Here is a 57,671-nt window from a genome sequence, read left to right as displayed (position 1 = left end):
GGAGATGCTTGAGAATCGTCGTCATAAAATAACACCCTGCTTGATTAACTAATGATGAGCCTGTATTTCTGCTCTAACTGAATTTTTATGCAAAATAAATGAGTTTTCATTTAATCATCTTTTATCTGAGACAGGAAGAGTTTAGTGTGTTTTTTGTAAAATAATGCGCTTAAGAGAGGTAAGGAGAGGATGAAAGTATTCAACAAATGAAAGTGAACAGGATATCCATTCACATGATTAGCAATAAATGTTGACAAAATGTGGCGTGGATCACTATAATGGCCGCAGATTTTACGTCCCGTCTCGGTACACCAAATCCCAGCAGTATTTGCATTTTTTACTCAAAACAAGTAGAATTTGCCACGTTTCAGGCGCGGGGTGGAGCAGCCTGGTAGCTCGTCGGGCTCATAACCCGAAGGTCGTCGGTTCAAATCCGGCCCCCGCAACCACTTTCCCTTAGAGTTCTTTTTCAAATATACTGTGAAGACTTCGGCCTTCGTAGTGGGATTTGAAAAAATCCTTCTGGAAAGTGCTCCAGACCGCATTTGCGGTTATAGGGTTCAGTTATATAAAGCCCCGATTTATCGGGGTTTTTTGTTATCTGACTACAGAATAACTGGGCTTTAGGCCCTTTTTTTATGTCTTGGGGGTGGGCTTGTCCACATTAGAGCAAAAATTAACAGAGATGATTACTGCGCCAGTTGAGGCCCTGGGTTTTGAACTGGTTGGCATCGAGTTTATTCGCGGTCGCACATCCACACTGCGCATCTATATTGATAGTGAAGATGGCATCAATGTTGATGATTGTGCTGATGTGAGCCACCAGGTAAGTGCTGTGTTGGATGTTGAAGATCCCATCACCGTTGCTTATAACCTGGAAGTCTCCTCACCGGGTCTCGATCGCCCACTGTTCACGGCTGAACACTACGCCCGTTTTGTCGGAGAAGAGGTCACTCTGGTACTCCGTATGGCGGTACAAAACCGTCGTAAATGGCAGGGCGTTATCAAAGCGGTAGACGGTGAAATGATCACAGTTACCGTCGAAGGTAAAGATGAAGTGTTCGCGCTGAGTAATATCCAGAAGGCGAACCTGGTTCCCCACTTTTAATAGTCTGGATGAGGTGAAAACCCCGCGATGAACAAAGAAATTTTGGCTGTAGTTGAAGCCGTCTCCAATGAAAAGGCGCTGCCTCGCGAGAAAATTTTCGAAGCGTTGGAAAGCGCGCTGGCTACAGCAACCAAGAAAAAATATGAACAAGAGATCGACGTCCGCGTACAGATCGATCGCAAAAGCGGTGATTTTGACACCTTCCGTCGTTGGCTGATTGTTGATGAAGTCACTCAGCCAACTAAAGAAATCACCCTTGAAGCCGCGCGTTATGAAGATGAAAGCCTGAACCTGGGCGATTACGTTGAAGATCAGATTGAGTCTGTCACCTTTGACCGTATTACGACCCAGACGGCAAAGCAGGTTATCGTGCAGAAAGTTCGTGAAGCCGAACGTGCGATGGTTGTTGATCAGTTCCGTGAACACGAAGGTGAAATCATCACCGGCGTGGTGAAAAAAGTAAACCGCGATAATATCTCTCTGGATCTGGGCAACAATGCTGAAGCTGTGATCCTGCGTGAAGATATGCTGCCGCGTGAGAACTTCCGCCCAGGTGACCGCGTTCGTGGCGTGCTCTATTCTGTTCGCCCGGAAGCGCGTGGTGCGCAACTTTTCGTTACCCGTTCCAAGCCAGAAATGCTGATCGAACTGTTCCGCATTGAAGTGCCGGAAATTGGCGAAGAAGTTATTGAAATTAAAGCAGCGGCTCGCGATCCGGGATCTCGTGCGAAAATCGCGGTGAAAACCAACGATAAACGTATCGATCCGGTAGGTGCTTGCGTGGGTATGCGTGGTGCACGTGTTCAGGCTGTTTCCACTGAACTTGGCGGCGAGCGTATCGATATCGTCCTGTGGGATGATAATCCGGCGCAATTCGTTATTAACGCGATGGCACCGGCAGACGTTGCTTCTATCGTGGTGGATGAAGATAAACACACCATGGATATCGCTGTTGAAGCCGGTAACCTGGCGCAGGCGATTGGGCGTAATGGTCAGAACGTGCGTCTGGCTTCGCAGTTGAGTGGTTGGGAACTTAACGTAATGACCGTTGACGACCTGCAAGCTAAACATCAGGCGGAAGCGCACGCAGCGATCGACACCTTCACCCGTTATCTCGACATTGACGAAGACTTCGCCACTGTCCTGGTAGAAGAAGGCTTCTCGACTCTGGAAGAACTGGCCTACGTGCCGATGAAAGAGCTGCTGGAAATTGAAGGCCTTGATGAGCCGACTGTTGAAGCACTGCGCGAGCGTGCTAAAAATGCACTGGCCACCATTGCACAGGCCCAGGAAGAAAGCCTCGGTGATAACAAACCGGCTGACGATCTGCTGAATCTTGAAGGGATGGATCGTGATTTAGCATTCAAACTGGCCGCCCGTGGCGTTTGTACGCTGGAAGATCTCGCCGAACAGGGCATTGATGATCTGGCTGATATCGAAGGGTTGACCGACGAAAAAGCCGGAGCACTGATTATGGCTGCCCGTAATATTTGCTGGTTCGGTGACGAAGCGTAATAAACTGTAGCAGGAAGGAACAGCATGACAGATGTGACGATTAAAACGCTGGCCGCAGAGCGACAGACCTCCGTGGAACGCCTGGTACAGCAATTTGCTGATGCAGGTATCCGGAAGTCTGCTGACGACTCTGTGACCGCACAAGAGAAACAGGCTTTAATTGACCACCTGAATCAGAAAAATTCAGGGCCGGACAAATTAACGCTGCAACGTAAAACACGTAGCACCCTTAACATTCCTGGTACCGGTGGAAAAAGTAAATCGGTACAAATCGAAGTCCGCAAGAAACGCACCTTTGTGAAACGCGATCCGCAAGAGGCTGAACGCCTTGCAGCGGAAGAGCAAGCGCAGCGTGAAGCGGAAGAGCAAGCCCGTCGTGAGGCAGAAGAATCGGCCAAACGCGAGGCGCAACAAAAAGCTGAACGTGAGGCCGCAGAACAAGCGAAACGTGAAACCGCTGAACAAGCAAAACGTGAAGCTGCGGAAAAAGACAAAGTGAGCAATCAACAAGACGATATGACTAAAACCGCCCAGGCTGAAAAAGCCCGCCGTGAGCAGGAAGCTGCAGAGCTTAAGCGCAAAGCTGAAGAAGAAGCTCGTCGTAAACTCGAAGAAGAAGCACGTCGCGTTGCTGAAGAAGCACGTCGTATGGCGGAAGAAAACAAATGGACTGATAACGCGGAACCGACTGAAGATTCCAGTGATTATCACGTTACCACCTCTCAACATGCTCGCCAGGCAGAAGACGAAAGCGATCGTGAAGTCGAAGGCGGTCGTGGCCGTGGCCGTAACGCGAAAGCAGCACGTCCGAAGAAAGGCAATAAACATTCTGAATCTAAAGCTGATCGCGAAGAAGCGCGCGCAGCAGTACGTGGTGGTAAAGGCGGAAAACGTAAAGGTTCTTCGCTGCAGCAGAGCTTCCAGAAACCAGCTCAGGCTGTTAACCGTGACGTCGTGATTGGTGAAACCATCACTGTTGGCGAACTGGCTAACAAGATGGCGGTTAAAGGCTCTCAGGTCATCAAAGCGATGATGAAGCTGGGTGCAATGGCAACCATCAACCAGGTCATTGACCAGGAAACCGCACAGTTAGTTGCCGAAGAGATGGGCCACAAAGTTATCCTGCGTCGTGAAAACGAACTGGAAGAAGCGGTAATGAGTGACCGTGATACAGGTGCTGCGGCTGAACCGCGTGCACCGGTTGTGACCATCATGGGACACGTTGACCACGGTAAAACTTCTCTGCTGGACTATATTCGTTCAACGAAAGTGGCTTCTGGTGAAGCGGGTGGCATTACCCAGCACATCGGTGCATACCACGTTGAAACTGAAAACGGCATGATCACCTTCCTGGACACCCCGGGGCACGCCGCGTTTACTTCAATGCGTGCACGTGGTGCGCAGGCAACTGACATCGTAGTTCTGGTTGTTGCTGCAGATGACGGCGTAATGCCGCAGACCATCGAAGCAATCCAGCACGCGAAAGCGGCAGGTGTGCCTGTGGTGGTTGCAGTGAACAAAATCGATAAGCCAGAAGCCGATCCGGATCGCGTTAAAAACGAACTGTCTCAGTACGGCATCCTGCCGGAAGAGTGGGGCGGTGAAAGCCAGTTCGTACACGTATCTGCAAAAGCGGGTACGGGTATCGACGAACTGCTGGATGCGATCCTGCTGCAGGCCGAAGTCCTGGAACTGAAAGCCGTACGTAACGGGATGGCGAGCGGTGCGGTCATCGAATCTTTCCTCGATAAAGGTCGTGGTCCGGTTGCAACTGTACTGGTACGTGAAGGTACTCTGCACAAGGGTGACATCGTTCTGTGTGGTTTCGAATACGGTCGTGTTCGTGCAATGCGTAACGAACTGGGTCAGGAAGTACTGGAAGCAGGTCCGTCCATTCCGGTGGAAATCCTCGGCTTGTCCGGTGTTCCGGCAGCGGGTGATGAAGTTACCGTTGTACGTGACGAGAAGAAAGCACGTGAAGTTGCACTGTATCGTCAGGGCAAATTCCGTGAAGTTAAACTGGCGCGTCAGCAGAAATCTAAACTGGAGAACATGTTCGCCAACATGACTGAAGGCGAAGTTCATGAAGTGAACATCGTTCTGAAGGCTGACGTACAGGGTTCTGTAGAAGCGATTTCCGACTCCTTGCTGAAACTGTCTACTGACGAAGTAAAAGTGAAGATCATCGGTTCTGGTGTAGGTGGTATCACCGAAACCGACGCGACCCTGGCGGCTGCATCCAACGCGATTCTGGTTGGCTTCAACGTCCGTGCTGATGCCTCTGCGCGTAAAGTGATTGAGGCTGAAAGCCTGGATCTGCGTTACTACTCCGTCATCTATAACCTGATCGATGAAGTGAAAGCGGCGATGAGCGGTATGCTCTCTCCGGAACTGAAACAACAGATCATCGGTCTGGCGGAAGTTCGCGATGTGTTCAAATCACCGAAATTTGGTGCCATCGCAGGTTGTATGGTTACCGAAGGTGTGGTTAAACGTCACAACCCGATCCGCGTTCTGCGCGACAACGTGGTTATCTACGAAGGCGAGCTGGAGTCCCTGCGCCGCTTCAAAGATGACGTTAACGAAGTCCGTAACGGTATGGAGTGTGGTATCGGCGTTAAGAACTACAACGACGTGCGCACTGGCGATGTGATCGAAGTGTTCGAAATCATCGAGATTCAGCGTACGATTGCCTAAGGTTGATTGGGTGTAGGCCGGATAAGGCGTTTGCGCCGCATCCGGCAGCCGTTGCCTGACGCGACGCTCGTGCGTCTTATCAGGCCTACGTGAACAGCCCTTCCACCTGAAATTAATTTTAAAAAGGGGCTTATGGCCCCTTTTTTGTCAGGAGAATTTATTATGGCGAAAGAATTTGGTCGCCCGCAGCGCGTAGCGCAGGAAATGCAAAAAGAGATCGCTCTCATCCTGCAACGCGAAATTAAAGATCCTCGTCTGGGCATGATGACCACCGTTTCCGGTGTCGAGATGTCTCGTGACCTGGCCTATGCCAAAGTGTATGTAACTTTCCTCAACGACAAAGATGAAGATGCGGTAAAAGCGGGCATCAAAGCGTTGCAGGAAGCCTCCGGCTTTATCCGCAGCCTACTTGGTAAAGCGATGCGCCTGCGTATCGTGCCGGAACTGACCTTCTTCTACGACAACTCACTGGTTGAAGGGATGCGTATGTCAAACCTGGTGACCAGTGTGGTTAAGCATGACGAAGAACGTCGTGTTAATCCGGACGACAGCAAGGAGGACTAATGAGTCGTCCTCGTCGTCGCGGCCGCGACATTAACGGCGTTTTGTTGCTGGATAAACCGCAGGGTATGTCCAGCAACGATGCGTTGCAAAAAGTGAAACGCATTTATAACGCCAATCGTGCTGGACATACCGGCGCGCTGGACCCGCTGGCGACCGGCATGTTGCCGATTTGTCTCGGGGAAGCGACGAAGTTTTCCCAGTACCTGCTGGACTCTGATAAACGTTATCGGGTGATTGCGCGTCTTGGACAGCGTACTGATACTTCTGACGCAGACGGACAAATCGTTGAGGAGCGCCCGGTAACCTTTAGTGCAGAGCAACTGGCGGCGGCACTCGATTCATTCCGTGGCGATATTGAACAAATCCCTTCGATGTATTCTGCGCTGAAATATCAGGGTAAAAAACTGTACGAGTACGCGCGTCAGGGCATTGAAGTGCCTCGTGAAGCACGACCGATTACCGTTTATGAGTTGCTGTTTATTCGTCACGAAGGCAATGAACTGGAGCTGGAAATTCATTGCTCAAAAGGCACCTATATCCGCACCATCATTGATGACCTGGGTGAAAAACTTGGCTGTGGCGCACATGTGATTTATCTGCGCCGTCTGGCTGTAAGCAAATATCCGGTTGAACGAATGGTGACTCTGGAACATCTGCGTGAACTTGTCGAGCAAGCCGAACAGCAGGGTATTTCGGCGGCACAATTACTTGATCCATTACTGATGCCAATGGACAGTCCAGCTTCGGACTACCCGGTGGTGAATCTTCCGCTAACGTCTTCTGTTTACTTCAAAAATGGTAACCCGGTTCGTACATCCGGTGCGCCACTGGAAGGACTGGTTCGTGTTACAGAAGGTGAAAACGGTAAGTTTATCGGTATGGGCGAAATTGACGATGAAGGCCGCGTTGCGCCTCGTCGCCTGGTGGTTGAATACCCGGCGTAATGCTATCCATCTTGCGATAACAGGTCGCTACGAGTAGAATACTGCCGCTTAACGTCGCGTAAATTGTTTAACACTTTACGTAACGTACACTGGGATCGCTGAATTAGAGATCGGCGTCCTTTCATTCTATATACTTTGGAGTTTTAAAATGTCTCTAAGTACTGAAGCAACAGCTAAAATCGTTTCTGAGTTTGGTCGTGGTGCAAACGACACCGGTTCTACCGAAGTTCAGGTAGCACTGCTGACTGCACAGATTAACCACCTGCAGGGCCACTTTGCAGAGCACAAAAAAGATCACCACAGCCGTCGTGGTCTGCTGCGCATGGTTTCTCAGCGTCGTAAACTGCTCGACTACCTGAAACGTAAAGACGTAGCACGTTACACCCAGCTCATCGAGCGCCTGGGTCTGCGTCGCTAATTCTTGCGAGTTTCAGAAAAGGGGGCCTGAGTGGCCCCTTTTTTCAAGCTGATGGCAGCAATTCACTGGAAACTAATGTATTGTTGCTATGAATGATCTTCCGTTGCAGAGGTTCGCGCGGCTAATGAGAGGCTTTACCCACATCAGGCTGGGTTAGGGTTGTCATTAGTCGCGAGGATGCGCAGAAGATCGGGTATTAACACCAGTGCCGTTAAGGTGCTGTCTAAGAAAGAGAAAGGATATTACATTGCTTAATCCGATCGTTCGTAAATTCCAGTACGGCCAACATACCGTTACACTGGAAACTGGCATGATGGCGCGTCAAGCCACTGCCGCAGTTATGGTTAGCATGGATGACACCGCGGTATTCGTTACCGTTGTTGGCCAGAAAAAAGCCAAACCAGGTCAGGACTTCTTCCCTCTGACCGTTAACTATCAGGAGCGTACCTACGCTGCTGGTCGTATCCCGGGTAGCTTCTTCCGTCGTGAAGGTCGTCCAAGCGAAGGCGAAACCCTGATCGCGCGTCTGATTGACCGCCCGATTCGCCCGCTGTTCCCGGAAGGCTTCGTCAACGAAGTTCAGGTTATCGCCACCGTGGTTTCTGTTAACCCGCAGGTTAACCCGGATATCGTTGCGATGATTGGTGCTTCCGCAGCACTGTCTCTGTCTGGTATCCCGTTCAATGGTCCGATTGGTGCTGCTCGCGTGGGTTACATCAATGACCAGTATGTACTGAACCCAACTCAGGATGAGCTGAAAGAGAGCAAACTGGATCTGGTTGTTGCCGGTACTGAAGCCGCTGTGCTGATGGTTGAATCTGAAGCAGAACTGCTGAGCGAAGACGTCATGTTGGGCGCAGTGGTGTTCGGTCATGAACAGCAGCAGGTTGTTATTCAGAACATCAATGAACTGGTGAAAGAAGCCGGTAAACCGCGTTGGGACTGGCAGCCGGAGCCGGTAAACGAAGCGCTGAACGCGCGCGTTGCTGCACTGGCTGAAGCTCGTCTGAGCGATGCTTACCGCATCACCGACAAACAAGAGCGTTATGCACAGGTTGATGTCATCAAATCTGAAACCATCGCTACGCTGCTTGCTGAAGACGAAACCCTGGACGAAAACGAACTGGGTGAAATTCTGCACGCTATCGAGAAAAACGTTGTTCGTAGCCGCGTACTGGCAGGCGAACCGCGTATCGACGGTCGTGAAAAAGATATGATCCGTGGTCTGGATGTGCGCACAGGCGTGCTGCCGCGTACTCACGGTTCTGCGCTGTTTACCCGTGGTGAAACTCAGGCGCTGGTTACCGCAACACTGGGTACTGCACGTGACGCACAGGTTCTTGATGAACTGATGGGCGAACGTACTGACACCTTCCTGTTCCACTACAACTTCCCTCCGTACTCCGTAGGCGAAACCGGCATGGTCGGTTCTCCGAAGCGTCGTGAAATTGGTCACGGTCGTTTGGCGAAGCGCGGCGTGCTGGCAGTAATGCCGGATATGGACAAATTCCCGTACACCGTACGTGTTGTGTCTGAAATCACCGAATCCAACGGTTCTTCTTCTATGGCTTCTGTGTGCGGTGCGTCTCTGGCGCTGATGGACGCAGGTGTGCCAATCAAAGCCGCTGTTGCGGGTATCGCAATGGGTCTGGTGAAAGAAGGCGACAACTACGTTGTATTGTCTGACATTCTGGGTGACGAAGACCACCTGGGCGATATGGACTTCAAAGTTGCGGGTTCCCGTGACGGTATCTCTGCACTGCAGATGGATATCAAAATTGAAGGTATTACCAAAGAGATCATGCAGGTTGCGCTGAACCAGGCTAAAGGTGCGCGTCTGCACATTCTGGGCGTAATGGAACAGGCGATCAACGTGCCGCGTGGCGATATCTCTGAGTTCGCTCCGCGTATCCATACTATTAAGATTAACCCGGACAAGATTAAAGACGTTATCGGTAAAGGCGGTTCTGTAATCCGTGCTCTGACTGAAGAAACCGGCACCACTATCGAAATCGAAGATGACGGTACTGTGAAGATCGCCGCGACCGACGGCGAGAAAGCAAAACACGCTATTCGTCGTATCGAAGAGATCACTGCAGAAATCGAAGTGGGTCGCGTCTACAATGGTAAAGTGACCCGTATCGTTGACTTTGGCGCATTTGTTGCCATCGGCGGCGGTAAAGAAGGTCTGGTACACATCTCTCAAATCGCTGACAAGCGTGTTGAGAAAGTGACTGATTACCTGCAGATGGGTCAGGAAGTACCGGTAAAAGTTCTGGAAGTTGATCGCCAGGGCCGTATCCGTCTGAGCATTAAAGAAGCGACTGAGCAGTCTCAACCTGCTGTAGCACCGGAAGCTCCGGCTGCTGAACAGGGCGAGTAAGGTTGCCATTTGCCCTCCGCGTTGACGGGGGGCTTTTAACCGGGCAGGACGCCTTGTTAGCAACCGGGAACAGGACGTTCATTCAACCGTGGTCTTCGGGAGTGGGAAATGAAGCCTTTTTTGCGCTGGTGTTTCGTTGCGACAGCACTTACGCTTGCAGGATGCAGTAATACTTCCTGGCGTAAAAGTGAAGTCCTCGCAGTACCATTGCAACCGACTTTACAGCAGGAAGTGATTCTGGCACGTATGGAACAGATCCTTGCCAGTCGGGCTTTAACCGATGACGAACGCGCGCAGCTTTTATATGAGCGCGGAGTGTTGTATGATAGTCTCGGTCTGAGGGCATTAGCGCGTAACGATTTTTCGCAAGCGCTGGCAATCCGACCGGATATGCCTGAAGTATTCAATTACTTAGGCATATATTTAACGCAGGCAGGCAATTTTGATGCTGCCTATGAAGCGTTTGATTCTGTACTTGAGCTTGATCCAACTTACAACTACGCGCACTTGAATCGCGGGATCGCATTATATTACGGCGGTCGTGACAAGTTAGCGCAAGATGATCTGCTGGCGTTTTATCAAGACGATCCCAATGATCCTTTCCGTAGTCTGTGGCTTTATCTCGCTGAGCAGAAGCTCGATGAGAAGCAGGCTAAAGAAGTGTTGAAACAGCACTTCGAAAAATCGGACAAGGAACAGTGGGGATGGAACATTGTCGAGTTCTACCTGGGCAACATTAGCGAACAAACGTTAATGGAAAGGCTCAAGGCGGACGCAACGGATAACACCTCGCTCGCTGAGCATCTCAGTGAAACCAACTTCTATTTAGGTAAGTACTACCTAAGTCTGGGGGATTTGGACAGCGCCACGGCACTGTTCAAACTGGCGGTTGCCAACAACGTTCATAACTTTGTTGAGCACCGATACGCATTGTTGGAATTATCGCTCCTGGGCCAGGACCAAGATGACCTGGCAGAATCGGACCAGCAATAGCTGACGTACACATCAGCCCGTAATCTTATTTGATTGCCATCACCTTAACGGGTGAGGGCGTTGTTGTTCGTTAATACACCTACTTTGAGCCGGTTCACACTTTTCAATGAAAATTGCTGATCAATTTCATGATGAGTTATGTAGACTGGCCGCCATTAATTTTGAGGCACACGTACTACATGGCTGAATTCGAAACCACTTTTGCAGATCTGGGCCTGAAGGCTCCTATCCTTGAAGCCCTTAACGATCTGGGTTACGAAAAACCATCTCCAATTCAGGCAGAGTGTATCCCACATCTGCTGAATGGCCGCGACGTTCTGGGTATGGCCCAGACGGGGAGCGGAAAAACTGCAGCATTCTCTTTACCTCTGCTGCAAAATCTTGATCCTGAGCTGAAAGCACCACAGATTCTGGTGTTGGCACCGACCCGCGAACTGGCGGTACAGGTTGCTGAAGCAATGACGGATTTCTCTAAACACATGCGCGGCGTAAACGTGGTTGCCCTTTACGGCGGCCAGCGTTATGACGTGCAATTACGTGCCCTGCGTCAGGGGCCGCAGATCGTTGTCGGTACTCCGGGCCGTCTGCTGGACCACCTGAAACGTGGCACTCTGGATCTCTCTAAACTGAGCGGTCTGGTTCTGGATGAAGCTGACGAAATGCTGCGCATGGGCTTCATCGAAGACGTTGAAACCATTATGGCGCAGATCCCGGAAGGTCATCAGACCGCTCTGTTCTCTGCAACCATGCCGGAAGCGATTCGTCGCATTACCCGCCGCTTTATGAAAGAGCCGCAGGAAGTGCGCATTCAGTCCAGCGTGACTACCCGCCCTGACATCAGCCAGAGCTACTGGACTGTCTGGGGTATGCGCAAAAACGAAGCGCTGGTACGTTTCCTGGAAGCGGAAGATTTTGATGCGGCGATTATCTTCGTTCGTACCAAAAACGCGACTCTGGAAGTGGCTGAAGCCCTTGAGCGCAGCGGTTACAATAGTGCTGCCCTGAACGGTGACATGAACCAGGCACTGCGTGAGCAGACTCTGGAACGTCTGAAAGATGGTCGTCTGGATATCCTGATCGCGACCGACGTTGCGGCCCGTGGCCTGGACGTTGAGCGTATCAGCCTGGTGGTTAACTACGATATCCCGATGGATTCCGAGTCTTACGTTCACCGTATCGGTCGTACCGGTCGTGCGGGTCGTGCGGGTCGTGCGCTGCTGTTCGTTGAGAACCGCGAGCGTCGTCTGCTGCGCAACATTGAACGTACTATGAAACTGACCATTCCAGAAGTAGAACTGCCGAACGCAGAACTGCTGGGCAAACGCCGTCTGGAAAAATTTGCTGCTAAAGTACAGCAGCAACTGGAAAGCAGCGATCTGGATCAATACCGTGCACTGCTGAGCAAAATTCAGCCGACTGCAGAAGGTGAAGAGCTGGATCTCGAAACTCTGGCTGCCGCACTGCTGAAAATGGCACAGGGCGAACGTACTCTGATCGTGCCGCCAGATGCGCCGATGCGTCCGAAACGTGAGTTCCGTGACCGTGATGATCGTGGTCCGCGCGATCGTAACGACCGTGGCCCGCGTGGTGACCGTGAAGATCGTCCGCGTCGTGAACGTCGCGATGTTGGCGATATGCAGTTGTACCGCATTGAGGTGGGTCGTGATGATGGCGTTGAAGTTCGTCATATCGTTGGCGCAATTGCTAACGAAGGTGACATCAGCAGCCGTTACATCGGTAACATCAAGCTGTTTGCTTCTCACTCCACCATCGAATTGCCGAAAGGTATGCCGGGTGAAGTGCTGCAACACTTTACGCGTACCCGCATCCTCAACAAGCCGATGAACATGCAACTGCTGGGCGATGCACAGCCGCAAACTGAACGTCGTGGTGGTGGTCGTGGTGTCGGTGGCGAGCGTCGTGAAGGCGGTCGCAACTTCAGCGGTGAACGCCGTGAAGGTGGTCGTGGTGATGGTCGTCGCTTCAGTGGCGAACGTCGCGAAGGCCGTGCACCGCGTCGTGAAGAGTCTACCGGTCGTCGTCGTTTCGGTGGCGATGCGTAATTCGCGCTGATCAGCGAATACATTCTGTAAAATAATATATACAGCCCTAATCATATCGATTGGGGCTTTTTTTTATTTCTTTTGTACTCGCGTACTGGTACAGTGCAACACATAACAACGCAGTCGCACTATTTTTCACTGGAGAGAAGCCCTTATGGCAACACTAACCACCACCCAAACGTCACCGTCGCTGCTTGGCGGCGTGGTGATTATCGGCGGCACCATTATTGGCGCAGGGATGTTCTCCTTGCCCGTGGTCATGTCCGGGGCGTGGTTTTTCTGGTCAATGGCGGCGCTAATCTTCACCTGGTTTTGTATGCTGCATTCCGGATTGATGATTTTGGAAGCTAACCTGAATTATCGAATCGGTTCGAGCTTTGATACCATCACCAAAGATTTGCTGGGCAAAGGCTGGAATGTCGTCAACGGTATCTCTATTGCCTTTGTGCTCTACATTCTGACCTACGCCTATATTTCTGCCAGCGGTTCTATTTTGCATCACACCTTCGCGGAGATGTCGCTGAATGTTCCGGCCAGAGCGGCAGGTTTTGGTTTTGCACTGTTGGTGGCGTTTGTGGTGTGGTTGAGCACCAAAGCAGTCAGCCGTATGACAGCGATTGTGTTGGGAGCGAAAGTTATTACATTCTTCCTCACCTTCGGTAGCTTGCTGGGGCATGTGCAGCCTGCGACATTGTTCAACGTTGCGGAAAGCAATGCGTCTTATGCACCGTATCTGCTGATGACACTACCGTTCTGTCTGGCGTCGTTTGGTTATCACGGCAACGTACCAAGCCTGATGAAGTATTACGGCAAAGACCCGAAAACCATTGTGAAATGTCTGGTGTACGGTACGTTGATGGCGCTGGCGCTGTATACCATCTGGTTGCTGGCGACGATGGGCAACATTCCGCGTCCGGAGTTTATTGGCATTGCAGAGAAGGGCGGAAATATTGATGTGCTGGTGCAGGCATTAAGCGGTGTGCTGAACAGTCGTAGTCTGGATCTGCTGCTGGTAGTGTTCTCAAACTTTGCGGTAGCGAGTTCGTTCCTCGGCGTAACGCTGGGCCTGTTCGACTATCTGGCGGATCTGTTTGGCTTTGATGATTCGGCATTGGGGCGCTTTAAAACGGCACTGTTGACCTTTGCGCCACCTGTCGTTGGTGGCCTGCTGTTCCCTAACGGATTTCTCTACGCCATTGGTTATGCTGGTTTAGCTGCTACCATCTGGGCGGCAATTGTTCCGGCTCTGCTGGCCCGCGCATCGCGTAAACGCTTTGGCAGCCCGAAATTCCGCGTCTGGGGCGGCAAACCGATGATCGTTCTGATTCTGCTATTTGGTATTGGCAATGCATTGATCCATATTTTATCGAGCTTTAATTTGCTGCCGGTGTATCAGTAATCATCTGTGCCTTATCCGACATTTCTGCTGCCTGCACAATGCCTGATGCGCTTCGGTTATCAGGTCTACGTAGGGCGGCGTTGCCAGGTCGGATAAGGCTTCCCGCCGTATCCGACAAAATAAAACACACTATCCCAGTAAATCTTCCTTCACATCCATCGCCAGTTCAAACGAATGCAGCCGCGCCTGGTGGTCGAAAATCTGCCCGTTAACCATAATCTCATCAGCGTCGGTTTCGCGCAGGATCGACTGTAAACCGTGACGCACTTTCGCTTTATCGCCCACCAGCGACATACTCAGCGCCTGCTGCACGCCATACTGCTCGGACGGCGACCAGAACTGATCCATATTCTGAATCGGTGGTGGCAGTTGCCCGGTTTCACCGCGGCGTAGCTTCACAAAGGCTTGCTGCATCGAGGTAAACAGGAATTCAGCGTCGCGGTTGCTATCAGCGGCGATGATATTGATACACACCATTGCGTACGGTTTCTCCAGTCGTGCGGAGGGTTTGAAGTTGCTGCGATAAAGTTGTAGTGCCTGGAACAGCATATCCGGCGCGAAGTGTGAGGCAAAGGCAAACGGCAGGCCGAGCTGCGCCGCCAGTTGTGCGCTGTAAAGGCTGGAGCCTAATAACCACACCGGGATTTTCTCGCCATAGCCTGGCACCGGGCGTACATGTGGATTGGGATCACGAGCGTCAAACCAGTCCACCAGCTCAGCAACATCGCGGGGGAAATTATCAATATCACCACTCATATGGCGACGCAGCGCCATCATTGTCCGCTGATCGCTACCTGGAGCACGACCCAGCCCCAAATCGATTCGACCCGGATAGAGCGTATTGAGTGTGCCGAACTGTTCTGCAATTACCAACGGTGAATGGTTAGGTAACATCACGCCGCCGGAACCCAGATGCAGCGTGGTGGTATTCGCTGCCAGATAGCCAATCAACACCGATGTCGCCGCACTGGCAATGCCGGTCATATTGTGATGTTCCGCCAGCCAGTAGCGATGATAGCCGCGCTTTTCAGCCAGACGAGCCAGGTCCAGAGAGTGGGAGAACGCTTCTCGCGCCGTTGAACCTTCGGGGATGGGGGCCAGATCGAGTAGCGAAAACGGAATGGTTTTATCAGTCATAACAGCTCACTTTGTTACCGATTAATCTTTAATACTGCATTAAAGAGTAGTTAAAGTTGTTAACAAAGTGAGCTATTTACTTACGCTTGCAGTTCCAGCCCTGCCAGCCGTTTCCAGTAACCGTTGCAGTCGCTATTAGCCGTTAACGGCAGCGGCGCAGCGCCATTTTCATTGGCGCGGAAGGCGTCGAGCATAGCAAAAGTGTCTGTGCCCTGCGGTGACAGGCGAACCACATCGACCAGCCCCTGCATTGACGCCAGCTCGTTACCGAGGTTGTAAACATAGCCGCTCATGGTCTGAATGCCGTTGAGCACAAACACCTGCTGATCTTCCTGTGACAGCACGTTGCGCCCGTTCGGATATTTAATGCAGCAGGTTTCGCACTCATCTTTCGGGCGATCCTCCGAGCGTGCGGTGAAGCAGCGGGCTGAGTACGCCAGCGGCAGATGGCCGTAGCTCAAGACTTCCACTTCAAACTGGTTGCGAATACCCAGTTCATCACACTGATTGAGCAGATTCACCAGCCAGTCGCGGGAAAGTTCTACCGGCATACACCAGCGCATCATGCCCTGTTTGAGCAATATTTTCAGCGTCACTGCGTTGTAGCAGTTCAGCGCATGCCCGGCGACGAACGGGAGTTTGCGTTCGGCGCACATATTCACCACGCCGAGATCGCTGGCTTCAATCAGAAACTCGCCGTTCTCAACATAGCGTTTCAGTTCGCCCAGCTCGGAAGAGGCCTGTACCAGCGCCAGCGTGGAGAGCACAATCTGCTTGCCACTTCCGGCGAGCGATTTTGCCATCTCCAGCCAGTCGCCAACTTTCGTTGCCCGACGCTTGCTGCATACCGCTTCACCAAGATAAATCACGTCGGCGCTGCTGGTGGCGGCCTGCTGATAAAATTCTTCCAGCGTCTCTTTTGGCCAGTACCACAGCACTGGCCCTAAGGAATATTTCATTGCTTTTCTCACTGCCATTTACGGTGATATGCGCCAAGGGTGGTTTGCGTGCCTTCGGACATCGACCCGAGCGTCTCCATCCACGCGTTTTGCGGCACGAAGTTTTGCGGATCGGCCTTACAACGGTCGATAGCCTGACGCCAGACTTTCGCCACCTGGCTGACATACGCCGGGCTACGCTGGCGGCCTTCGATTTTCACCGAAGCAATATTCGCCGCCATTAGCTCAGGCAGCAGTTCCAGGGTATTGAGACTGGTTGGTTCTTCCAGTGCGTGATAGCGCTCGCCGTCCACCAGATAACGCCCTTTACACAGCGTCGGGTAACCTGCGTTTTCGCCGTCCTGATAACGGTCGATCAGCACCTCGTTAAGGCGGGATTCCAGCCCCTGCGGCGTTTGTTGCCAGCGCACGAAGCGGGCAGGAGAACACGCACCCACGGTGTTGGGCGACTCACCGGTCAGATACGACGACAGATAGCAACGTCCTTCCGACATAATGCACAGGCTGCCGAAAGCAAAGACCTCCAGCGGAACTGGCGTGACCCGTGCCAGTTGTTTCACCTGGTGAATCGACAGTACGCGTGGTAGCACCACGCGGGCGACATCAAAATGGCGATGATAAAAGTTAATTGCCTCTTCATTGGTCGCTGAAGCCTGCACCGACACGTGACGCTCAATATGTGGGTAACGCTCGGCGGCGTACTCCAGCATGGCAAGATCGGCAAGGATCAGCGCGTCGGCACCCAGTTGTGCCGCCATATCCACGGCACGTTGCCAGCGGGCGTAGCCGTCCGGGTGCGCAAAAGTGTTAATCGCGATGTGAAGTTTGCGGCGATGTTGATGGACAAAACTCACCGCTTCCTGCAATTTTTTCTCGGTAAAGTTAAGGCCGGCGAAGTGACGGGCATTGGTATCATCTTTTAGCCCGATATAAACAGCATCTGCGCCGTTTTCGATGGCCGCCTTAAGCGCCGGGAGATTTCCGGCAGGGCAGAGCAGCTCCATAATTTTTCCTGAAGGTTGCGCTATCAAAACGCAAAAATGTTAACGAACTGGGATTTTAGTTAACCTTGCTGCGACAATTTTTGATTTAAGGCAGTTAAAGTTGTATTGGTGGTAGCAGCAATTTCATATGGAATTGTTGATTTATACCGCTATGTTATTTTCCTGATATGGCAAAATAGGATGATTGTTGAAACAGGGAGTAAAACTCGTGTTGGATAAACTGCGTTCCCGTATTGTGCATTTGGGGCCATCTCTGTTGAGTGTACCGGTAAAACTGACGCCATTTGCGCTAAAACGCCAGGTTCTTGAGCAAGTCTTAAGCTGGCAATTCCGCCAGGCGCTGGACGATGGCGAGCTGGAGTTCCTTGAAGGCCGCTGGTTAAGTATTCATGTGCGTGATATTGACCTGCAATGGTTTACCTCGGTGGTGAATGGCAAACTGGTCGTTAGCCAGAACGCGCAAGCAGACGTGAGTTTTAGTGCCGACGCCAGCGATTTGCTGATGATCGCAGCGCGTAAACAGGATCCGGATACACTTTTCTTCCAGCGTCGGCTAGTGATTGAAGGTGATACGGAGCTGGGGCTGTATGTGAAAAACCTGATGGACGCCATTGAACTGGAGCAAATGCCAAAAGCCTTACGCATGATGCTGCTGCAACTGGCGGATTTTGTTGAGGCGGGGATGAAAACCACGCCTGAAACCAAACAGACATCGGTAGGTGAACCATGCTAATTCGAGTAGAAATTCCCATTGATGCGCCGGGTATTGATGCCCTGCTGCGTCGTTCATTCGAAAGCGATGCGGAAGCGAAGCTGGTTCACGATCTGCGTGAAGATGGCTTTCTGACGCTGGGACTGGTGGCGACAGATGACGAAGGCCAGGTCATTGGCTATGTGGCATTCAGTCCGGTAGATGTGCAGGGCGAAGACCTGCAATGGGTTGGCATGGCTCCGCTGGCGGTAGATGAAAAATATCGCGGGCAAGGGCTGGCACGCCAACTGGTCTATGAAGGACTGGATTCGCTTAATGAGTTCGGCTATGCCGCAGTGGTAACGCTGGGCGATCCGGCGCTGTACAGCCGTTTTGGCTTTGAACTGGCGGCGCATCACGATCTGCGTTGCCGCTGGCCGGGCACAGAAAGTGCCTTCTTGGTACATCGTTTAGCGGATGACGCGCTGAATGGTGTAACCGGGCTGGTTGAGTACCACGATCACTTCAATCGCTTTTAACCTCCGGGGTTTGCAGGCTACTTAATAACTCTGCAAACCCAGCGCCTTCCGCAACCAGGCATTCTTTCTGTCGTTTGGTCAGTTGCTTGACGCGATATTCCGCCCGTAATGCCAGCGAACGGTCGCCAACCGGTGCGGAAAATGCCAATGTCAGTTTGCCTTTCCCGCGCAGTGCTTTCGCCCCTTTACCGCTTTGATGCTGCTGATAGCGGCGTTCGACGTCCGTGGTGATCCCGGTATAAAGCTTATTGTCGGCGGTACGAATCAAGTAAAGGAACCAGGGTGTCATCGTCTGTGTCACATGTTAAGGTCTGGCCAACAGTATAAAAGAGAACAGAAATGGAAACACTCACCGCAATTAGCCGTTGGCTGGCAAAACAACATGTTGTCACCTGGTGCGTGCAGCAGGACGGGGAACTGTGGTGCGCCAATGCCTTTTATCTTTTTGATGCGCAGAAAGTTGCATTTTACATTTTGACGGAAGAAAAAACGCGCCATGCGCAGATGAGCGGGCCGCAGGCTCCGGTTGCCGGAACGGTAAATGGTCAGCCGAAAACGGTGGCATTAATTCGTGGCGTGCAGTTTAAAGGTGAGATCCGCAGACTGGAAGGTGAGGAAAGTGACCTCGCACGTCAGGCCTATAATCGCCGCTTCCCGGTTGCCCGGACGCTGTCGGCACCGGTGTGGGAAATCCGCCTCGATGAGATAAAATTCACCGACAACACGCTGGGCTTTGGGAAAAAACTGGTCTGGCAACGGTAACCTATAGTTAAACATGAGTGCATATACAGGGCCGGAGGCAATATGAGTCAGGTTTTAATTACAGGCGCAACGGGGCTGGTGGGTGGGCATCTACTGCGGATGTTGATTAATGAACCGAAAGTACAGGCTATTGCCGCGCCGACGCGACGCCCATTAGCAGATATGCCGGGAGTCTATAACCCACACGATCCACAATTGACCGACGCGCTGGCGCAGGTCACCGATCCGATAGACATTGTTTTTTGTTGCCTTGGCACCACGCGGCGGGAGGCGGGCAGTAAAGAGGCATTTATTCACGCTGATTACACGCTGGTGGTGGATACGGCATTAACCGGACGGCGGCTGGGCGCGCAGCATATGCTGGTGGTCAGTGCGATGGGGGCAAACGCGCATTCACCATTTTTTTATAACCGCGTCAAAGGGGAGATGGAAGAGGCGTTAATTGCTCAGAACTGGCCGAAACTGACCATCGCTCGCCCGTCGATGTTGCTGGGCGATCGTAACAAACAGCGGATGAACGAAACCCTTTTTGCGCCACTGTTCCGTTTGCTACCAGGGAACTGGAAATCCATTGATGCGCGAGACGTGGCGCGGGTAATGCTGGCAGAAGCGATGCGGCCAGAGCATGAAGGCGTGACCATTTTAAGCTCTTCAGAATTACGCAAAAGAGCTGAATAATTATTCCCAATAATTGATGGTGAGCGTAATATTCTCGCGCTCAATTATCATAACTTTTTCCTGGGGAATGCTATGGCTGGTCAGTCTTCATCTCAGGCGGCAACGCCCATTCAGTGGTGGAAACCCGCGCTTTTCTTTCTCGTTGTCATTGCCGGACTCTGGTATGTGAAGTGGCAACCCTACTACGGTAAGGCCTTTACCGCCGCCGAAACCCACAGCATCGGTAAATCAATCCTCGCACAGGCGGATGCCAATCCGTGGCAGGCAGCGTTGGATTACGCGATGATCTACTTTCTTGCAGTATGGAAAGCGGCGGTGCTGGGTGTGCTCCTCGGATCGTTGATTCAGGTATTGATCCCTCGTGACTGGTTGTTGCGCACGCTTGGACAATTGCGCTTTCGCGGGACGTTACTGGGAACGCTGTTTTCACTGCCTGGAATGATGTGTACCTGCTGTGCGGCACCGGTCGCGGCGGGGATGCGCCGCCAACAAGTGTCGATGGGAGGGGCGCTGGCATTCTGGATGGGGAATCCGTTGTTAAACCCAGCAACGCTGGTGTTTATGGGCTTTGTTCTCGGCTGGGGTTTTGCGGCGATTCGCCTGGTGGCGGGTCTGGTGATGGTGTTGCTGATTGCAACACTGGTACAAAAATGGGTGCGTGAGACACCGCAAACGCAGGCACCGGTCGAAATCGACATGCCAGAAGTGCAGGGCAGATTTTTTAGCCGCTGGGGCAGGGCGCTGTGGACGCTTTTCTGGAGTACGATCCCGGTTTATATCCTGGCAGTGCTGGCGTTGGGGGCTGCTCGCGTCTGGCTGTTCCCCCATGCCGATGGCGCTGTCGATAATAGCCTGATGTGGGTGATAGCGATGGCGGTAGCGGGATGCTTGTTTGTCATTCCCACGGCGGCAGAAATTCCGATTGTGCAGACGATGATGCTGGCAGGGATGGGAACCGCTCCGGCGCTGGCATTATTGATGACCCTTCCGGCGGTGAGTTTGCCGTCGTTAGTTATGCTGCGCAAAGCGTTTCCGGCGAAGGCATTATGGCTGACGGGAGCGATGGTGGCGGTATCGGGTGTTATTGTCGGCAGTCTGGCGCTGTTGTTCTGATTCGAGGGAAAACATGTCGGATGCGGCGCAAGCGCCTTATCCGACCTGTGGTTTGTGCCATTGTAGGCCTGATAAGGAGCCTGTACATAGATTTGTGTAATTGCCTGATTTTGATATGTTCAATTCAACATCAAATGAAGGTTAAATTATGGACGACAAACAATTGCAGGCTCTGGCTAACGAACTGGCCAAAAATCTCAAAACCCCTGAAGATCTCAGTCAGTTCGATCGCCTGCTCAAGAAAATCAGTGTTGAGGCTGCTCTCAACGCTGAACTGACTCACCATCTGGGACATGAAAAAAATCAGCCCAAATCGGGAACCAACTCCCGTAATGGCTATTCCACGAAAACCGTCACCACTACCGACGGGCCGATGGAATTACGTACTCCACGTGATCGTGATGGTTCCTTCGAACCACAACTGGTGAAGAAAAATCAGACCCGCATTACCGGCATGGACAACCAGATCCTGGCGCTGTATGCCAGAGGGATGACTACCCGCGAAATTACCTCAGTCTTCAAAGAAATGTACGATGCAGACGTCTCTCCGGCGCTGATATCGAAAGTCACCGATGCCGTAATCGACCTGGTTGTTGAATGGCAAAACCGTCCTCTGGATGCGATTTATCCCATTGTTTATCTTGACTGTATTGTCCTGAAAGTACGGCAGGACAGCCGGGTTATCAACAAAGCGGTGTTCCTGGCTCTGGGTATTAACCTTGATGGTCAGAAAGAGCTGCTGGGTATGTGGCTGGCCGAAAATGAAGGTGCAAAGTTCTGGCTGAATGTACTGACGGAACTGAAAAATCGCGGCCTGAACGATATCCTTATCGCCTGCGTGGACGGCCTGAAAGGCTTCCCGGAAGCGATTAATGCCGTCTACCCGGAGACGCAGATCCAGTTGTGCATAGTACACATGGTACGCAACAGCCTGCGGTTCGTGGCGTGGAAAGACTATAAAGCGGTAACCCGTGACCTGAAACAGGTTTACCGCGCAGCCACGGAAGAAGGCGCGTTGCAGGCGCTGGATGCGTTCGGGAAGGAATGGGATGCACGGTACCCGCAGATAAGTCGCAGCTGGCGGGCAAACTGGCCGAATATTGCCACCTTCTTCGTGTACCCGGAGGCGATCCGCAAGGTTATCTACACCACTAACGCAATCGAATCGCTGAATAGCGTCATCAGACATGCGATAAAGAAACGGAAAGTGTTCCCGACAGATGAATCGGTGAAAAAAGTGGTGAGGCTGGCTATCCAGTCAGCCTCACAGAAATGGACGATGCCACTTCAGGACTGGCGGATAGCCATGAGTCGCTTTATTATCGAATTCGGTGACCGCCTTGACGGTCACTTCTGAGAAAGGCATTTACACAGAATGATGGACAGGCTCACAAAAACTGGCCACCGCTTTAGAGTTTTTCCAGTATCGGTTTTCCGATTCATTTGGTGGCAACCCACCGTTATATTCGTGCGGCCTGAGCGCGTTGTAATACCCAACGATATAGTCCGTTATTTCATGGGCAGCATCGCTGAAGTTCATGTAACCCGTCACCGGTATCCACTCGTTTTTCAGACTCCTGAAGAAGCGCTCCATCGGGCTGTTATCCCAGCAATTTCCTCGTCGACTCAGACTCTGTTTGATCTGGTAACGCCACAGTAACTGCCGGAACTGCCTGCTTGTATAGTGGCTGCCCTGATCGCTGTGGAACATTACCCCGGCTGGTTTACTGCGGATTTCCCAGGCCATTTTCAGCGCTTTGATGGTCAGTCTGCTGTCCGGAGAGAACGACATTGCCCAACTGATCCTACCCACGTAATGTGGACACGGCCCTAAGCGAGATTATGGTTTTCAAATTGTTCCGGGCTGAGACCGCCACAGGCACTGTGACGACGCCAGCGATTGTAATCACACTCGATATAATTAAACACCGTTGCCCGCATTATTTCCCGGCTGCTAAAGCGTTCCCCGTGGATACATTCCACCTTCAGCGAATGAAAGAAGCTTTCCACACAGGCATTGTCATAACAGTTGCCTTTCGCACTCATACTGCCACGCAGGTTGTGTCGCTTCAGCAGCGCCTGATAATCCCCTGAACAGTATTGACCACCACGGTCCGTATGAACAATGACGCTTTCCGGGCGTCTTCTCCGCCACAACGCCATTTGCAGTGCATCACAGGCCAGTTGTGCTGTCATTCGCGGTGACATCGACCAGCCAATAACGGCGCGTGACCACAGGTCGATGACTACTGCGAGATACAACCAGCCCTCATCGGTACGCAAGTACGTGATGTCACCCGCCCACTTCTGGTTCGGGCCGCTGGCGCTGAAGTCCTGCTCCAGCAGATTCTCCAATACGGGCAGGCCATGTGCACGGTAGCTGACCGGGCTGAACTTCCGGCCGGCTTTCGCCCGCAGCCCCTGACGACGCAGGCTGGCGGCAATGGTTTTAATATTGAACTCCGGCAGTTCGTCAGCAAGGCGGGGAGCACCGTATCGCTGCTTTGCCTCAAAGAATGCCTTATGAACAGCGGTATCGCAGGTGAGCCGAAACTGTTGGCGCAGGCTCATCTGGTGACGACGCCTGAGCCAGACATACCAGCCGCTGCGGGCAACCCGAAGTACACGACACATCGCTTTGATGCTGAACTCTGCCCGATGATTTTCGATGAAGACATACTTCATTTCAGGCGCTTCGCGAAGTATGTCGCGGCCTTTTGGAGGATGGCCAGTTCCTCAGCCTGCTCCGCCAGTTGTCGTTTAAGGCGGACATTTTCAGCGGCCAGTTCGCTTTCGCGCTCTGACGAACTCATTTGTTGCTGCTGTTTACTGCGCCAGGCATAAAGCTGAGATTCATACAGGCTGAGTTCACGGGCTGCGGCGGCCACACCGATGCGTTCAGCGAGTTTCAGGGCTTCGTTACGAAATTCAGGCGTATGTTGTTTACGGGGCTTCTTGCTGATTGATACTGGTTTTGTCATGAGTCACCTCTGGTTGAGAGTTTACTCACTTAGTCCTGTGTCCACTATTGGTGGGTAAGATCACTCCAGGGAGTCTGACATCAAGAGCGCGGTAGCCTTTTTTAATATTTCATTCTCCATTTCAATGCGTTGTAGCTTTTTCCTCAGCTCACGTATTTCGATTTGTTCTGGTGTTATCGGAGAGGCTTTTGGTGTTTTGCCCTGACGCTCATCACGCAGTTGTTTGACCCATCTTGTCATTGTGGAAAGGCCAACATCCATAGCTTTGGCGGCATCTGCCACCGTGTAGTTCTGGTCAACAACCAGTTGAGCGGATTCGCGTTTAAACTCTGCGCTGAAATTTCTTTTTTTCATTGGAGCACCTGTGTTGTTCTGAGGTGAGCATATCACCTCTGTTCAGGTGGCCAAATTCAGTGTGCCACTACATTATGCCTTAAATGCACGAGAGGTCATTTTCCACCAGTTCTTGTTTGAGGTGTTTCCACCTATCCCTGATGACGAGGATGCAAATGAAGGAAGATATGGGAATGTCCATATTACCATGGTGAATGGTGGCCCAGTAATTGAACTTTGTTGTGAGCCTGATGAGTCTGAGGACGAAAGTGATGGTGATATCGGTCAGTTGAATGCATTTTTTGACATTCTGGAATCAGAGCCTGAATCAACAGAGCGATATCAGTTAACCGACATAGATGGAGAAGATGCTTTTATCCGTATTGGGTCTATCGCGATGGTGCGAGTACCACTTGATGCGCTGGAGCCTGTCGAGGAAGATGACGAGTAACAGCGTTCGGCATCTCAACCAAGCCATACTCGTCCTGGTTAGATGCCGAAAATCAATGAATTTTCGTGTTGGTATCTGTGTTGGTATAAGATTGCGGTGTTTATTATTAACTATTTTAAATCATGAGGTTAAGTTGTATGTTTGAGTCCGGCCTTCGCACCAAAAGTATGTAAATAGACGTCAACTGAGGTCTTTTTTTATGCCTGAAATCCGCGCCACACAAATCTTTTCCGCTGTTTTTTCCAACTAACGTCAACCTGGTTCAATCCATATTAAATCCCTTAAGAATACCGAACCAAGTATGTTTGCGCTTATCTATTAAGGATTCGGCTCTTTCAGAAAATCTAATCCATCCTCCAGGCACAATATTTATTGCGATCGTGCTTGCATCGTGGACAATGTTTAATCATAAGTAATATTTACATCAATGAAATCAATGATTTCTATTATGTCACGGAATGGAAAATGGACAGCAATACATTGGGATTCACTTCATACTGGGTAAGCGGCTCGTCAGAACCGTATTGATATTTACTGAGAGCTCAGATCAACTTTCCAGGGCAACAGATCGCGTACCCGGTTTGCCGGCCAGTCCTGGATATGTTCAATGACGTAACGCAGCCACTTTTCTGGCTCCACATTGTTCAGACGGCATGTGCCGATCAGCGAGTACAACACCGCCGCATGTTCACCACCGCTGTCGGAACCCGCGAACATCCAGTTTTTCCGGCCTACGGCCACTCCCCGTAAGGCGTTCTCTGCGATGTTGTTGTCGATTTCCACCCAGCCATTACTGCAGTACACGTTCAGTGCATCCCACTGTTTCAGCAGGTATGCGAACGCTTTTGCCGTATCTGAGTGACGCGACAGTGTTTTCATCTGTTGCTGTATCCAGTCATACAGTGACTGCATCAGTGGCGCGGCTCTGGCTTTTCTTGCCGCCAGACGCTGTTCTGCTGAACAGCCCCGGACCTCTGCCTCGATAGCATACAGTTCACCGATACGCTGCAGGGCTTCCGTGGTGATGTCGGTGGGCGCTCTTGCATGCACATCGTGGATTTTTCTCCGGGCATGAGCCATACACGCGGCTTCCGTTATTCTGCCGGATTCGTATAACACCCGGTAACCACCGTAAGCATCGGCCTGAAGCACACCGCTGTAACCGGCCAGGTGATTTTGTGGATGGATACCTTTCCGGTCCGGACTGTACGCGAACCAGACCGCCGGGGGCATCTGTGAACCGGCGTTGCGGTCATCACGGACGTAGACCCACAGCCGGGCTGTCCGGGTTTTACCGCTGCCCGGCTCCTGGACCGGGACGGGGATATCATCGGCATGGACTTTACCGGGCATCAGCACATACTGGCGCAGGACGTCATACAGCGGCTCCAGCAGTTCAGCAACGGCACCGGTCCAGCGCCCCAGTGTGGCACGGCTCAGCTCCACTCCCTGACGACGGTATATTTCTGACTGGCGGTATAACGGCAGATGGTCTGCATATTTCCCGGTGACAACATGGGCCAGAAGCCCCGCTCCGGCATAACTGCGTGCAATGGGTTTTGAAGGTACTGGTGCCTGCACGATATGGTCGCACCGGCAACAGGCCAGTTTCGGACGTTGTGTTTCGATAACCTTAAAGGCGCTGCTGATAAGCTCCAGTTGCTCTGACACATCACATCCCAGAGAACTGAGTTCACCACCACAGGCAGGACAGCATTCCTCTTCCGGCCGGATAACCCGGGTTTCACGGGGAAGTGAGGCCGGTAACGGTTTACGGGCTGAAGACTGGCGCAGGGCGGATGGCAGTACCGGGTCATATTGCTCACCCAGCGTTTCCGCCATTTCTTCCTGAAGTGCGCTGATTCGCTCCTGAGCTTCCTGTATCTGCCGTTCGGTTTTTGCACGAAGTTTTTCTGAGCTTTTACCGAACTGCATACGTTGCAGTTTCGCAACCAGCGCCTTCAGCCGGTTGATTTCGGAAGCATAAGCCGCCACCCGCTGTGAGAGCAGGCGGTTGTATTCAGCCATCTGGCGGATGGTGTCCTGTTGCGTCTGCAACAGTGCCCGCAGGCGGGCGTTCTCATGAGCAAGTGAGGTGTCCATATCCTCACTTTACAACGGGTTATATGCGGATTCCAGCGCGTTCCGTTCGTTTCGGGTGCTTCCAGTTGATACCTTCAGGAAGCATGGATAACTGAGCCGGAGTAAGGTGCACCTTGCCGTCACGGGTGACTGGCCAGACGAAGCGGCCCCGCTCCAGGCGTTTGGTGAAGAGGCACAGTCCGTCACTGTCAGCCCACAACACTTTTATCTGGTCACCCCGGCGTCCGCGGAAGATGAACAGGTGTCCGGAGAACGGGTCATCCTTCAGGACGTTCTGAACTTTTGATGCCAGGCCGTTAAAGCCATTCCGCATGTCGGTGATACCGGCAACCAGCCAGATACGCGAACCGGCAGGGAGAGATATCATCAGTGGCTGCTCCCTTTTATTTCGCGGATAAGTGTCTGTAATAACGCCGGCGTCAGTTTACCTTTAAGCCTGAGAGTTCCGGCCGGCAGAACCAGCTCACAACACAGACTGTCGGACGGTGTATTTATCTGCTCTGGTTCCTGTGCGGGGGCCGGGATTTTATTATCCGGCTCCGGCGTTAACGTCACGGGAAGCAGTGCCGGCATATTTTTTCCGGAAGGCAGCAGGCCACCTTTCCGGTATTGATGGCGCCAGTTGAAGAGCAGGTTATCGTTGATTCCGTTTTCCCGGGCGATCTGCGCCACACAGGCTCCGGGCTGCAGTGACTGCTCCACTAAGGCGATTTTAAACTCATAAGGGAAGTTGGGCCGCCGGGGACGTTTTTTTACCACGGGGGCTTCGGATATAACGGTGCTTTCAGGACGTACGACTGGTACCGTGGAAAATTGTCCGTAAAGGCAGGCATCAAGTTCCTGCTCCGACATGCCTGCGGGCAAAGGCCACGAAAGGCCAGCTCTCCGAAAGCGCACGAACATACTACAAACTGTTGATTTTGGTACACCCAGGCGACGCCCGGCCACAACCCGGGGTAAATGTTCTTCAAAGTGAAGACGTAAAGCTTCAGTGATCCAGGTCCGGTGTTTCATACGATAGTGTCCATTAAAAATGATGGACATTATTTTTGTAGAGCCGGAGGAAACAGACCAGACGGTTTAAATGAGCCGGTTACTGTGAAAATTCACTTTCCACATTATTTAAATATACAGAGGACCAGATTAAATACCTGAGTATAAAATCTCTTCTGATGTTTAATTGATTTGAATGTTCGTAAGCTATATCACTTACTCAATCCATTTTACCCAGAGTCATAAAATAGATTGTTTGTTGATCTCATTTTCATACTCCTTTCAGACTGAAGTGCGTTTTCATCGCCCGATGAGAAAGAACTGAAGTGATGTTTGTCATAGATTGCGAGATGCCCAGCTTCATTTACTGTCTTGGTGAACCTTTATACCTGTTATACCAGATCAAAAATCACACAATCCATACAACAAAACCAGATTTGTAATTCGTGTCACAAAATATGTCGATATTTTTCTAAGAAGAAGATGCTATGTGAAGCCAGATGACCACTTGCGGAGCTCTTCATAAACCAAAGGTTTTTCTTTAATTATTTGTTTTATATGTTATTTATTTTTAGTTCAAACAGGAGGCGATTTGCAAGATAACTCAGCGGGCATGGTAAAGATAAGTGTCTATCCACCATCAGACTGGGCATAATTCTCATCATGAAATATGTTTCCTGCTTTGTGGCACGTAGCTGGGAACTCCCGGAGTTGTTCCGGGCAGGCTTGTTGATGTTCAGCACGCATCGGTATTTTCAGGATGATGTTTCAATCCGTTTGTTGCCGTATCACCCGGCGAATAGCTGTGAGTCAGGAAGGTTTAAGTCGTAGTGACCAAAGCTATCTTTAGCAACGAATGCAGATGGAAAAAGCGTGTTCTGGCTTTCCTCATATCTCCGGGAAATACACAGTATGAAAAAGGGATGTAACAACCTCACAGCATGAGTTTACAAACCAAAGGATAATAATGGCTAGGAAACTAAGCATTAGCATGATAATAGCCACCTGAAAATTACCGGTTTCTATGAAATAGCAATTATGTGGAAAAACAGAGTTGACTAATAATGTTATGTGTGAGATGGCTGACAGAAGCAATATTAAATTTTTATGATGATTTGCTTGTTACAGAAGATATCACATGATATATAGATAAGAATAGTTATATTGATCATGAGGTTTATTATTGGATTTCGTCTTACGCTGATAAATATATTAATGAACATAGCATACAAGAGCATATAGCGTTTGTATGGCAAAGTTATTATAAGTAACTATCGCCACTCCATTTTAGTTCATTCAAAAGAGCTGATCCACTTGCGTTAGTCATTACACAAACGTTCGCTTTTATAAACATAATCAGGGCTAAATGTTGGGCTGATAATAACCCAGTGCAGCTAGTGCGTGTCTGCAATTATAAGGGAAAACGATGAAGAATAAGGCTGATAACAAAAAAAGGAACTTCCTGACCCACAGTGAAATCGAGTTACTCCTTAAAGCAGCAAATACCGGGCCTTATGCTGCACGTAATTATTGTCTGACTTTACTTTGTTTTATTCATGGCTTCCGGGCGAGTGAAATTTGTCGATTGAGAATTTCAGATATTGATCTTAAGGCAAAGTGTATATATATCCATCGATTAAAAAAAGGCTTTTCAACGACACACCCGCTCTTAAACAAAGAAGTTCAGGCTTTAAAAAACTGGTTGAGTATGCGTACTTCTTATCCACATGCTGAGAGCGAGTGGGTGTTTTTGTCACGCAAGGGGAATCCTCTTTCTCGTCAACAGTTTTATCAAATCATCTCTACTTCAGGTGATAATGCTGGATTATCACTAGAGATTCATCCTCACATGTTACGTCATTCATGTGGTTTTGCTTTGGCGAATATGGGAGTAGATACACGGCTTATCCAGGATTATCTTGGCCATCGTAATATTCGTCATACTGTCTGGTATACCGCCAGTAATGCAGGGCGTTTTTACGGTATCTGGGATAGCCCCAGAGGTCGGCAACGCCATGCTGTTTTATAAAAACGGATGAGATACCATGGATGGTGTTAAAAACCACATTATTCTTACGATGTATCAATAATAATTAACCATTTATTAATTGATGTTATTGTAAGTATAATCATTAATTATCAGAATAAACATTGGTTTAACCGCAGCCATACAAACCACAATGGTTTTATTTTTTTAAAATAAACAAACAAAATCATTCATAAATTTACACATCACCTAAGTTCTTACCTCATTGTGTTTTTTTCTTTATTTTTTTAAGCAACTGGAAGTTAATTCTGTTTACTCTATTGTTATATTGAATTAAATCAATGAAAATAGATTTTGTCACATCAGTGATATTTTATTTTTGTATGATATTTAATGTGAACGTCTGATAATCGCTCAATGTCGTGTGTGATTATCTTTTTATCTATTGGGCTAATTTTAACCGATTGAGGTTTTCCTATAGGTATTCATTCAAATATAACCCAGTTCAGGAGTACTACTATTGTGAGTAAACGTCGCTATCTTACCGGTAAAGAAGTTCAGGCAATGATGCAAGCGGTTTGCTATGGGGCAACGGGAGCCAGAGATTATTGTCTTATTCTGTTGGCATATCGGCACGGGATGCGTATTAGTGAGCTACTTGATCTTCATTATCAGGATCTTGATCTCAATGAAGGCCGGATAAATATTCGTCGGCTGAAGAACGGATTTTCTACTGTCCATCCACTACGTTTCGACGAGCGTGAGGCTGTAGAACGCTGGACCCTTGAACGTTCTAACTGGAAAGGTGCTGACCAGACCGATGCCATATTTATTTCTCGTCGTGGAAGCCGACTTTCTCGCCAGCAGGCCTATCGCATCATTCGTGATGCGGGTGTTGAAGCTGGAACCGTGACGCAGACTCACCCTCATATGTTAAGACATGCTTGCGGTTATGAACTGGCCGAGCGCGGTGCAGATACTCGTTTAATTCAGGATTATCTGGGGCATCGAAATATTCGCCATACTGTGCGTTATACCGCCAGTAATGCCGCACGTTTTGCCGGATTATGGGAAAGAAATAATCTAATAAATGAAAATTTAAAAAGAGAAGAGGCTTAATGTAACCTATTGATAAAAAAATAAAAAATTAGATTAATACAAGACAATTGGGGCCAAACTGTCCATATCATAAAAAAGTTTTGTGTTTTTTCTCAAGCATAAAAATATAAAAAATCGACGAAAACCAGCTAACCATTTGATATGTAAATTATTTCTCTTGTAAATTAATTTCACATTGCCTCCGCGTTACGTAAAGATAGCGTTTCTGACTCTCGAAGCAACTTCCTCATTCTTCTCTTCAAAAACCACCTCAGATAGCATAAAAATCTATAAAATCAATTAAATAAAGTTCATTAATCCAACGAATAAACTAAATAAGTAAGCGAGCGATGCTTTCCTCTATGAGTCAAAATGGCCCCAAATGTTTCATTTTTTGGGGGAAAACTGTGCAGTGTTGGCAGTCAAACTATCTATCTGAACAAAGTGTACAGAACGACTGCCCATGTCGATTTATACGTAGATTTAAAAAGGAAAGCAGTATGAAAATTAAAACTCTGGCAATTGTTGTTCTGTCGGCGCTGTCCCTCAGTTCTACAGCGGCTTTGGCCGATACTACTCCCACGACGGTAAATGGTGGGACCGTTCACTTTAAAGGGGAAATCGTTAATGCTGCTTGTGCGGTTGATGCTGGTTCTGTTGATCAAACCGTTCAGTTGGGCCAGGTTCGTACTGCTACTCTGAAGCAGGCTGGAGCAACCAGCTCTGCTGTCGGTTTTAACATTCAACTGAATGATTGCGATACTGCTGTTGCAAGCACAGCCGCTGTTGCCTTCTTGGGCACAGCGATTGACAGCACTAATCCTAAAGTACTGGCTCTGCAGAGTTCTGCTGCAGGTAGCGCAACAAACGTTGGTGTGCAGATCCTTGACAGAACAGGCAATGCGCTGACGTTGGACGGTGCGACATTTAGCGCACAAACAACCCTGAATAATGGCACCAACACCATTCCGTTCCAGGCGCGTTATTATGCAACGGGTGTCGCAACCCCGGGTGCTGCTAATGCGGATGCAACCTTCAAGGTTCAGTATCAATAATCCACTCAGGTTTTAGGGAAATAATTATGGGCAAGGATGCCCGCCCCCTGCGCGATAAAAATAACGATGAAAAGGACGAAATTATTTCTAGTAGCGTCGTTACTGCCGATGTTTGCACTGGCCGGAAATAAATGGAACACCACGTTGCCCGGTGGAAATATGCAATTTCAGGGCGTCATTATTGCGGAAGCTTGCCGGATTGAAGCTGGTGATAAACAAATGACGGTCAATATGGGGCAAATCAGTAGTAACCGGTTTCATGCGGTAGGGGAAGATAGCGCCCCGGTGCCGTTTGTTATTCATTTACGGGAATGTAGCACGGTGGTGAGTGAACGTGTGGGCGTGGCGTTTCACGGTGTCGCTGATGGCAAAAATCCGGATGTGCTTTCTGTGGGTGAGGGGCCGGGAATTGCAACCAATGTTGGTATTGCCTTGTTTGATGACGAGGGAAACCTCGTACCGATTAATCGTCCACCAATACACTGGAAACGGCTTTACTCAGGCGCGACTTCGCTACATTTCATTGCTAAATATCGCGCAACAGGGCGTTGGGTTACTGGCGGCATGGCTAATGCTCAGGCCTGGTTCTCCTTAACCTATCAGTAATTGTTCAGCAGATATTGTGATAACAGGAACAGGACAGTGAGTAATAAAAACGTCAATGTAAGAAAATCGCAGGAAATAACATTCTGCTTACTGGCAGGTATCCTGATGATCGTTGCAATGATGCTTGCCGGACGCGCTGAAGCGGGAGTGGCATTAGGTGCGACTCGCGTAATTTATCCGGCAGGGCAAAAACAAGTTCAACTTGCCGTGACAAATAATGATGAAAATAGCACTTATTTAATTCAATCATGGGTAGAAAATGCTGATGGTGTAAAGGATGGTCGTTTTATCGTGACGCCACCTCTGTTTGCGATGAAGGGAAAAAAAGAGAATACCCTGCGTATTCTTGATGCCACAAATAATCAATTGCCGCAGGATCGGGAAAGTTTGTTCTGGATGAATGTAAAAGCGATTCCGTCAATGGATAAATCAAAATTGAACGAGAATACGTTACAGCTCGCGATAATCAGCCGCATTAAACTCTATTACCGCCCGGCTAAATTAGCGTTGCCACCCGATCAGGCCGCAGAAAAATTAAGATTCCGTCGCGGCACAAATTCTCTGACGCTGATTAACCCGACACCCTATTACCTGACGGTAACAGAGCTTAATGCCGGAACTCGGATTCTTGATAATGCATTGGTGCCTCCAATGGGCGAAAGCACGGTTAAATTGCCTTCTGATGCCGGAAGCAGCATAACTTATCGAACAATAAATGATTATGGTGCACTTACCCCAAAAATGAAGGGCGTAATGGAATAACGCAGGGGGAATTTTTCGCCTGAATAAAAAGAATTGACTGCCGGGTGATTTTAAACCGGAGGAATAATGTCATATCTGAATTTAAGATTTTACCAGCGAAACACGCAATGCTTGCATAATCGTAAGCCTTGTCTGGCTGGTTTTTTTATCCGGCTCTCTGTTGCCTGTGCATTTGCTGCACAGGCACCTTTTTCATCTGCCGAACTCTATTTTAACCCGCGCTTTTTAGCGGATGATCCTCAGGCTGTTGCCGATTTATCGAGTTTTGAAAATGGACAAGAATTACCGCCGGGAACGTATCGTGTCGATATCTATATGAATAATGGTTATATGGCAACACGAGATGTCACGTTTAATACGGGGGAGAGTGAACAAGGGATTGTCCCTTGTCTGACACGCGCACAACTCGCCAGTATGGGGCTGAATACGGCCTCTGTTTCCGGTATGAATCTGCTGGCGGCTGATGCCTGCGTACCATTAACTTCGATGATCAATGAAGCCACTGCGCATTTAGATGTTGGCCTGCAGCGGCTTAACCTCACGATCCCGCAGGCATTTATGAATCAGCGTGCGCGTGGCTATATTCCACCAGAGTTGTGGGATTCAGGTATTAATGCCGGATTACTCAATTATAACTTCAGTGGAAATAGTGTGCAGAATCGGATTGGGGGTAACAGCCATTATGCATATTTAAACCTGCAGAGTGGGTTAAATATTGGTGCGTGGCGTTTACGCGACAATACTACCTGGAGTTATAACAGTAGCGGCAGTTCATCAGGTAGCAAAAATAAATGGCAACATATCAATACCTGGCTTGAGCGAGACATAATTCCGTTACGTTCTCGCCTGACGTTGGGCGATGGTTATACCCAGGGCGATATTTTCGATGGTATTAACTTTCGCGGCGCACAGTTGGCCTCAGATGACAATATGTTACCCGATAGCCAGAGAGGATTTGCCCCGGTGATCCACGGTATTGCACGTGGTACTGCACAAGTATCTATTAAACAGAACGGGTATGACATTTATAATAGTACGGTGCCACCGGGGCCTTTTACTATTAATGATCTCTATGCTGCAGGTAATAGTGGTGACTTGCAGGTAACGATTAAAGAGGCCGACGGCAGCACACAGATCTTTACCGTACCCTATTCGTCAGTACCGCTCCTGCAGCGTGAGGGACATACACGTTATTCCATTACGGCTGGAGAGTACCGCAGTGGTAATGCGCAACAGGAAAACCCCCGCTTTTTCCAGAGTACGTTACTCCACGGCCTCCCGGCTGGCTGGACAATATACGGCGGTACTCAACTGGCGGATCGTTATCGTGCTTTTAATTTCGGTGTCGGGAAAAACATGGGGACATTGGGGGCTATGTCCGTAGATATGACGCAGGCTAATGCCACACTTCCCGATGAAAGTCAGCATGACGGACAATCAGTGCGTTTTCTTTATAACAAATCGCTCAATGAGTCAGGCACGAATATTCAGTTAGTGGGTTACCGCTATTCGACCAGCGGATATTTCAATTTCGCTGATACAACATACCGCCGAATGAATGGCTACAACATTGAAACGCAGGATGGTGTTATTCAGGTTAAGCCGAAATTCACCGACTATTACAACCTCGCTTATAACAAACGCGGAAAATTACAACTTACTGTCACTCAGCAAGTTGGGCGCACATCAACACTTTATTTGAGTGGTAGCCATCAGACTTATTGGGGAACGAGTAATGTCGATGAGCAATTCCAGGCCGGATTAAATACCGCATTCGAGGATATCAACTGGACGCTCAGCTATAGCCTGACGAAAAACGCCTGGCAAAAAGGACGAGATCAGATGTTGGCTCTTAACGTCAATATTCCTTTCAGCCACTGGCTGCGTTCTGACAGTAAATCTCAGTGGCGACATGCCAGTGCCAGCTACAGCATGTCACACGATCTCAATGGTCGGATGACCAACCTGGCCGGTGTATACGGTACGTTGCTGGAAGACAACAACCTAAGCTACAGCGTACAAACCGGATATGCCGGAAGTGGCGATGGGAATAGCGGAAGTACAGGCTACGCAGCGCTGAATTATCGCGGCGGTTATGGCAATGCCAACATAGGTTACAGCCATAGCGATGATATTAAGCAGGTCTATTACGGAGTCAGCGGTGGGGTATTGGCCCATGCCAATGGCGTAACGCTGGGGCAGCCGTTAAACGATACGGTTGTGCTGATTAAAGCGCCTGGAGCAAAAGATGTAAAAGTCGAAAACCAGACAGGTGTTCGTACCGACTGGCGCGGTTATGCCGTGCTGCCTTATGCCACTGAATATCGGGAAAATAGAGTGGCACTGGATACCAATACCCTGGCTGATAACGTCGATTTAGATAACGCGGTCGCTAACGTTGTTCCCACCCGTGGGGCAATCGTGCGAGCAGAGTTTAAAGCGCGCGTTGGGATAAAACTACTCATGACGCTGACCCACAATAATAAGCCGCTGCCGTTTGGTGCGATGGTCACATCAGAGAGTAGCCAGAGTAGCGGCATTGTTGCGGATAATGGCCAGGTTTACCTCAGCGGGATGCCTTTAGCGGGAAAAGTTCAGGTGAAATGGGGAGAAGGGGAGAATGCTCACTGTGTCGCAGATTACAAACTGCCACCTGAGAGTCAGCAGCAGTTATTAACCCAGCTATCAGTTGAATGTCGTTAAGGGGGCGTGATGAAAAGCAAACCTTTTTATCTTCTGTGCGCTTTTTTGTGGCTGGTTGTCAGTCACGCTTTGGCTGCGGATAGCACGATTACTATCCGCGGCTATGTCAGGGATAACGGCTGTAGTGTGGCAGTTGAATCAACCAATTTTACCGTTGATTTGCTGGAAAATGCGGCGAAGCAATTTAACAACATTGGGGCGACGACTCCGGTCGTTCCTTTTCGTATTTTGCTGTCACCCTGTGGTAATGCCGTCTCTGCTGTAAAGATCGGATTTACCGGTGTTGCAGATAGCCATAATTCCAACCTGCTTGCACTTGAAAAGACTGTGTCAGCGGCTGCGGGACTGGGAATACAGCTTCTGAATGAGCAACAAAATCAGATACCACTTAATGCCCCATCGTCCGCGATTTCGTGGACGACCCTGACGCCGGGTAAACCAAATACGCTGAATTTTTACGCCCGGCTAATGGCGACACAGGTGCCTGTCACTGCGGGGCATATCAATGCCACGGCAACCTTCACTCTTGAATATCAGTAACTGGAGATGCTCATGAAATGGCGCAAACGTGGGTATTTATTGGCGGCAATGTTGGCGCTCGCAAGCGCGACGGTACGGGCAGCCGATGTCACCATTACGGTGAATGGTAAGGTCGTCGCCAAACCGTGCACAGTTTCCACCACCAATGCCACGGTTGATCTCGGCGATCTTTATTCTTTCAGCCTGATGTCTGCCGGAGCGGCATCGTCCTGGCATGATGTTGCGCTTGAGTTGACGAATTGTCCGGTGGGAACGTCCAGAGTCACCGCCAGTTTCAGCGGGGCGGCTGACAGCACCGGATATTATAAAAACCAGGGAACCGCGCAAAACATCCAGTTAGAGCTACAGGATGACAACGGCAACACATTGAACACCGGCGCAACCAAAACTGTTCAGGTGGATGATTCCTCTCAATCTGCGCACTTTCCGTTGCAGGTCAGAGCATTGACGGTAAATGGTGGTGCCACCCAGGGAACCATTCAGGCAGTGATTAGCATCACCTATACCTACAGCTAACCCGAAGAGATGATTGTAATGAAACGCGTTATTACCTTATTTACTGTACTGCTGATGGGCTGGTCGGTAAATGCCTGGTCATTCGCCTGTAAAACCGCTAATGGTACGGCTATCCCTATTGGCGGCGGCAGCGCCAATGTCTATGTTAACCTTGCGCCCGCAGTGAATGTGGGGCAAAACCTGGTTGTGGATCTTTCGACGCAGATCTTTTGCCATAACGATTACCCGGAAACCATTACAGACTATGTAACACTGCAACGAGGTTCAGCTTATGGCGGCGTGTTATCTAATTTTTCCGGAACCGTAAAATATAATGGCAGTAGCTATCCTTTTCCTACCACCAGCGAAACGCCACGCGTTGTTTATAATTCGAGAACGGATAAGCCTTGGCCAGTGGCGCTTTATCTGACGCCTGTCAGCAGTGCGGGCGGAGTGGCGATTAAGGCTGGTTCATTAATAGCCGTGCTCATTTTGCGCCAGACCAACAACTATAACGGCGATGATTTCCAGTTTGTCTGGAATATTTATGCCAATAACGATGTGGTGGTGCCTACCGGTGGTTGTGATGTTTCTGCGCGAGATGTCACCGTCACTCTGCCGGACTACCCCGGCTCGGTGCCGATTCCTCTTACCGTTTATTGTGCGAAAAGCCAAAACCTGGGGTATTACCTTTCAGGTACAACCGCAGATGCGGACAACTCGATTTTCACCAACACGGCGTCGTTTTCGCCAGCACAGGGCGTCGGCGTGCAGTTGACGCGCAACGGTACGATTATTCCAGCGAATAGCACTGTGTCATTAGGGGCAGTAGGGACTTCAGCGGTAAGTCTTGGGTTAACGGCAAATTACGCACGTACTGGAGGGCAGGTGACTGCAGGTAATGTGCAGTCAATTATTGGTGTGACTTTTGTTTATCAATAAAGAAATCACAGGGGTTGCCAATGCGAGTACGCAATATTTGCCTGATGGCTATCAGGCTTACAAAACCTGTATGTTAGCTTTTTGTAGGCCAGATAAGACGCGCCAGCGCCGCATCTGGCATAAACAAGGCGCACGTTGCCAACCATCCGAACTGAGCCTGCCAATGGCAGGCTCTGATATTCCTTTACGCCACCATACTGATAATCAACACAATAATCAGCCCAACCACGGAGTTGACCAGCTCCAGCAGACCCCAGGTTTTCAGGGTGTCTTTTACTGACAGATCAAAATAACCTTTGAACAGCCAGAAAGAGGCATCGTTAATGTGGGTGAGGGTGTTGGAACCCGCGGCAGTTGCCAGAACCAGCAGCGCCGGATTTACACCAACCAATTGACCGGTTGCCGGATCAAGAATTGCGGCACTGATAATCCCGGCGGCGGTCATCGCTGAAACGACACCCTGACCAGTCGCCAGACGAATCAGCACGGTGATCAGCCACGCCATGATGTATGGAGAAATGTTGCCGTGCGACATCAGCATGCCGATGGTGTCACCAATGCCTGTGTCGATAATGGTTTGCTTCAGCACGCCGCCTGCACCGATGATCAGAATCACCATCGCAATACTTTTTACCGCGCTTTCAAAGGCGTTCATCACCCACTGCATGTCGTGGCCGCGTGCGGTGCCAAAGAGTACGAACGCAACCACCATCGCGATAAACATCGCAATTGGGGAGGAACCAATAAAGTTAACCACTTCCCATGCCGGTGTGTCTTTTACTAACCAAATATTAGCGATGGTGGTGGAGATCATAATGATCGCCGGGATCAACGGCACAAGAATGGAAATGCCGAAAGAGGGCAGGTTATTCATATCTACCGGTTGATCCGCTTTCAGGAATGACGGCGTTGGGCGCTCAAGATTACCGAGAAACTTCGGCAGGATCAGCCCCGCACAGATAACGCTGGGAATAGTCACCAGCACGCCATAGATGTAAACCATCCCCATATCTGCGCCGTAAGCATTGACCAGCGCCACCGGACCCGGCTGCGGTGGGTACAGTGAATGTGCGGTGGTTGCAGCCGCTACTGCCGGGATAGCCAGTTTCAGGAAGGGAATTTTAGCTTCGGCGGCAATCACGATCACCAGCGGTGCCAGCATGATAAAGGCCACTTCATAGAACATCGCCAGACCGAAAATCAGGCCGATGATGATCACCGATATCTGAACATAGCGCAGGCCGAGACGCGCCAGCAGCGTGTGCGCTATCTGGTGAGCCGCACCAGAGTCAACCATCAGCTTACCGATGACCGCACCGAACACCACGATGATCGCCAGTTCCCCCAGCGTGTTGCCAAAGCCCGCTTTCATGGTGTGCAGCAGCGACATCAGATCCATACCCGCCAGCATCCCAACGGACAACGCTGCCACCAGCAAAGCCACCATCGAGTTGATCTTGAACTTCAAATTCAGTACCAGCATCAGGCCGATGCCGAATACCACCCAAAGAATGTTAAGCACATGCATAACGTTTTACCTTATCTGGTTGAACCATTGCTATTTTGGGCGACATGTTATGCAAATTGGTCAACCATTGTTGCGATGAATATCACATCCCCCGATCAATAACCGCTGAATACCCTTTGCTGTAATTTGCATCAACCTGTGTGAGAGTGGATTTCTTGTGATGTGGTTAACCAATTTTAGAATTCGGGTTGACATGTCTTACCAAAAGGTAGAACTTATACGCCATCTCATCCGATGCAACGCCACGGCTGCGGTCTGGTTGTTCATCCGGATACCTAAACAACTCCGGGGTTCCGCGTCTCTTCGCTGTGGAACCTGCTATGTGAAAGAGGAAATATCATGGAACAGACCTGGCGTTGGTACGGCCCTAACGATCCGGTTTCTTTAGCAGATGTCCGTCAGGCGGGCGCAACTGGCGTGGTTACCGCGCTGCACCATATCCCGAACGGCGAAGTATGGTCCGTTGAAGAAATCCTCAAACGCAAGGCTATCATTGAAGACGCGGGCCTGGTGTGGTCTGTCGTGGAAAGCGTGCCAATTCACGAAGACATCAAAACTCACACTGGCAACTATGAGCAGTGGATTGCTAACTATCAGCAGACCCTGCGCAACCTGGCGCAGTGCGGCATTCGCACCGTGTGCTACAACTTCATGCCGGTTCTCGACTGGACCCGTACTGACCTCGAATATGTGCTACCGGACGGCTCCAAAGCACTGCGCTTCGACCAGATCGAATTTGCTGCATTCGAAATGCACATCCTGAAACGTCCAGGCGCAGAAGCGGATTACACCGAAGAAGAAATTGCTCAGGCAGCAGAACGCTTCGCCACCATGAGCGATGAAGACAAAGCGCGTCTGACTCGTAACATCATTGCGGGTCTGCCGGGCGCGGAAGAAGGCTACACCCTCGATCAGTTCCGTAAGCACCTGGAACTGTACAAAGATATCGACAAAGCCAAACTGCGCGAAAACTTTGCTGTCTTCCTGAAGGCGATCATTCCGGTTGCGGAAGAAGTTGGCGTGCGCATGGCTGTTCACCCGGACGATCCGCCGCGCCCGATCCTCGGCCTGCCGCGCATCGTTTCCACCATTGAAGATATGCAGTGGATGGTTGACACCGTAAACAGCATGGCGAACGGTTTCACCATGTGTACCGGTTCTTACGGCGTGCGTGCTGACAACGATCTGGTTGATATGATCAAGCAGTTCGGTCCACGTATTTACTTCACCCATCTGCGTTCCACCATGCGTGAAGAAAACCCGAAAACCTTCCACGAAGCGGCGCACCTGAACGGTGACGTTGATATGTACGAAGTGGTGAAAGCGATCGTTGAAGAAGAGCACCGTCGTAAAGCGGAAGGCAAAGAAGACCTGATCCCGATGCGTCCGGACCACGGTCACCAGATGCTGGATGACCTGAAGAAGAAAACCAACCCTGGTTACTCCGCTATTGGTCGTCTGAAAGGCCTGGCCGAAGTTCGCGGTGTCGAACTGGCGATCCAACGGGCTTTCTTTAGCCGTTAATACTCACCGGCATGGCTTCGCGCCGTGCCGGTTCCTTCTTCCTTGCCGTCACTCTCTGAAGACGGATTCTGGAGTTTACGATGACTACTATTGTTGACAGCAATCTGCCGGTTGCCCGCCCGTCATGGGATCATTCTCGTCTGGAATCACGCATTGTGCATCTCGGTTGCGGGGCGTTCCACCGCGCGCACCAGGCGCTGTATACCCACCATTTGCTGGAAAGCACCGACAGCGACTGGGGGATCTGCGAAGTTAACCTGATGCCAGGTAACGACCGCGTGCTGATCGAAAACCTGAAAAAACAGCAACTGTTGTATACCGTGGCGGAAAAAGGCGCAGAAAGCACCGAGCTGAAAATTATCGGTTCGATGAAAGAAGCGCTGCACCCTGAAATCGACGGTTGCGAAGGCATTCTGAACGCGATGGCGCGTCCGCAGACGGCAATTGTTTCCCTGACGGTCACGGAAAAAGGCTACTGTGCCGACGCGGCAAGCGGTCAGTTGGATCTCAATAACCCGCTGATTAAGCACGATCTGGAAAACCCGACCGCGCCGAAGTCTGCAATTGGTTACATCGTAGAAGCCCTGCGTCTGCGTCGTGAAAAAGGGCTGAAAGCTTTTACGGTGATGTCTTGCGACAACGTGCGTGAGAACGGTCATGTGGCGAAAGTCGCAGTACTGGGACTGGCTCAGGCTCGTGATCCGCAACTGGCGGCATGGATTGAAGAGAACGTGACTTTCCCGTGCACAATGGTTGACCGCATTGTTCCGGCGGCTACTCCTGAAACATTGCAGGAAATTGCTGACCAGTTGGGCGTTTACGATCCGTGTGCCATTGCCTGCGAGCCGTTCCGTCAGTGGGTGATTGAAGATAACTTCGTCAATGGTCGCCCGGACTGGGATAAAGTCGGCGCACAGTTCGTTGCGGACGTTGTTCCGTTCGAAATGATGAAACTGCGTATGCTTAACGGCAGTCACTCTTTCCTGGCGTACCTCGGTTACCTCGGTGGTTATGAAACCATCGCTGATACCATGACCAACGCGGATTATCGCAAAGCGGCCTTTGCTCTGATGATGCAGGAACAAGCGCCGACGCTGTCGATGCCGGAAGGTACAGACCTGAACGCGTATGCGACGCTGCTGATCGAGCGTTTCAGCAACCCGTCTCTGCGTCATCGCACCTGGCAGATTGCGATGGACGGCAGCCAGAAGTTGCCGCAGCGTCTGCTGGATCCGGTTCGCTTGCATTTGCAAAACGGTGGTAGCTGGCGTCATCTGGCACTCGGTGTCGCGGGCTGGATGCGTTACACCCAAGGGGTTGATGAGCAAGGCAACGCCATCGACGTGGTCGACCCGATGCTGGCGGAGTTCCAGAAGATCAACGCGCAATATCAGGGGGCGGAACGTGTGAAAGCTCTGCTGGGTCTGAGCGGTATTTTTGCCGATGATCTGCCGCAGAACGCGGACTTTGTTGGCGCGGTGACGACTGCATATCAGCAACTGTGCGAACGTGGTGCGCGTGAGTGCGTGGCTGCTCTGTAACTGACTGATTACCCTACAGACTGACTGGTCAATCAAATTTATATTTGGTTGACCAGTTTTCGTTTTTTTGCCCACCTGTACGTGCCAACTTCCAGTGCAAATGGTATAGTTTGAGATTAACGGGTGCCGTAAAATTGCCCGTTGTAGGCCGGATAAGGCGTTCACGCCGCATCCGGCAAAAATTTGATTAACCGCACCTAACGGACACAACACCATGAAATCTGCCACCTCTGCGCAAAGACCTTACCAGGAAGTCGGGGCAATGATCCGCGATCTGATCATTAAGACGCCGTACAATCCTGGCGAACGGCTGCCGCCGGAGCGTGAGATCGCAGAAATGCTCGACGTCACGCGTACTGTGGTACGTGAAGCATTGATCATGCTGGAGATCAAAGGGCTGGTAGAAGTACGCCGTGGTGCCGGTATCTATGTTCTTGACAGTTCCACCAGTAAGAGTGCGGACAGCGCAGATGTTAACGCCTGCAACGACGCTGGTCCTTTTGAGCTGTTACAGGCGCGCCAGTTGCTGGAGAGCAACATAGCCGAGTTTGCCGCCTTGCAGGCAACACGGGAAGACATTGTGAAAATGCGCCAGGCATTGCAGCTTGAAGAACGCGAACTGGCTTCCAGTGCGCCGGGCAGCAGCGAAAGCGGTGACATGCAGTTTCACCTCGCCATTGCCGAAGCAACCCATAACAGTATGCTGGTGGAGTTGTTCCGTCAGTCCTGGCAGTGGCGGGAAAACAATCCGATGTGGATCCAGTTGCACAGCCATCTGGATGACAGCTTATACCGCAAAGAGTGGCTGGGCGATCACAAACAGATCCTCGCGGCGTTAATCAAAAAAGACGCCCGTGCGGCGAAGCTGGCAATGTGGCAGCATCTGGAAAATGTGAAACAGCGTTTGCTGGAATTTTCCAACGTCGATGATATCTATTTTGATGGTTATCTCTTTGACTCCTGGCCATTGGATAAAGTTGACGCCTGACCCTTATTTCTGGTGCAAAGTTGAGCTGCTTTGCACCGGGTCTTGTAGCCATGTAATAACATATATTATTAATAATAAACTATGAGTAATTTAATAATTATTTATTACATATCTTTTATAAATATTATATCTCTATTTAAATCTGAGTAATCATTCGGAATAATCAAAATATATTGATTTGTTTCTATCTGATTTAGTGATTTTTATCAAATTATATCTTTTTAAATAAAAAGTAAGTGGATCTTCATTTCTGTTCAGGGTCTTATACTTCGCGGGCAAGAATTAGGCCTGTATCAGTCACGGACGTAATGAGCAAAAAGGAATGACTATGGAAAATGAGCATCAACTCAGTGGTATCCTGCCATCAGGGCAAGATATCGATGCCGCTAAACGTCAGGAGTGCGCAAAATGATGCGCCAATTACTTCAGACCGTATTACCTGAAAAAACAGGAAGCAATACATCATTGCTGCGTGATTCCGTATGCCAGGATCTCTTTCAACTTTTTAATTCTCCTCATTCACCGCTACCAACATTACTTGTTTCTGGCATGCCTGAGTGGCAAGGGCATAATAAGTGCGACAAACGTCTCCAGAGTTGGTATTGCCGCCAGTTGCGTTCCGCTCTTTTATTTCATGAACCACGTATTGCAGCATTGCAGGTGAGTCTGAAAGAAGTATATTGCTACGATCTGGCAATCAGTCTGGAGATGATGCTGTACCACGACGATGAACCGCTAACATTGGAATTGATCTGGCAGCATGGCGGTTGGTGCAGTGCGATGTTGGGGAAAGTCAGCTAAATACAATCTCCTGCGTTTTACTCAGTCAGCCACCCGTGCGGGCATTCTACGTCTATTCGGGCGGCTGACAACCGCTTATGCAGTTTCAAACGTTCCTTTCACACACGCCTTGCCGTCTTTGACCATCAGTTTGCCGCGAGCGTATACCTGCGCAATGCGCAGCTTCGGTGTCAATACCAGCAAATCCGCGTCATTACCTGGCAGGATTTCACCTTTCCCGGTCAGGTTAAGGAAACCGGCTACGCTACTGGTGAGCGGGCGCAGGGCATCGCTGATACTGAAACCGTAGTCTTTAACCAGCACCTGCACGGTTTCCAGCAACGTCTCAAAACCCGCAACGCCGATATGGGTTAAATTCCCTTCGTCGTCGAAGAAGGGTTGGCTGCCGTTGCCGTCAGAGCTAAGGGTGACGCGTGCTAGCGGAATACCCGCCTGAACGGCGCGGGCAATACCTTCGGCAGGGGCGACCGGTTCGTCAATGCTGCTGGTAATGTCGATGGTGCCACCCTGGCGCGCGAACTCCAGCGCCTGCTCAAACAAAGGCACGTTGCGGTTAACATGCGTCGGCAGCAACTTACTGATTGGCACATCGCAGTTTTCCAGGAGGTCATAGATGGGCTGTAACGCCTTTTTGCTGTCGCCCATGTGGAACACGGTGACGCCAGGCTTACCGCCGAGCAAGCCACCAACGCGGGATTCTGCTGCCATATTGGCCAGATGGTAAACATCCGGCGCGGCAGAGCGGTGATCAGAGATGGCACATTTCACGCCAATCACGCGATCGATAATCGCCACATCCTTTTCCACAGAACCCGTAATGGTGCGGGAAGGTACATGATAAGCACCGGTCAGCATCCAGGCGCTGATGCCTTCTTCATTGAGTGCTCGGGTCTTGGCGAGTAAGGATTCCGGATGGCGAGAGATAGAGTCAGTGCCCAGCAGGCCAACTACCGACGTGACGCCCGCTTCCGTCAGGCGGCTTAATGCCACTTCCGGCGTGCGTGTTGTGGGGCCAGCTTCACCGCCGCCGCCAATCAAATGGACGTGTTGATCAATAAAACCCGGACAGAGGATCTGCCCGCTGAGATCGACAACCGTGCAGTCCGGTACGATGTCAGAAGGGATATTGCTGGCAACGGCGATAATCTTGCCGTTAGCGATTAACACATCGCAAATACCCCGATCCTCCGGCGCATACAAATGCGCTCCCTGCAACAGGGTAAAACCGGCTGCGGAATAATCAATCATGGTAACTCCTTGTTAAACAATAAGCTGCATAACCCAAATCGACAGCAATGCGTTAATCACGCAGACCGTAATGATATGCGGGTAATATTTGGCATTCACTTCGGCTGTCTCCAGGCAGCGACCGACATTTTGCACCGGGTTGCCCATTAAATACATCGCGAGCAGTAAAACGGTGACATCATGATCGGTTAATGCGCCTGCGGTCGCCTGGCTGGCAGCAACGCCGACCGCGTCGTCCATACTCATCAACGTGGCTAAAAGACAGTTGCCGCTTCACCGGGCATTCCCACAACGTTTTTGTGACCGTGTGTTGCTACGTGTTTTTTGCAGAGTGGAAAAATAGGATTGAGTTGCAGAAAATTCATAAACACAGTGACAATAACGATGAGTAAGTAAAGGCAGAAAATACAAGGATGAATGCAAAATGGCAAAGTACAGTGAAAAAGATCTGGCGGATACGAGTAAGTTTTTAAGTTTTGTCCTCCGACATAAACCAGAGGCGATTGGCATCGTGCTGGATCGTGAAGGGTGGGCGAATATCGATAAGCTCATACTCTGTGCACAAAAAGCGGGCAAGCGGTTAACGCGTGCATTACTGGATTCCGTGGTCGCCACCAGTGATAAGAAGCGCTTTAGTTATTCCAGTGATGGTAGGTGTATTCGTGCTGTTCAGGGGCATTCGACTTCGCAGGTCGCTATTGCCTTCACCGAAAAAACACCGCCACAATTTCTCTACCACGGTACGGCAAGTCGTTTCCTTGAGGCGATAAAAAGTCAGGGATTAATTGCAGGGGAGCGTCACTATGTGCATCTCTCTGCTGATGAAGCGACAGCTCGCAAAGTAGGAGAAAGACACGGAACGCCGGTTATCTTAACCGTCAAAGCACAGGAAATGGCGAAACGAGGAATACCTTTCTGGCAAGCGGAAAACGGGGTCTGGCTGACATCAACTGTTGCGGTTGAGTTTCTTGACTGGCAAGGGAAACAGCCCTTATGAAGTCACCACTTGCAGCTTAAACAATTGCACTGTGCAGATCAGCGCCGCAATAAACAACGCCGCTGCGCCACAGAGAGTGGCACTGGCGAGAGCCGATGTTCCGTTGCCGAGCAAACTGGTCAGCGCCGGGCCAAGAATTTGCCCAATGCCGTAAATAAGCGTCACAAAGCCTAACAGGTTGAGGTTTCCCGGCACACTAAGCTGGCGGGCGATGGTCATCACCAGCGAGGTGGTACCCATAAAGGTGCCGCCAAATCCAACACTACTGATGATGAGTAATAAAGGCGAGCTGCTGGCGAGGGTTAACAGTACGCAGATCGCCTGCACCAGTAAGTTCGCTGTCAGGCAAGGTAACGCTCCCCAGCGTTTTGCCGCCCACAGCCAGCCAAAGCAACCCGGGACAATCGACAAGCCAACCAGCGTCCAGAGATGGGCGGTTAACAATGGCGAGCCTGCATCTTTCGCCATCAGCGGCAGATAAGTGGCGACGATGATATAACCAAAACCTGCCAGACCATACAGAATCGCCAGCAACCACCAACTCATCATCTGTTGATCGTTTTTTGCCAACGGCGCAGGCGCGATGAGGTGTTTTTTCGACGGGATCAATAGTGCCAGAACAATCAATATAATGGCAGAAAGCGCTCCGGCTCCTTGCCACAATGTTTGCGAGGAGAGGGTAAAATGCAGTCCCGCCAGCACATATTCATTGCCCAGCGCGATACCGACGCCAACGCCAGAAAACAGCGCCGCAAGCACAAAGGGATGGCGGGTATGTTGCATAATCAGCGTCGAGCCGAATATCAGCATTCCGGCGCTGGCGACGCCCGCCAGAAAGCGAATCAACAACACCAGAACAAAAGTCGGCAACCATGCCATCGCGAGGATCAATAATCCGGTTGCTAGGGCGCAAGCCAATAAAAACGGGCGCAGACGCGACGGCAGATGAAACGCGCCGAATGAAAACAGCATGCTGCCTGCCAGATACCCTGCGTAGTTGCCGCTGGCAATCCACGACAGTTCGCTAAATGAAAACGTTCCTTCCGCCAGCATGACAGGTAGCATTGGCGTATACAGAAAGCGGCCTAACCCCATCCCTAAGGTCAGAACCAGCATCCCGAAAAACGCGGTGCTGAAAGAGAAGCGTTCTACGGGATGCAATGAAGGGGACATGTTTTACCTTATTTGTATTTTTTGTTGTTAACAAGTTAATAACAAAAAAGGAAAACATGCCAGCCTGTTAATGTGATGATGTAGGGGTAAAGCGATAAAAAAGATTGGGTTCGCCAACGATATAGATATTGCCAGTGGCGTCCATCGCTATCCCTTCGGCCTGTTTGATGTTATGTGACAAACCCCGGCTACCTTTGGTAAGCGACATCTCACCGATGACCTCGCCTGTTTGGGTGACTTCCTGGAGTGCGCGAGACTCATGAGACAGCACCAGAAGTGTATTTTTTTGTGGGTTAAATTCCGCGCCAGACACGTCGTCTAAAGTAAATTGCCGTTGTAATGATTTATCCTTGCTAATGTGCAACTCGTCACTACGTAATAGTCCGGTAACTTTATAGATCTCAATCGGGTTTTTCTCTTTAAAAAACCAAAAAGTGTGGTCCTGGCGAGAATAAGCCAGTCCTTCAAAACCACTATTGATCGGCGTTTCCTGCAGCGGGATTTTTATTTTTTTGAGGATTTTCACCTCTGAGTTTTCATTAAGAGAAATGACATAAATGGCATAATCGCGCTCATCGCTAATGACAAACTGATTATCGCCAATGTATTCGATCGTCTCGAGATCTTTCACAAAATCCAGAGGAATAGTGCGGATCAAGTCGCCATTGGTGGTCATTTCAACAATTGCCGCGGGCTTGTTGATAGTACTAAACAGGGTATTGCTCTGTGCCGACCAGGTCAGCGAGGAGATATTATTCGTTACACCTTCAATTTCTTTGCCGTCAATGGTGGCGTGGTAATTCTGAAATGATGTCGCATGATTGCTTTTACGGGCGCAAGATTGCACAAAGAAAAAACTCACGACTACGATGGCAAAAAGAATAGCAATACCCGTGATGCGTTTATGTAACGAAAAACTTTTTGTCATGGCATTCCCTTTAAGGCAAATCAATAAGATATCGAGAAGTATACGTAGCGATCTTAATGAATCCTTAACGCGGAGTTGAATCGTAATCTGCAATACACAGCCAGCTCCCATCCTGCTGATAATAAATTGACTCTGTTTGACCTGGGATAACCCATTGTGTTTCCTCACCAGCAGGACACCTCAACCAGATGCATAGCCCACAGCCTCCACGTAACTCACGGGGAATATCCGAGACGCGAAAAGCCATGCCCGCTGCTTGCAACGCCTTGCGCGTTTGCACGACGCCGACCGTTGAGTGAAATAAAAAAAGATACTCTTTCATGTGCGTTTTCTCTGCCGCTGACCAATCACCGCTGCGCCAATTGCGCCAGCGAATTGTGCATCAGGATGGGTATGTACTGGCATTCCCTGGTGAGTTTCCAGCATCCGGGAAAAGACCTGGCAATGGCTGACACCGCCAGTAAACAGAATCGGCGCTTCACAGGAGAGACGAGCAATGAAATTGGCGCTGCGGCGCGCCATAGCGTTAATCACTCCGGCGAGAATCGCTTCCGGCGCTACCCCGGCAGAACGCAGACTGATCACTTCTGATTCGGCAAACACCGTACACATACTGCTGATGGCGTGCGGTGGCACATTTTCGGTAATACAGTCGAGTTCCTCGATGCTGGTGCCCAGCGTACGCGAAATCACTTCCAGAAAACGTCCGGTTCCTGCCGCACATTTGTCATTCATCAGGAAGTCACACAGATTACCGTCACCATCAAGTTGAATCACTTTGCTGTCCTGGCCGCCGATGTCGATCACCGCGCGCGTTGCTGGCGCAAGAAACCGCGCTCCCAGCCCGTGGCAGGAGATTTCCGTCACCTGTTTATCGGCAAAATCCACCAGTTGCCGCCCGTAACCGGTGAGCGTCAGAAACGGCGTTGTCTCTAACCCTTCGCGCAGAGTTTCCTAGGCTTCTGTAATTGCTATTGCCGGGCGAAATGGCGTTGGAACGAGGAAACGGCGCATAATCACGCCGTCTGCCAGTAAGATCCCTTTGGTGGCGGTAGAACCGGAATCAATGCCTATCGAATACCTCACAGCCACCTCTTACAGCATCTCAATAAAGGCCGCGACGCGGGTACTGAGCTGCCCGATATCCGAAGTGGAGTAGTCCGTTTCAATGGCGATATAAGGAATGTTGTGCTGCTGGCGCACGTGACATTTAATCGCCAACGATTCCACCGCGTAGGTATGGCACGCCTGCAAAATCACGTCTACCACGCCATCGACCTGATACTCCTCCACCATCTGGCTGAGCATTTTCAGACGTTGATCATTCGGAGAAACACAGGAGCAGCCAATCGCCAGATACTTGTCGGCCAGCGCATCATAGACATCGCCCGTTTCCGCCACACATTGCTCAGTCGCTTTTGCCCCCGTGCAGTTTTCATAACCGACCACCCAGCCGCCGTTCTCTTCAATCGCGCGCACCACTTTCTCTGCTGCGCCGCCAATTGGGCAGCCGGTAATTAAAATGCGTGGACGCGGCTCCAGCCGCTGACCTTCTTCCCATTGCTGACGAACGCGGGCGGTCATTGTATCCAGTTCATTGATCAATGCGTCTTTATCGAAACGGAAGGTTGCGCCGTAAACGACTTTCAGAATGTCGCTGCCGCTAAGCGCCGGGGGATTTAACTGCCCCAGATGATAGAAGTTCGCCAGTGCACGGCGTTCGCGATTTTTCAGTGTAATGGCATCGCGCAACGCGTCTTCTGTGATCTCTTGTCCGAAACGTTCTTCCACTACCTTTTGCAAGCGCAGCATTTCAGCTTTCCACAACGCGCGCGAAGCCTCGTCCTGCACACTGTTCGGCAGTTGCATCACATGCACGGGTTTAAACTCCGCCATGTACTCGTACATTTTCTTTTTGCCGTCGCAGGTAGTTTCACCGACCACCAGATCAGAAAAGTAAAAGTAAGGGCATTTATCAGTTTTGCCGAAGCCGTAGCTACTTTTAATCAGCGGACAGAGGTTGCGCGGCAGATCTTTCTCCGCTTCTTCAATGGTTTCATCAGAGGTGGAACAGAGCGAGACAACAACCGCCCCGGCGGCCATTGGGATCTCCTGCGGCATAAACGTGCAGTAGGTGCCAACCAGCGGAATGCCGCGCTCTTTGAGATCCATGACGGTGAGAAAGCCTTTTTGGCGAGCTTCGGAGAACTGATCGAAAATGGTGGGTAGATCGGTGACAAGTGACATGATTTTCCTTCCCCGTAACACGGGAGATGATGAAAAGAGGCCACATTATTACCATGTTTTTAGTGTGGTTTATTTGATCTCTCTCGCGGTTAGCCTCTTAGCGTATTTTCATTGATCTCTAAAAATTGCCGATGGATAACAAGGTCGGGATTTGCGATAAAAGATACAGTATCAACCCGATACAACCCCCAACCAGCGTGCCATTAACGCGGATAAACTGGAGATCTTTGCCGATATTTAACTCGATTTGCCGTGACATATCGCGCGCATCCCAGCTTTTTACCGTGTCAGTAATGTGTCGCGTCAGGAATGCCGAAAACTCAGGCGCGACGCGGTGCGCGGCCTGTTCGAGATGACCATTTAACGACGCCCGCAAGGCGTCATCGGCAATTAACGTCTCCCCAAACCACTGACCTGCCCGCGCGATACGCTCCTTCACGCGAGAGTCTTCGCTGTTGATATCCGCTTTCAGCCACTGCCGTAAATCCCCCCACAATTCACTGAGATAGCGGTTAAAGGCTTCATCTTCTTTCAGATACGCTTTGATATTGTCGGCGCGCGCCGCCATTTCGGGATCGTTTTTTAGCTTATCGATCAACGCAAAGGTGGCGCGATCAAACGCATGGCGGATCTGATGAGCGCGATCGCGGCTGATATCATCAAGCAAAGAATTCACGGCATCAGAAACCAACTCTGCGCTATGTTCACCCAGCCATTCGGTAGGCAAAATTTTGGCTTTTAGCGGGTGTTCACTCTCCAGCCAGCGGACAATCTGCTGGGCGATAAATTTGCGCGATTTATCACGCTGGAGCAGGGCAATCAACTGTGCGATCAGCGTATCGAGCAGCACCTGATGACGATCGTTTTTGGTCATGCTCTCCAGCATCAATGCACTGGTGCCGGAAAGATCCACTTTATCAATCGCCCGATGCACCGCGCGCTTAAGCAGACGCTGAATACGTGCATCATCGGTCAGTTCGAGAAAACCACTCATGATCTGCAACAGATGCTGACCGACACGGCGGGCGTTTTCCGGCTGGCTAAACCAGTTGCCAATCAATAATGCCGGTTCATGACGACGAATCAGCGCGACCAGCGATTGGGTATCAAGAAATTTTTCCTGCACGAACTGGCCGAGGTTTTCGCCAATCCGGTCTTTATTTCGCGGAATAATCGCCGTATGGCGAGAAATAATCGGAATCGGCACGCGGCGAAACAACGCCACCACCGCAAACCAGTCTGCCAGCGCGCCGACCATTGCCGCCTCTGCGATAGCCTTAACACCACTCACCCAAAAATTGGCGGGTAGAAAAAGCGTAACAACAAAGGTCGCAGCGGCGACGAGCAGCAAAGAGAGCGCCAGCATTTTGGCGCGTCGGAGTTCAATGATTTTATTCATATCGTAAGGATAGAGCCTGGCGGTAGATTCACGCAAAAATCGAGATGCCTTCCAGAAAAATGTATCGCTTGCAGGAGAACCAAAATAGCCTGGAAAGCGCCTCGGGGAATGGGAAATTACCGGGTGAGAGTCGGTTTATTAATCGCTAAAGTCAGGCCATCTCTTTTATAGGTGATGGCTCGCCATGACAAACTTCACGACCAGCACGCCGCATGACGCATTATTTAAATCCTTTCTCACCCACCCTGACACCGCGCGGGATTTTATGGAGATCCACTTACCCAAAGATTTACGTGAACTGTGCGATCTCGACACCTTAAAACTGGAATCAGCCCGCTTTGTCGATGAAAAATTGCGGGCGCTACACTCTGATATTCTGTGGTCGGTAAAGACCCGCGAAGGTGATGGCTATATCTATGTGGTGATTGAACATCAGAGCAGCGAGGATATTCATATGGCCTTTCGTCTGATGCGATATTCCATGGCGGTGATGCAGCGCCATATAGAGCATGATAAACGCCAACCGCTACCGCTGGTCATCCCTATGCTGTTTTATCACGGTAGCCGTAGTCCTTATCCCTGGTCTTTGTGCTGGCTGGATGAATTTGCCGACCCGGCTACCGCACGGAAACTTTATTCCGCCGCGTTCCCGCTGGTGGATGTCACCGTGGTGCCGGACGACGAGATTGTGCAGCATCGCAGAGTCGCCCTGTTGGAGTTGATCCAAAAGCATATTCGCCAGCGCGATCTGATGGGGCTTATCGATCAACTGGTAGTATTACTGGTTACAGAGTGTGCTAATGACAGCCAGATAACTGCGCTGTTAAATTACATTTTACTGACTGGTGATGAAGCGCGTTTTAAGAAGTTTATCAGCGAACTTACCCGTCGAATGCCACAACAAAGGGAGCGAATAATGACGATTGCAGAGCGAATTCATCATGATGGATGGCTGTTGGGGAGGGAGAAAGGGAAAGAAGAAGGGGAACTGCGCCCCCTCCGATTGTTGTTGCAGAATGGGGCAGATCCTGAATGGATACAAAAAATCACCGGACTTTCGGCAGATCAAATGCAGGCATTAGAGCAGCCCTTGCCTGAAAGCAAGCGCGATCCATGGATCGAGTACTAATCAGAGACTGATGGCATACGAAAAACTGCCTGATGCGCTACGCTTATCAGACTTACATTTTATCTGCAATCTATTGAATTTACGATATTTGTAGATGCTGTTTTAACCTGTCTGTATGTTAAATAAAAGTAATAGTTGTATCTGCATTGTGAGCTGCCAGAAGGCGGATGATGAAGCCTCTGAAAGATGAGGAGGCAGCAGATGTAATTTCACGAAAACAAAGCCAAAGCGCCGTTTATCGGCCTTGTGCAACTCTGGCAGGCGGTGAGAAGCTGGTGGCTGAAAAAGCAGACCCGGCGCGTGTTACAGCAGATGAGTGATGAGCGGTTGAAGGATATTGGGTTGCGCAGGGAGGATGTGGAGTGAAGGACAGTTCGTCGCGGATAAACAGGATTTCTCTATAACCTCCACAAGGAAGTGGTTATTATTGCGCCATTATTGCTTCATGGAAGGACGCCAGGATGAAAGCCACAGAGGCTCGCCTACTCGATTTTTTAAAACGTTCGCAGCAGTTTGTTATTCCCATTTATCAACGCACCTATTCATGGACCGGGCAACAATGTCGGCAACTTTGGGACGACATCATTCGTGCCGGAAAGCGTGACGATATATCAGCGCATTTTATCGGTTCTGTTGTTTATATAGAGCAGGGGTTGTATCAGGTTTCTGGTATTTCTCCGTTGCTGGTCATTGATGGTCAGCAGCGGCTGACGACCGCAATGTTGCTGATTGAGGCTTTATCGCGCCATCTTGGCGAAGACGAAGTTTTTGAGGGCTTTTCGGCAATGAAATTGCGTAATTATTATTTACTCAATCCTTATGAGTACGGCGAGAAAGGATTTAAATTACTGCTGACCGAGACTGATAAAGACAGTTTGCTGGCGTTAATAAAACAAAGACCAATGCCAGAAAACTATTCCCATCGAATAATGGAAAACTTTACTTTCTTTGATGAGCAAATTGCCAAACTCGGTGATGACTTGATCCCCTTATGTCGAGGGTTAGCAAAGTTATTAATTGTCGATGTGGCGCTTAATCGTGGTCAGGATAATCCGCAACTGATTTTTGAAAGTATGAATTCCACCGGTAAGGCGTTAAGCCAGGCCGATCTGGTGCGCAATTTTATTCTGATGGGCCTCGAACCAGAGCATCAAACCCGGTTGTATGAAGATCACTGGCGACCAATGGAAGTCGCTTTTGGTCAGCATGGTTACAGCGAATATTTTGACAGTTTTATGCGTCATTATCTGACGGTAAAAACGGGGGAGATCCCTCGGACAGATGAAGTCTATGAGGCATTTAAACTGCATGCCCGCAGCCAGAGTGTTGCTGAAAAAGGCGTGGATCGGCTGGTTGAAGATATTCACATCTATGCGGAGTATTACTGTGCGATGGCATTGGGTAAAGAAAGTGACAAATCGCTTGCCACGGCTTTTCATGACTTGCGTGAGTTAAAAGTCGATGTGGCGTATCCTTTTTTACTGGTGCTTTATCATGACTATAAAAATAGCGTTTTGTCTCACGAAGATTTCCTGCGCATAATTTGTTTAATTGAATCTTATGTTTTCCGCCGTGCAGTATGTGCGATTCCGACAAATTCTCTGAATAAGACGTTTGCGACTTTTTATAAGGTCATTAATAAAGAAAAATATCTGGAAAGCGTTCAGGCGCATTTATTAGAACTACCTTCATATCGTCGTTTTCCCAACGATGAGGAGTTTAAACGGGAATTAAAAATTCGCGATCTCTATAACTTCCGCAGCCGCAGCTACTGGTTACGACGACTGGAAAACGATAAACGCAGAGAGCGCGTGGAAGAGTTTACGATTGAACACATTATGCCACAGAACGAGAACCTGTCGGCTAAATGGCGCGAAGAGCTGGGAAGTGACTGGCAGCGTGTGCATAAAGAACTTTTACATACGTTGGGGAATCTCACTTTAACGCGCTATAACTCCCGCTACAGTGACAGATCTTTTGCGGAAAAACGCGATATTGAAGAGGGCTTTAAACATAGCCCGCTCTATTTGAATATCGGTCTTGGACAGTGCGAAAAATGGGATGAAGCTGCCATTCATGCCCGAGCCGCTCGCCTTGCGGAGCTTGCGGTCCAGGTCTGGGGGACGCCGTATCTTCCGGAAGAGGTATTGGCGGTCTGGCGTGCGCAACCGGCCCGCTTGCCCCGGTACAATTTGAATGATTATCCGTTCTTACAAAAAGGTGAGCATAGCCGAATCTTGTTTGATTATTTTTGCGATGCAGTGATGCGTATAGATGCCGGGATTACGCAGGAAGTATTGAAACGGTATATCGCCTTTAAAGCTGAAACGAACTTTGTCGATGTGGTGCCACAGAAAAAACAACTGCATTTGACACTGAATATGCCATTTCCCGAACTGATTGATCCTCAACGGATGGCAAGAGATGTAACCGGTATGGCACGTAGTGGCAATGGCGATGTGGAAATTGGTTTCAGCGACCTAACACAACTTCCTTACATTATGGGATTAATTCGTCAGGCATTTGAAAAGCAGATGGAGAGCGCGTTGGTGTAACGCGGCGAATAATACCCGGTAGCACTGGCGCTACCGGGTCAATGTATCAGGCGACTTTCTGTTTACCCGCAATCACCCCAATAAACTCCTGCACCTGCTTTTGTTTACGTACCGACAGCTTGCACACCTGGCGCAGCGACTGCATCAGTTCGCTCTCTTCGGCGGCGGGTGGTTGGGCGGTGAGGATAATACAGCCTTCCATCACTTTGACATCTACCGCCGTGCCGGTGGCAAAACCAGCGGCTTCGAGCCACTGACCTTTCAGCGTGAGAGCGGGAATATGCGCGTGATCCGGGTAGCGGCTCACATAACCAACGGTAACGTGACGGTTATTTGCCGGGGAGACTTCTGGTTCGAACGGTTGTGCAATAGAATGCGTGTCAGTCATAACTGCTATTCTCCTGGAATAGTGATTGTGATCAGCGGCGCGGGTGTGTTGGCGCACACCCGCACCGCGCTAAATACCTGAATATATCAACAGTAAACACAGGGCAAGTCCAGATAAAAATAGAATAAAATGGGCAATTTCTGGAATGATTTAAATATATTTGTGTGAGTTATGATTGGTGCGAAATAATAAAAAGCGCACCAGACAGGTGCGCCAGAAAATAATGATCAGGATTTTTTCCGCGAGGCTTTTTTACCCCCGCTGGCCGTGCGTTCAGCTTTGATTTTTTCCAGCAACGCAGCGGCGCTATTTTCACCGCTGATTAAATCCGGGTTTTCGGCCCGCCACTGGGCGGTGAGTTCACCACGGAACGCTTTTGCCAGAATGGATTGCGTCAGGTTGTTGACGCGGGCTAAGGCGTTGTTGACCTGTTTTTCTATGGTGTCGGCGTAGGCGAAGAGTTGCTCGACGCGACGAACGATTTCTTCAATTTCTCTCTCAGGAGGTAGTCCGATAGGTAAAACATTTAACGCACCTTGGGTCAATTTGGCGCGACCTGTGGTTCCAGTTAACCAAGGGATTATTTTGTAATACATTAATGCATAACATAAATAGTCATTAGCTATTTTTGTTGGCGCAGACAAGATGTGTACATGATTATTTACCCAACATTTCCCAGTAAATCGGTAGGCAATAGGTTTTACTCTTCCATAGAAAGTTTCATCTTCTGTCACCAAAACATAATCACCATCAAAAATATAGTCATCAACCCGATCGACTTCGCCATTGGCTCCAAAATAAGGATAGATCCCTTCAGATGCAATCCTGTTTTCTTTTTTGACTGGAATACGTTGACTATCTAAACAATCAGCGAATTGAGAAACACTGACAATTTTCCATTCTTCAGGAACTGCTAGTTCATTGCCCGTAGTTGTATCTGGTTGAAGAGGCTTAGGAAAATTTTTGATTTTTTTTATCTTTTTATTTTCCAATAAATTATATTGGTTGCTAATGAAATTATTTTCCCTAATATCTAACCAGCGTTTTAGCAAATCTTGAGCAGACTCAAGAGTCTTATTGTTACTCCTCCATTCTTGAGTTAATTTTCCACTCACCGCTGCAGCCAATACCGCCTGCCGAAAACGTTTCAGGATTTGTGGGATTTGCTCAAGACGTGCTTTGGTGCTGTCTACTTGCGCCAGCAGCGTA

At 50.1% G+C, this 57,671-nt stretch carries 52 protein-coding genes, 1 tRNA gene and 6 pseudogenes (2 of these 59 running past the window's edge); 37 read left to right on the top strand and 22 right to left on the bottom strand.

What is annotated here, in order from left to right:
• Positions 1–25: the 5' end (the start) of an argininosuccinate synthase gene (gene argG, locus C1192_RS13600; protein ID WP_001517161.1), read on the bottom strand. The gene continues 1,319 nt to the left of window position 1, outside the view; only the first 25 of its 1,344 coding nucleotides appear in the window; it begins with the start codon at positions 23–25; the stop codon falls past the left edge of the window.
• A 347-nt stretch (positions 26–372) separates the two neighbouring features.
• On the opposite strand from argG, the gene C1192_RS13595 reads away from it, so the two are divergent.
• From C1192_RS13595 to mtr, 12 genes are all read left to right on the top strand, one after another.
• Positions 373–449 (top strand) — tRNA-Met (locus C1192_RS13595).
• A 206-nt stretch (positions 450–655) separates the two neighbouring features.
• Positions 656–1,108, top strand: a complete 453-nt coding sequence (gene rimP, locus C1192_RS13590; RefSeq protein WP_001300397.1) for a ribosome maturation factor RimP — start codon at positions 656–658, stop codon at positions 1,106–1,108.
• 27 nt (positions 1,109–1,135) lie between these two features.
• On the top strand, positions 1,136–2,623 hold the full coding sequence (gene nusA / locus C1192_RS13585; protein ID WP_001031045.1) for a transcription termination factor NusA: 1,488 nt from the start codon (positions 1,136–1,138) through the stop codon (positions 2,621–2,623).
• Between the two features lie 24 nt (positions 2,624–2,647).
• Positions 2,648–5,320: a translation initiation factor IF-2 gene (gene infB, locus C1192_RS13580; RefSeq protein ID WP_000133058.1), complete on the top strand. Its 2,673-nt coding sequence runs from the start codon at positions 2,648–2,650 to the stop codon at positions 5,318–5,320.
• A 162-nt stretch (positions 5,321–5,482) separates the two neighbouring features.
• Entirely contained in the window at positions 5,483–5,884 is a 402-nt protein-coding gene (rbfA, locus tag C1192_RS13575) for a 30S ribosome-binding factor RbfA (RefSeq protein ID WP_001040205.1), read from the top strand.
• A complete protein-coding gene (gene truB / locus C1192_RS13570; protein ID WP_000089692.1) occupies positions 5,884–6,828 on the top strand; it encodes a tRNA pseudouridine(55) synthase TruB in 945 nt (314 codons plus the stop codon). Before rbfA ends, truB begins: the two co-directional genes overlap by 1 nt.
• Positions 6,829–6,976: 148 nt before the next feature.
• Positions 6,977–7,246, top strand: coding sequence for a 30S ribosomal protein S15 (gene rpsO / locus C1192_RS13565; RefSeq protein ID WP_000059469.1), 270 nt, complete (start codon positions 6,977–6,979; stop codon positions 7,244–7,246).
• Positions 7,247–7,493: 247 nt separating this feature from the next.
• Positions 7,494–9,629 (top strand): polyribonucleotide nucleotidyltransferase, encoded by a 2,136-nt coding sequence (gene pnp, locus C1192_RS13560; protein ID WP_038355870.1) that lies wholly within the window; start codon positions 7,494–7,496, stop codon positions 9,627–9,629.
• Positions 9,630–9,737: 108 nt separating this feature from the next.
• Positions 9,738–10,622: a lipoprotein NlpI gene (gene nlpI / locus C1192_RS13555; RefSeq protein WP_000802080.1), complete on the top strand. Its 885-nt coding sequence runs from the start codon at positions 9,738–9,740 to the stop codon at positions 10,620–10,622.
• A gap of 106 nt (positions 10,623–10,728) precedes the next feature.
• Positions 10,729–10,809 (top strand): protein YrbN, encoded by an 81-nt coding sequence (yrbN, locus tag C1192_RS13550; protein WP_010723222.1) that lies wholly within the window; start codon positions 10,729–10,731, stop codon positions 10,807–10,809.
• Positions 10,802–12,685: an ATP-dependent RNA helicase DeaD gene (deaD, locus tag C1192_RS13545; RefSeq protein ID WP_010379192.1), complete on the top strand. Its 1,884-nt coding sequence runs from the start codon at positions 10,802–10,804 to the stop codon at positions 12,683–12,685. Before yrbN ends, deaD begins: the two co-directional genes overlap by 8 nt.
• A gap of 154 nt (positions 12,686–12,839) precedes the next feature.
• Positions 12,840–14,084, top strand: a complete 1,245-nt coding sequence (mtr, locus tag C1192_RS13540; RefSeq protein WP_001517158.1) for a tryptophan permease — start codon at positions 12,840–12,842, stop codon at positions 14,082–14,084.
• A 129-nt stretch (positions 14,085–14,213) separates the two neighbouring features.
• Here mtr and C1192_RS13535 read toward each other — a convergent pair whose 3' ends face one another.
• From C1192_RS13535 to ubiU, 3 genes are all read right to left on the bottom strand, one after another.
• The gene (locus tag C1192_RS13535) at positions 14,214–15,221 is read right to left on the bottom strand and encodes a luciferase-like monooxygenase (protein WP_016249243.1); all 1,008 of its coding nucleotides are present in this window, start codon (positions 15,219–15,221) and stop codon (positions 14,214–14,216) included.
• 80 nt (positions 15,222–15,301) lie between these two features.
• Positions 15,302–16,180: a U32 family peptidase gene (locus C1192_RS13530; RefSeq protein ID WP_001517156.1), complete on the bottom strand. Its 879-nt coding sequence runs from the start codon at positions 16,178–16,180 to the stop codon at positions 15,302–15,304.
• 8 nt (positions 16,181–16,188) lie between these two features.
• The gene (ubiU, locus tag C1192_RS13525) at positions 16,189–17,184 is read right to left on the bottom strand and encodes a ubiquinone anaerobic biosynthesis protein UbiU (protein ID WP_001517155.1); all 996 of its coding nucleotides are present in this window, start codon (positions 17,182–17,184) and stop codon (positions 16,189–16,191) included.
• Between the two features lie 208 nt (positions 17,185–17,392).
• Here ubiU and ubiT point away from each other — a divergent pair, with 208 nt between their 5' ends.
• Both ubiT and C1192_RS13515 read left to right on the top strand, forming a co-directional pair.
• The gene (ubiT, locus tag C1192_RS13520) at positions 17,393–17,917 is read left to right on the top strand and encodes a ubiquinone anaerobic biosynthesis accessory factor UbiT (protein WP_001517154.1); all 525 of its coding nucleotides are present in this window, start codon (positions 17,393–17,395) and stop codon (positions 17,915–17,917) included.
• Positions 17,911–18,414: a GNAT family N-acetyltransferase gene (locus C1192_RS13515; protein WP_000908549.1), complete on the top strand. Its 504-nt coding sequence runs from the start codon at positions 17,911–17,913 to the stop codon at positions 18,412–18,414. The genes ubiT and C1192_RS13515 overlap by 7 nt, the downstream gene beginning before the upstream one ends.
• On the opposite strand, the gene yhbQ is transcribed toward C1192_RS13515, so the two are convergent.
• Positions 18,401–18,703, bottom strand: coding sequence for a DNA damage response exodeoxyribonuclease YhbQ (gene yhbQ / locus C1192_RS13510; protein ID WP_000189335.1), 303 nt, complete (start codon positions 18,701–18,703; stop codon positions 18,401–18,403). The genes C1192_RS13515 and yhbQ overlap by 14 nt on opposite strands.
• Positions 18,704–18,753: 50 nt before the next feature.
• On the opposite strand from yhbQ, the gene C1192_RS13505 reads away from it, so the two are divergent.
• From C1192_RS13505 to C1192_RS13490, 4 genes are all read left to right on the top strand, one after another.
• Positions 18,754–19,176, top strand: coding sequence for a YhbP family protein (locus C1192_RS13505; RefSeq protein ID WP_000449448.1), 423 nt, complete (start codon positions 18,754–18,756; stop codon positions 19,174–19,176).
• 42 nt (positions 19,177–19,218) lie between these two features.
• On the top strand, positions 19,219–19,854 hold the full coding sequence (locus tag C1192_RS13500; RefSeq protein WP_001517153.1) for an NAD(P)H-binding protein: 636 nt from the start codon (positions 19,219–19,221) through the stop codon (positions 19,852–19,854).
• A 72-nt stretch (positions 19,855–19,926) separates the two neighbouring features.
• Positions 19,927–20,967 carry a permease gene (locus C1192_RS13495; protein WP_038355871.1) on the top strand — a complete coding sequence of 347 codons (1,041 nt, stop codon included), beginning with the start codon at positions 19,927–19,929 and terminating at the stop codon, positions 20,965–20,967.
• A 148-nt stretch (positions 20,968–21,115) separates the two neighbouring features.
• Complete coding sequence (locus tag C1192_RS13490; protein ID WP_103194806.1) at positions 21,116–22,324, top strand: IS256 family transposase; 1,209 nt, start codon at positions 21,116–21,118, stop codon at positions 22,322–22,324.
• Between the two features lie 9 nt (positions 22,325–22,333).
• On the opposite strand, the pseudogene C1192_RS13485 reads toward C1192_RS13490, so the two are convergent.
• The 3 genes and pseudogenes from C1192_RS13485 to C1192_RS13475 form a co-directional block, all read right to left on the bottom strand.
• Positions 22,334–22,771: pseudogene (locus C1192_RS13485) on the bottom strand (DDE-type integrase/transposase/recombinase); the annotation flags it as partial.
• A gap of 26 nt (positions 22,772–22,797) precedes the next feature.
• A protein-coding gene (locus tag C1192_RS13480) for an IS3-like element ISEc16 family transposase (protein ID WP_103194781.1) occupies positions 22,798–23,948 on the bottom strand; the annotation gives its coding sequence in 2 pieces (ribosomal slippage) (positions 22,798–23,687 and positions 23,687–23,948; 1,152 coding nt in all).
• 67 nt (positions 23,949–24,015) lie between these two features.
• A pseudogene (locus C1192_RS13475) lies at positions 24,016–24,302 on the bottom strand (transposase); the annotation flags it as partial.
• 73 nt (positions 24,303–24,375) lie between these two features.
• Here C1192_RS13475 and C1192_RS13465 point away from each other — a divergent pair.
• A pseudogene (locus tag C1192_RS13465) lies at positions 24,376–24,732 on the top strand (helix-turn-helix transcriptional regulator); the annotation flags it as partial.
• A 531-nt stretch (positions 24,733–25,263) separates the two neighbouring features.
• On the opposite strand, the gene C1192_RS13455 reads toward C1192_RS13465, so the two are convergent.
• Genes C1192_RS13455 through tnpA form a run of 3 tightly spaced genes read right to left on the bottom strand, consistent with a single transcriptional unit; the run spans position 25,264 to position 27,879 of the window.
• Entirely contained in the window at positions 25,264–26,835 is a 1,572-nt protein-coding gene (locus tag C1192_RS13455) for an IS66-like element ISCro1 family transposase (protein ID WP_103194767.1), read from the bottom strand.
• A gap of 19 nt (positions 26,836–26,854) precedes the next feature.
• Positions 26,855–27,202: an IS66 family insertion sequence element accessory protein TnpB gene (tnpB, locus tag C1192_RS13450; RefSeq protein WP_069906977.1), complete on the bottom strand. Its 348-nt coding sequence runs from the start codon at positions 27,200–27,202 to the stop codon at positions 26,855–26,857.
• Complete coding sequence (gene tnpA / locus C1192_RS13445) at positions 27,202–27,879, bottom strand: IS66-like element accessory protein TnpA (RefSeq protein WP_001339397.1); 678 nt, start codon at positions 27,877–27,879, stop codon at positions 27,202–27,204. The genes tnpB and tnpA overlap by 1 nt, the downstream gene beginning before the upstream one ends.
• A 1,375-nt stretch (positions 27,880–29,254) precedes the next feature.
• Here tnpA and fimB point away from each other — a divergent pair.
• The 9 genes from fimB to fimH all read left to right on the top strand — a co-directional run bounded on the left by fimB (position 29,255) and on the right by fimH (position 38,016).
• Positions 29,255–29,857 carry a type 1 fimbria switch DNA invertase FimB gene (fimB, locus tag C1192_RS13425; protein ID WP_038354895.1) on the top strand — a complete coding sequence of 201 codons (603 nt, stop codon included), beginning with the start codon at positions 29,255–29,257 and terminating at the stop codon, positions 29,855–29,857.
• A gap of 480 nt (positions 29,858–30,337) precedes the next feature.
• Entirely contained in the window at positions 30,338–30,934 is a 597-nt protein-coding gene (gene fimE, locus C1192_RS13420; protein WP_000044701.1) for a type 1 fimbria switch DNA invertase FimE, read from the top strand.
• Positions 30,935–31,413: 479 nt separating this feature from the next.
• Positions 31,414–31,968: a type 1 fimbrial major subunit FimA gene (gene fimA, locus C1192_RS13410; RefSeq protein WP_038354896.1), complete on the top strand. Its 555-nt coding sequence runs from the start codon at positions 31,414–31,416 to the stop codon at positions 31,966–31,968.
• Between the two features lie 66 nt (positions 31,969–32,034).
• Positions 32,035–32,574, top strand: coding sequence for a type 1 fimbrial minor subunit FimI (gene fimI / locus C1192_RS13405; protein WP_000831509.1), 540 nt, complete (start codon positions 32,035–32,037; stop codon positions 32,572–32,574).
• Positions 32,575–32,610: 36 nt separating this feature from the next.
• On the top strand, positions 32,611–33,336 hold the full coding sequence (gene fimC / locus C1192_RS13400) for a type 1 fimbria chaperone FimC (protein ID WP_001517673.1): 726 nt from the start codon (positions 32,611–32,613) through the stop codon (positions 33,334–33,336).
• Positions 33,337–33,402: 66 nt separating this feature from the next.
• On the top strand, positions 33,403–36,039 hold the full coding sequence (fimD, locus tag C1192_RS13395; protein ID WP_038354897.1) for a fimbrial usher FimD: 2,637 nt from the start codon (positions 33,403–33,405) through the stop codon (positions 36,037–36,039).
• A 9-nt stretch (positions 36,040–36,048) separates the two neighbouring features.
• Positions 36,049–36,579 (top strand): type 1 fimbria minor subunit FimF, encoded by a 531-nt coding sequence (gene fimF, locus C1192_RS13390; protein ID WP_000837649.1) that lies wholly within the window; start codon positions 36,049–36,051, stop codon positions 36,577–36,579.
• Between the two features lie 12 nt (positions 36,580–36,591).
• On the top strand, positions 36,592–37,095 hold the full coding sequence (gene fimG, locus C1192_RS13385) for a type 1 fimbria minor subunit FimG (RefSeq protein ID WP_000872022.1): 504 nt from the start codon (positions 36,592–36,594) through the stop codon (positions 37,093–37,095).
• Positions 37,096–37,113: 18 nt separating this feature from the next.
• On the top strand, positions 37,114–38,016 hold the full coding sequence (gene fimH / locus C1192_RS13380; RefSeq protein ID WP_001517674.1) for a type 1 fimbria D-mannose specific adhesin FimH: 903 nt from the start codon (positions 37,114–37,116) through the stop codon (positions 38,014–38,016).
• 184 nt (positions 38,017–38,200) lie between these two features.
• Here the strand turns inward: fimH and gntP are convergent, their stop codons facing one another.
• Positions 38,201–39,544: a gluconate permease GntP gene (gene gntP / locus C1192_RS13375; protein WP_038354898.1), complete on the bottom strand. Its 1,344-nt coding sequence runs from the start codon at positions 39,542–39,544 to the stop codon at positions 38,201–38,203.
• Between the two features lie 339 nt (positions 39,545–39,883).
• On the opposite strand from gntP, the gene uxuA reads away from it, so the two are divergent.
• From uxuA to iraD, 4 genes are all read left to right on the top strand, one after another.
• Positions 39,884–41,068: a mannonate dehydratase gene (gene uxuA, locus C1192_RS13365; protein WP_001517676.1), complete on the top strand. Its 1,185-nt coding sequence runs from the start codon at positions 39,884–39,886 to the stop codon at positions 41,066–41,068.
• An 80-nt stretch (positions 41,069–41,148) separates the two neighbouring features.
• A complete protein-coding gene (locus tag C1192_RS13360; RefSeq protein ID WP_016262830.1) occupies positions 41,149–42,609 on the top strand; it encodes a fructuronate reductase in 1,461 nt (486 codons plus the stop codon).
• A 214-nt stretch (positions 42,610–42,823) separates the two neighbouring features.
• Positions 42,824–43,597 (top strand): Uxu operon transcriptional regulator, encoded by a 774-nt coding sequence (gene uxuR, locus C1192_RS13355; RefSeq protein WP_000833695.1) that lies wholly within the window; start codon positions 42,824–42,826, stop codon positions 43,595–43,597.
• 408 nt (positions 43,598–44,005) lie between these two features.
• Positions 44,006–44,398, top strand: a complete 393-nt coding sequence (gene iraD, locus C1192_RS13350) for an anti-adapter protein IraD (protein ID WP_038354899.1) — start codon at positions 44,006–44,008, stop codon at positions 44,396–44,398.
• Between the two features lie 75 nt (positions 44,399–44,473).
• On the opposite strand, the gene iadA is transcribed toward iraD, so the two are convergent.
• Positions 44,474–45,646, bottom strand: a complete 1,173-nt coding sequence (gene iadA, locus C1192_RS13345) for a beta-aspartyl-peptidase (RefSeq protein ID WP_016249540.1) — start codon at positions 45,644–45,646, stop codon at positions 44,474–44,476.
• 12 nt (positions 45,647–45,658) lie between these two features.
• Positions 45,659–45,933 (bottom strand): annotated as a pseudogene (locus C1192_RS13340) (hypothetical protein); the annotation flags it as partial.
• A gap of 137 nt (positions 45,934–46,070) precedes the next feature.
• Here C1192_RS13340 and kptA point away from each other — a divergent pair.
• Positions 46,071–46,643 (top strand): RNA 2'-phosphotransferase, encoded by a 573-nt coding sequence (kptA, locus tag C1192_RS13335; protein ID WP_016249541.1) that lies wholly within the window; start codon positions 46,071–46,073, stop codon positions 46,641–46,643.
• Here kptA and C1192_RS13330 read toward each other — a convergent pair.
• From C1192_RS13330 to C1192_RS13305, 6 genes and pseudogenes are all read right to left on the bottom strand, one after another.
• A complete protein-coding gene (locus C1192_RS13330; protein WP_038354900.1) occupies positions 46,638–47,816 on the bottom strand; it encodes an MFS transporter in 1,179 nt (392 codons plus the stop codon). The genes kptA and C1192_RS13330 overlap by 6 nt on opposite strands.
• A 67-nt stretch (positions 47,817–47,883) precedes the next feature.
• Positions 47,884–48,744, bottom strand: coding sequence for an SdiA-regulated domain-containing protein (locus C1192_RS13325; protein ID WP_038354901.1), 861 nt, complete (start codon positions 48,742–48,744; stop codon positions 47,884–47,886).
• Between the two features lie 64 nt (positions 48,745–48,808).
• Positions 48,809–49,066, bottom strand: coding sequence for a putative Se/S carrier protein (locus tag C1192_RS13320; RefSeq protein ID WP_010378310.1), 258 nt, complete (start codon positions 49,064–49,066; stop codon positions 48,809–48,811).
• Positions 49,063–49,830 (bottom strand): annotated as a pseudogene (gene yjiL, locus C1192_RS13315) (putative 2-hydroxyacyl-CoA dehydratase activator YjiL). The gene C1192_RS13320 and the pseudogene yjiL overlap by 4 nt, the downstream one beginning before the upstream one ends.
• A gap of 9 nt (positions 49,831–49,839) precedes the next feature.
• Positions 49,840–50,991: a double-cubane-cluster-containing anaerobic reductase gene (locus C1192_RS13310; RefSeq protein ID WP_038354902.1), complete on the bottom strand. Its 1,152-nt coding sequence runs from the start codon at positions 50,989–50,991 to the stop codon at positions 49,840–49,842.
• A 118-nt stretch (positions 50,992–51,109) separates the two neighbouring features.
• Positions 51,110–52,390 (bottom strand): DUF445 domain-containing protein, encoded by a 1,281-nt coding sequence (locus C1192_RS13305; protein ID WP_010378299.1) that lies wholly within the window; start codon positions 52,388–52,390, stop codon positions 51,110–51,112.
• A gap of 184 nt (positions 52,391–52,574) precedes the next feature.
• Between C1192_RS13305 and C1192_RS13300 the strand changes: the two genes are divergently transcribed.
• The 4 genes and pseudogenes from C1192_RS13300 to C1192_RS13285 all read left to right on the top strand — a co-directional run bounded on the left by C1192_RS13300 (position 52,575) and on the right by C1192_RS13285 (position 56,074).
• On the top strand, positions 52,575–53,519 hold the full coding sequence (locus C1192_RS13300) for an Rpn family recombination-promoting nuclease/putative transposase (protein ID WP_038354903.1): 945 nt from the start codon (positions 52,575–52,577) through the stop codon (positions 53,517–53,519).
• 237 nt (positions 53,520–53,756) lie between these two features.
• Positions 53,757–53,885 carry a DUF1127 domain-containing protein gene (locus C1192_RS26105; protein ID WP_228995449.1) on the top strand — a complete coding sequence of 43 codons (129 nt, stop codon included), beginning with the start codon at positions 53,757–53,759 and terminating at the stop codon, positions 53,883–53,885.
• 95 nt (positions 53,886–53,980) lie between these two features.
• Positions 53,981–54,586: pseudogene (locus C1192_RS13290) on the top strand (DUF262 domain-containing protein); the annotation flags it as partial.
• Between the two features lie 324 nt (positions 54,587–54,910).
• The gene (locus tag C1192_RS13285) at positions 54,911–56,074 is read left to right on the top strand and encodes a GmrSD restriction endonuclease domain-containing protein (RefSeq protein WP_077784548.1); all 1,164 of its coding nucleotides are present in this window, start codon (positions 54,911–54,913) and stop codon (positions 56,072–56,074) included.
• A 46-nt stretch (positions 56,075–56,120) separates the two neighbouring features.
• On the opposite strand, the gene symE is transcribed toward C1192_RS13285, so the two are convergent.
• Complete coding sequence (symE, locus tag C1192_RS13280; RefSeq protein ID WP_038354906.1) at positions 56,121–56,462, bottom strand: endoribonuclease SymE; 342 nt, start codon at positions 56,460–56,462, stop codon at positions 56,121–56,123.
• A 227-nt stretch (positions 56,463–56,689) separates the two neighbouring features.
• A protein-coding gene (locus C1192_RS13275; protein ID WP_038354907.1) for a restriction endonuclease subunit S crosses the window boundary here: on the bottom strand, positions 56,690–57,671 show its 3' portion. The gene runs 431 nt beyond the window's last position; only the last 982 of its 1,413 coding nucleotides appear in the window; the start codon falls outside the window, past its right edge; the stop codon is at positions 56,690–56,692.

This window comes from Escherichia marmotae (assembly GCF_002900365.1).
In the GTDB taxonomy this organism is placed as follows: domain Bacteria; phylum Pseudomonadota; class Gammaproteobacteria; order Enterobacterales; family Enterobacteriaceae; genus Escherichia; species Escherichia marmotae.
This window is presented reverse-complemented; position numbering and strand designations above follow the sequence as displayed.

Bases quoted from the DNA above. Each gene is read 5' to 3' on its own strand.
- kptA (WP_016249541.1), top strand. From the start codon at position 46,071: ATGGCAAAGTACAGTGAAAAAGATCTGGCGGATACGAGTAAGTTTTTA.
- symE (WP_038354906.1), bottom strand. From the start codon at position 56,462: ATGACTGACACGCATTCTATTGCACAACCGTTCGAACCAGAAGTCTCC.
- ubiU (WP_001517155.1), bottom strand. From the start codon at position 17,184: ATGGAGCTGCTCTGCCCTGCCGGAAATCTCCCGGCGCTTAAGGCGGCC.
- C1192_RS13320 (WP_010378310.1), bottom strand. From the start codon at position 49,066: ATGAAAGAGTATCTTTTTTTATTTCACTCAACGGTCGGCGTCGTGCAA.
- tnpA (WP_001339397.1), bottom strand. From the start codon at position 27,879: ATGTCCATCATTTTTAATGGACACTATCGTATGAAACACCGGACCTGG.
- fimH (WP_001517674.1), top strand. From the start codon at position 37,114: ATGAAACGCGTTATTACCTTATTTACTGTACTGCTGATGGGCTGGTCG.
- rbfA (WP_001040205.1), top strand. From the start codon at position 5,483: ATGGCGAAAGAATTTGGTCGCCCGCAGCGCGTAGCGCAGGAAATGCAA.
- rpsO (WP_000059469.1), top strand. From the start codon at position 6,977: ATGTCTCTAAGTACTGAAGCAACAGCTAAAATCGTTTCTGAGTTTGGT.
- C1192_RS13490 (WP_103194806.1), top strand. From the start codon at position 21,116: ATGGACGACAAACAATTGCAGGCTCTGGCTAACGAACTGGCCAAAAAT.
- C1192_RS13455 (WP_103194767.1), bottom strand. From the start codon at position 26,835: ATGGACACCTCACTTGCTCATGAGAACGCCCGCCTGCGGGCACTGTTG.
- infB (WP_000133058.1), top strand. From the start codon at position 2,648: ATGACAGATGTGACGATTAAAACGCTGGCCGCAGAGCGACAGACCTCC.
- uxuA (WP_001517676.1), top strand. From the start codon at position 39,884: ATGGAACAGACCTGGCGTTGGTACGGCCCTAACGATCCGGTTTCTTTA.
- C1192_RS13310 (WP_038354902.1), bottom strand. From the start codon at position 50,991: ATGTCACTTGTCACCGATCTACCCACCATTTTCGATCAGTTCTCCGAA.
- C1192_RS13305 (WP_010378299.1), bottom strand. From the start codon at position 52,390: ATGAATAAAATCATTGAACTCCGACGCGCCAAAATGCTGGCGCTCTCT.
- C1192_RS13505 (WP_000449448.1), top strand. From the start codon at position 18,754: ATGGAAACACTCACCGCAATTAGCCGTTGGCTGGCAAAACAACATGTT.
- yrbN (WP_010723222.1), top strand. From the start codon at position 10,729: ATGAAAATTGCTGATCAATTTCATGATGAGTTATGTAGACTGGCCGCC.
- C1192_RS13330 (WP_038354900.1), bottom strand. From the start codon at position 47,816: ATGTCCCCTTCATTGCATCCCGTAGAACGCTTCTCTTTCAGCACCGCG.
- C1192_RS13285 (WP_077784548.1), top strand. From the start codon at position 54,911: ATGGCATTGGGTAAAGAAAGTGACAAATCGCTTGCCACGGCTTTTCAT.
- C1192_RS13325 (WP_038354901.1), bottom strand. From the start codon at position 48,744: ATGACAAAAAGTTTTTCGTTACATAAACGCATCACGGGTATTGCTATT.
- deaD (WP_010379192.1), top strand. From the start codon at position 10,802: ATGGCTGAATTCGAAACCACTTTTGCAGATCTGGGCCTGAAGGCTCCT.
- iraD (WP_038354899.1), top strand. From the start codon at position 44,006: ATGATGCGCCAATTACTTCAGACCGTATTACCTGAAAAAACAGGAAGC.
- mtr (WP_001517158.1), top strand. From the start codon at position 12,840: ATGGCAACACTAACCACCACCCAAACGTCACCGTCGCTGCTTGGCGGC.
- truB (WP_000089692.1), top strand. From the start codon at position 5,884: ATGAGTCGTCCTCGTCGTCGCGGCCGCGACATTAACGGCGTTTTGTTG.
- iadA (WP_016249540.1), bottom strand. From the start codon at position 45,646: ATGATTGATTATTCCGCAGCCGGTTTTACCCTGTTGCAGGGAGCGCAT.
- fimB (WP_038354895.1), top strand. From the start codon at position 29,255: ATGAAGAATAAGGCTGATAACAAAAAAAGGAACTTCCTGACCCACAGT.
- fimI (WP_000831509.1), top strand. From the start codon at position 32,035: ATGAAAAGGACGAAATTATTTCTAGTAGCGTCGTTACTGCCGATGTTT.
- fimG (WP_000872022.1), top strand. From the start codon at position 36,592: ATGAAATGGCGCAAACGTGGGTATTTATTGGCGGCAATGTTGGCGCTC.
- nlpI (WP_000802080.1), top strand. From the start codon at position 9,738: ATGAAGCCTTTTTTGCGCTGGTGTTTCGTTGCGACAGCACTTACGCTT.
- C1192_RS13515 (WP_000908549.1), top strand. From the start codon at position 17,911: ATGCTAATTCGAGTAGAAATTCCCATTGATGCGCCGGGTATTGATGCC.
- nusA (WP_001031045.1), top strand. From the start codon at position 1,136: ATGAACAAAGAAATTTTGGCTGTAGTTGAAGCCGTCTCCAATGAAAAG.
- uxuR (WP_000833695.1), top strand. From the start codon at position 42,824: ATGAAATCTGCCACCTCTGCGCAAAGACCTTACCAGGAAGTCGGGGCA.
- C1192_RS13530 (WP_001517156.1), bottom strand. From the start codon at position 16,180: ATGAAATATTCCTTAGGGCCAGTGCTGTGGTACTGGCCAAAAGAGACG.
- C1192_RS13495 (WP_038355871.1), top strand. From the start codon at position 19,927: ATGGCTGGTCAGTCTTCATCTCAGGCGGCAACGCCCATTCAGTGGTGG.
- C1192_RS13300 (WP_038354903.1), top strand. From the start codon at position 52,575: ATGACAAACTTCACGACCAGCACGCCGCATGACGCATTATTTAAATCC.
- yhbQ (WP_000189335.1), bottom strand. From the start codon at position 18,703: ATGACACCCTGGTTCCTTTACTTGATTCGTACCGCCGACAATAAGCTT.
- tnpB (WP_069906977.1), bottom strand. From the start codon at position 27,202: ATGATATCTCTCCCTGCCGGTTCGCGTATCTGGCTGGTTGCCGGTATC.
- C1192_RS13535 (WP_016249243.1), bottom strand. From the start codon at position 15,221: ATGACTGATAAAACCATTCCGTTTTCGCTACTCGATCTGGCCCCCATC.
- fimF (WP_000837649.1), top strand. From the start codon at position 36,049: ATGAAAAGCAAACCTTTTTATCTTCTGTGCGCTTTTTTGTGGCTGGTT.
- fimD (WP_038354897.1), top strand. From the start codon at position 33,403: ATGTCATATCTGAATTTAAGATTTTACCAGCGAAACACGCAATGCTTG.
- fimA (WP_038354896.1), top strand. From the start codon at position 31,414: ATGAAAATTAAAACTCTGGCAATTGTTGTTCTGTCGGCGCTGTCCCTC.
- gntP (WP_038354898.1), bottom strand. From the start codon at position 39,544: ATGCATGTGCTTAACATTCTTTGGGTGGTATTCGGCATCGGCCTGATG.
- C1192_RS13360 (WP_016262830.1), top strand. From the start codon at position 41,149: ATGACTACTATTGTTGACAGCAATCTGCCGGTTGCCCGCCCGTCATGG.
- C1192_RS13500 (WP_001517153.1), top strand. From the start codon at position 19,219: ATGAGTCAGGTTTTAATTACAGGCGCAACGGGGCTGGTGGGTGGGCAT.